Raw genomic sequence first — 57671 nt, 5'->3', positions numbered from 1 at the left:
AGCCGCGTTCGTAGCGTTGGCTGACGATCTGGAAGAGCAGGTCGGCCCCCGACTTGTCGAGCGGCAGGTAGCCGACCTCATCGAGCACGAGCACCGCAGGGGTCATGTAACGCTTCAACTCGGCTTGCAACCGGTGCAGGGACTGGGCGGTGACCAGGGCGTTGATCGCGTCCACCGCCGTCGTAAACAGCACCGTGTAACCCGCCTGGCAGGCCGCGTAGCCCAACGCGCTCGCGAGGTGTGTTTTACCGAGCCCCACACCACCGCAAAACACCACGTTGGTGCGCTCCTTCACAAAGCCCAGTTCGAAGAGGTGGCGTACCTGCGCTTCGTTCAACTCCTTGGGCCAGTCCCACTGGAACTGGTCGACGGTTTTCTTGACCGGGAAGCGCGCTGCCTGGATGCGCCGCTCCAGCGCCCGGATCTGGCGATCCTGGGTCTCGGCCTGCACCAGTCGGCGTAAAAATTCGGCGTGCGAACAGCGCGCCTTGGCCGCCTCGGCGGTCAGTTCGCCGTGGTGACGCAACAGGTAACCGAGTTTCAGATACTTGAGCTGGTCTTTTAATAAATCGGGTTTTTCGGGTTCTGTTTTCATTGGGTATAGGGGCTTAAATCCGGGGGCCGTAGTTCGAGTTCCAGTGCGGCCAACGCGTCGGCGCGGGTGAGGTGGATCGGCCCGGCTTGCGGCAAGGCCCGCGCGCGTTGTTCGAGCAAGTTGAGGATGTAATCGCTGGAGTAGGCGCCGAGTTCATGGGCGCTTTCGATCGCCCGGCCGACTGCATCCGTTCCATACAGGGCCACCAAACCCACGATAGTCGCCAGGTGGTGTCCCGCGTTGAGCCGGCGCTCCTCCAGCCCCCGTTGGTAGGCGGGTGCCGCCGGGCTCAGTTCCAAAAACCGTAGCCGCAGGCGCTGCCGCGCCCCCTGCCGTTTGCGCTCCTCGAGTTCGCGCACATGCTCGGGGTTTTCCACATCGGCGCGGCGGGCAAAACTGCGGGCGTGCTCGGCCACCAGGGTGCGTTCCGCAAAAAACCTCACCTGCGCCCCCTCGATCTGCGCGGTGAGTAGCGCCCCGGCAAACTTCGTGGGCACCGAGTAGCGGTTCGTTTCGATACTCACCCGGCACCGCCGCGACGCCCGCACGCTTAAGGTGCGCACCGCCGGACTGGCCACCGGGTTAAGCGGCAGGAGCGCAGCGCGCTCCTCGGGCAGCCGGTCCACCGGCCGGCCCTGGGTTTCAGCGTGCACGCGCACGTTGGCCACCGTTTCCAGCCACAAGCTGGCGGCCGGCCCCAGCTCGGTAAACCCATTCATCTGCCTCCCGCCAAGGAAGCTTTTTTTCACGTAACCCACCGCGTTTTCCACCATGCCCTTGGACTGCGGATGCCCCGGCCCGCACGCTTTTATCGTAAACCCGTAGTGCCGGGCAAAGTCCAGGTACTGGGCGTTGTACACCGGGTCGGTCCCGGGCACATGCGAGAGGACGGCCGTCTTGCAGTTGTCCACCATCACCTCGCGCGGCACCCCGCCGAGTTTTTCAAAGGCGCGCCGGTGACAGCCCAGCCACCACTCCTGGCCCTGCCCGAGGGTAAATTCCACATGCAGGAACCGGCTGTACCCCAAAACCATGACGAAAAAACTTAAAGCCCGCCGGGTGCCGTCCACCTCCACCGCGCCAAAACTGCCCCAGTCCACCTGCGCGGTCTGGCCGGGGGCGAACTTGAGGGTAAGAAACGCCTCCAGGTTCCGCGGCCGCACCCGCCGCACGTAGTCTTTCAAAATTGAATACCCGCCCGTGTACCCCCGCTCGCGCACCTTTTGCCAGAGCTGCATGGCGGTGAACGGATGGGCCTCCAGCCACCGCGCGATCGCCGGCTTGTGCACGTCGAGCTTGCTTGGCCTAGGCACCTGCGCGGCCTGGCTGCGCGCGTACTTTTCCTGCGCCTGCCAGCGCCTCACCGTCTGCACGTGCAACTGGAGCGAGCGGGCGATTTGCGGCGCACTGTGTCCGGCCGCCTCCGCCTGTTTTATCCGGCAATACAGTTCGTAATTGATCACGCCCCCACCTCCCGGCTCGGCGACGGCGTTACCGCCAGCGTGTGCGTTGGCCTGCCCCGGTCCAAGGAGAGCACCTGGTAAAGTGGCGCGGCGTAGGCGATCACCCCGGCCTCGATTAACTGCCGGCGCGCCTCGACCAGGCCGTCCTCGCTGAGCGTGAGCAGCCGGGCCAGGGTGCGCGTGGCGTAGTAACTCAGCCCGTCGGCGTCACCCACGGTGACCAGGACCAGATAGAGGCCCCAGGCGGGGGCACTGGCCCGCCCCAGGTAATTGCCCCGCACCAGCCGGTGGTCCAGCCAGCTAAACTGGGCCGGCGTGCGCCGGAGTTGTTCGCGATCGATCGGTTGTTTTTGCATAATCGGGCGGCTGGACGTCGATGCCCAGGATCACCCGCCCCCGGGATTGCAGGTGTCGCAGCATGGGTTCGAGGTCCTCTTGCAACGCCACCCCGGCGAACTGCGCGATAAGCCCCACGAGCACAGGGTTTTGCGACTCCCAGCTGTCTTGTAACGGCACGCAGGGATTCGGTAACGCCACCTCGGCGACCGGCTCGGCTTTAGGCTGGCGCACAACGGATTGCGTAGTTGGGATGTCTTGTAACGCCACCCGCCGTCGCGGCCCCCTCCGCCTTGAGTACCCCGGATTGGCCTTCCGCCACTCCTGCACCCGTTGGACATTTTCTGGGCCTTTCCAGTGGTCGAGGTTCTCCGGCTTCGCCAACCATTTGGCCTGACTGGCCGCCCGGCTCGCCTGCTGGCACTCCGGCTTCACGCAGTAGCGCTGACGCTCGCGGTTACGCGCGTCGGGCAAAAAGAAATCGCCACAGTGCAAGCACTTGCGTGAACCAGTCGGATGCATCGCTGTGCATCCGCCAAGCGTCCCGCCGGTTCAATCTCCACCCATTCGCATCCCCCATATCCCCAGCCGGACAGGGAAGAAAACCCACCCACTGAAGAAGAGTTTCACTCTTTAAAATGGGAAGAAGATCCACCGAAGAAGAAGTGAATTCCTAACCGCCAGAAATAGACGCTTTCCCGCTCGCCGCTCACAGTCGTTGTGCGAGCGAGCGGAACAAGGGCATTTTTGCGAACTGCTGCTGATGCGTGCAGGATCGATGGTGCAGCAGGTGTCGGCGTTGGTGCAGCGGCGTGAGGATCTATGGCTGATGGCCTTGGCGGTCTGGACGCGCACGGGCAGTGGCGCGCTTTTGGTCGATCCTGCCTGCGAGATCTGGGTGGGCGAGCAAACCTGGCCGGGGGATTACGCTCCTTTTCATCGTACGATCGAACTCGCTGGAAAACTGGCCCAGTCGGCCCGTGGCACGGTGACGCCGCGGGAGTTGGCGCGTGCGATGGTGATCGAGCCGACGTGGTCTATGCCGCTGTTTCACGAATTACTCATGACGGAGCTGGCGGGGCCGCTGGTGTCGTGGGATTAGGCGCAATGGCCAATGACCAATGGCCAATGGCCAATGACCAATGACCAATGACCAATGGCCAATGACCAATGGCCAATGGTTAATCTAATGTTGGTTATAGGCTTTTCTCATCCCTCTCCGAGATCGCGGAGCGATTTTGATCCTAGGTCGTAGCGTCTAAACGTATCTATCCGTTGGTATCAGGCTAGGGATTTTCTTTAGGGGTGAAAAATAGGGCTAAAGTTTACCTCAAGTTGTGCCGATAGGGATAGGGTGAACACCTCACGTCTCCACGTCTTTGCCCGTCTGCGTTGCCGCGGACTCCGGTGCGGCGTGGTGCAGCCCGCTTTCTTAACCCCGGCCTTATGAGCAAACGAATCCTCACCGTCGATGACGCCGCGACCATGCGTAAAATGGTCGCCTTTACCCTCAAGGACGCGGGTTACGAGGTACTCGAAGCAGTAGATGGCTGCGACGCCCTCAAGGTCCTCAAGGATCGCTCCGTCGATGCGATCATCACCGACCTGAACATGCCCAACATGGACGGCATCGAACTGACCCGCCAGTTGCGCGCCCTGCCTGCCTTCGCCCGCACGCCGATTATTTTGCTCACCACGGAATCTGATCCGGCGAAAAAATTGGCAGGCCGCACGGCCGGCGCCACCGGGTGGATTATCAAACCCTTCAACCAAGAACAGCTCCTCGCCATTGTGGCGAAAGTATTGCCCACCTGAACCCCCACCCCGCCATGTCGATGAACGAATCTCTGCAACAGGAATTGGTTAAAGATCTCCTCGTGGAAAGCTACGAGGGCCTCGATCTTTTTGATCGCGAACTGCTCGGCATCGAGCAGGGCGAAGGCGGCCTCGCCCGCCTTAATATCGTTTTCCGCGTTATCCATACCATCAAGGGCACGGCTGGCTGTATCGGCCTTGGGCGCATTGAGAAGCTCGCCCATGCGGGCGAGAACCTGATGAGCATACTGCGTGAGGGCAAACTCGCCGTCTCCGGTGAAATTGTCTCCGCCTTGCTTTCAATGTCCGACGCCCTGCGCGGCATGCTGCGGGTGTTGGAGTCCACCGGCGCGGAGAGCACCGAGGAGCACGCCCCGTTGTTGCTCCTGCTGGCCAAACTCCAGATCCCTCCGGTCGCCGCCGCGCCGGCTCCGGTGGTGGCCAAGGCTAACTATGGCCTCTTCGAGGAAGCCGACGAGGTGCCTGCCGTTGCGAGCGCAGTGCCCGCCGCTCCTGAGGCACCCGCTGCAAGTTCCCCCGAAGCGGCCGGCTCCGCGGAGTGCGCAGCCGAGGCCGCGCCCGAGACAGGCGAGGCGGCGTCTGCCCCCGTCGTCGTGCCTGCGGCTGTTGCTGCGGCCGCAGCCCCGATGCAGGCCCGCCAGCCGGCACCCGAAGCGCCAGCAGCCGATAACTCCGGCCGCGGCGGCGTGGCCGACAGCGCGATCCGGGTGGATATTAACCAACTCGACAAGGTCATGAATCTGGTCGGCGAACTCGTGCTGGCCCGCAATCAAATCGTCTCCAACACCACCGTGTTTGACCAGGCCGCGCTCACCACCGCCGCCCAGCGCCTCAACATCATCACCACCGAGTTGCAGGAAAGTGTGATGAAAACCCGCATGCAGCCCATCGGCAATGTGTGGGCCAAGTTCCCCCGCGTCGTGCGCGACGTCGCCAAGGATCTCGGCAAAAAGGTGCGCCTGGTCATGCAGGGCCAGACCACCGAGCTCGACCGCACCATCATCGAGGCGATCAAGGACCCGCTCACCCACATCGTGCGCAACTCCATTGACCACGGCATCGAGGCGCCCGAGCGCCGCACCGCATGCGGCAAGGTCGACGAGGGCCTGCTGTCCCTGCGCGCCTTCCACGAGGGTGGTCAGGTGATCATTGAGATCATGGACGACGGCCACGGCATCGACCTGGAGCGCGTCAAAACCAAGGCGGTATCCAAATCCCTCATATCCCCCGAGCAGGCCGCCCGTATGAGCGACCGCGAGGCGATCAACCTCATTTTCCTCCCCGGCCTGTCCACCGCCGAAAAGATCTCCAATGTCTCCGGCCGCGGCGTCGGCATGGACGTGGTGAAAACCAACATCGAGAAAATCGGCGGCTCGATTGACCTGCAGACGCAGGCCGGCCAGGGCACCACGTTGCGGATCAAAATCCCGCTCACCCTTGCGATCATCCCTGCGCTCGTCGTCACCAGTGGCGGCGCCCGCTACGCGATTCCCCAGGTGAGCCTGCTGGAGCTCGTCCGGCTCGAGGGGGCCACGGCGCGCAAGGGCATTGAAAAACTCTGCGGCTCGCCCGTCTACCGGCTGCGCGGCAACCTGCTGCCGCTCGCCTACATCAACGAACAGCTTGGCACCGCCCCCGGGTTGGGCCGCAGCCCCGGTGATGATGATGTGATCAACATCGTCGTGCTGCAGGCCGATGGCCGTCCCTTCGGCTTGGTGGTCGATGAAATCAACGACACCGAGGAGATCGTGGTTAAACCGCTCGGCAAACAGCTCAAGGGCATCTCGTGCTTTGCCGGTGCAACCATCATGGGCGACGGCCGCGTGGCACTCATCATCGATGTGGTCGGCTTCGCCCAACACGCCCGGGTGGTGGGCGAAACCCGCGAGCGCGCCGTCGACGTGGTCAAGACCTCCTATGTCGCCGATAGCGACAGGCCGAAATCGCTCCTGCTCTTCAACGTCGGCGGCAAACGGCGCATGGCCATCCCGCTTTCGCTCGCCGCCCGGCTCGAAGAATTCCCGATCACCCAGATCGAGCACACCGGCGACTCCGAGGTCGTCCAATACCGCGGCCAGATCATGCCGCTGATTCGGGTGTGCAAGTACATCAGCGGCGGTGTGGCAACCGAACCGGATGCAGAAAAGTTGTCGGTGGTGGTGTATTCGGAAAAGGGCCGCTCGGTGGGCTTCGTGGTTTCGAGCATCAACGACATCGTGGAAGAAGCCTTCAAGGTGCAAAGCCACGCCTCGGGGCGCGGCCTGGCCGGCTCGGCCGTGGTCCAGGGCCACGTCACCGACCTGCTCGATGTGCCCGGCCTCATCCGCAACGCCACACCGTCTTTTTACGACACCATCGCCGCCTGATCCTTTAACCCCCCATGTCCACCGCCAACCAATACTGCACCTTCTACGTCGACGGCCTGTTCTTCGGCGTCGAGGTCCTGCGTGTCCAGGAGGTCATTCGCTTCCAGGAAATGACCCCTGTGCCACTTGCTTCCAACGTCGTCAGCGGCCTGATCAACCTGCGCGGGCAGATCGTCACCGCCATTGACCTGCGCCGCCGCCTCGCGCTGGCCGACCGCAATTCATCCGAATTTCCCATGAACGTCGTCATTCGCACCGACGATGGCGCCGTGAGCCTCCTCGTTGACCACATTGGCGACGTGTTGGAGGTCGATGCGGAAAGTTACGAACGACCACCCGAAACCCTCAGCGGCATCGCGCGCCAACTGGTGCGCGGCGTCTATAAACTCAAAGGCAACCTCCTGCTCATTCTCGACACCGACCAGACCGTAGACCTCACCGAAAAATCGGCCTCCGCCAACGCCAAGGCCGCCTAATTCAAACTTCATTTTCGACCTCATCAACCACCTCACCCGTACCTCACCATGCTCAACATCGACTCCGCTATGAACGCCTCCGCTCCCGCCTCAGCCAAATCCCAAGCCCCCGTCAAAACGCCTGCTCCGTCCACGCCCGGTGCGGCCAAAGCCGTCGCGGCACCCAAAAAGAAAACCGCCCCCGCCGGCACTTCATCTTCAGCCGCTGAACTCGCTGATTTGCGCGGAAAAATCGCCGCGCTCGCCAAGGTGCAGGCGATCATCGAGTTCAACCTCGATGGCACGATTATCACCGCCAATGAAAACTTTTTGAACACGGTTGGCTACACCTTGGCTGAAATCAAGGGCCAGCATCACAGCCTCTTTGTCGACGCGACCTACCGTGAAAGCCAGGCCTACAAGCAGTTCTGGCGCGACCTCAATGACGGCAAGTTCTTCTCTGCCGAGTACAAGCGCTTTGGCAAGGGCGGCAAGGAGGTCTGGATTCAAGCCAGCTATAACCCAATCTTTGATGCGAACGGGAAGATCGTGAAGGTCGTGAAGTTCGCAAGCGACACCACTGCGGCCAAACTGGTTAACGCTAATTACGAGGGCCAGCTGGCGGCGATCTCCAAGGCGCAAGCGGTGATCGAGTTCAACCTCGATGGCACCATCATCACCGCCAACGATAACTTTTTGAACACGCTCGGCTACACGCTGGCGGAGATCAAGGGTCAGCATCACAGCCTTTTTGTCGAGCCGGCCTACCGTGAAAGCCAGGCCTACAAGCAGTTCTGGCGCGACCTCAATGACGGCAAGTTCTTCTCTGCCGAGTACAAGCGCATCGGCAAGGGCGGCAAAATCGTATGGATTCAGGCATCGTACAACCCCATTGCCGACCTCAACGGCAAGCCATTCAAGGTCGTCAAGTTCGCCACCGACGTGACCGCCGCCAAGACCGAGTCGATCAACAACGAGCGCCAGCTCGCCGAGGCCAACCGCAACCAGGCCGTGATCGAGTTCGACGCCACCGGCACCATCCTCAACGCCAACGATAACTTCCTCAGCTGCCTGGGTTACGGCCTCGACGAGATCAAGGGCAAGCACCACCGCATGTTTGTCGATCCGGCCTACGCCGCCTCCGCCGATTACTCGCGGTTCTGGGCCGATCTCGGCACAGGCAAGTTTCAAACCGCCGAGTACAAGCGTTTTGGCAAGGGCGGCAAGGAGGTATGGATTCAGGCCACCTACAACCCTCGTTTTGACTCCACCGGCACGGTGAACAAGGTGATCAAATTCGCCTCCGACATCACCCCGCGTAAGCAAGCCGAGGCCAGCCTCAAGCTCACCCTCGAAACCGTCTCGCAGAACGCGCAGTCGCTCAGCTCCGCCTCCGAGGAGCTCTCCGCGGTCGCCCAGCAGATGAGTTCGAACTCCGAGGAAACCGCCGCGCAGTCCAATGTGGTCGCCTCCGCCTCCGAGCAGGTCAGCAAGAACGTCGCCACGGTTGCCACCAGCGCCGAGGAGATGAGCGCCTCCGTGCGTGAAATCGCCAAGAACGCCAATGACGCGGCGCGCGTTGCCACCACGGCGGTCAAGGTCGCCGAGGACACCAACCAGACGATCTCCAAGCTCGGCCAGAGCTCCATTGAGATCGGCAAGGTCATCAAGGTCATCACCTCGATTGCGCAGCAGACCAACCTACTCGCGCTTAACGCCACCATCGAGGCGGCCCGAGCCGGCGAGGCGGGCAAGGGCTTCGCTGTCGTGGCCAACGAGGTGAAGGAACTGGCCAAACAGACCGCCGCCGCCACCGAGGACATCAGTGCCAAGATCGAGGCGATTCAGGGCGACACCAAGGGGGCCGTGACGGCGATCGGCGAAATCGCGAAGATCATCGGCCAGATCAACGACATCTCCAGCACCATCGCCAGCTCGGTGGAGGAGCAGTCGGCCACCACCAACGAGATTGCCCGCAACGCCAGCGAGGCGGCCAAGGGCAGTACCGAAATCTCGCGCAACATCACCAACGTGTCCACGGCTGCACGCAGCACCACCGAGGGCGCCAACAACACCCTGTCCGCCGCCACCGAACTGGCCCGTCTCGCCGCCTCCCTCAAGAGCGTGGTCGATGCGGCCACCAAGAAATAACCCTGCAGCACCTCGGCCGGCACCCAGGTTCACCTCACCCGCCCTCGGGCGGAGGAGCTACCTTCGGGCCGGCCGGATTCGCAACACCCAGTAGCGCAGGCTTCCAGCCTGCTTCAAGTCAGCTGCGGTACGCCCTAGCAGCCGAGTTGGAAGTCTGCGCTCACCCCTGCAATTCAGCCAACACGGAACCCTGGGGTCCCCTGTTGGCTGTTTTTATTTGGTCACTCCCCCTCTATTTATGAAACTCGTCCAGCTCATCTATTGCAGCCAGGTCACCGGAAGGCTGACCCTCGATTCGGTCCAGTATATCCTCAACAGCGCGTCGAAAAAAAATTCGGCCCGCGGTATCACTGGGTTTCTGGCCTTCAATGAAAGCAATTTTCTGCAGGTCATCGAAGGAGATTCGTTGGCTGCGAATCTGTTGTACGGCTCGATTTGCCGCGATCCTCGGCACCACGGCGTGCACCTGATCAGTTTCAGGGAGATCGAGGAGCGCCAATTTCCCCATTCCGCCATGGGGGACTGCAATTTGACGATGGTGGATTCCTCCGCGATTGAGCGTTATGTGGACAGTGCGGTTTTTGAGCCGACCAAGCTATCGGCGGAGGTGGCGTTGGGGTTACTCCAGACTCTGGATACGCTGCGCAGGGCCGAAGGCGCCCCGCATGGATTGTAGGCGGGGGTGTTAAGCAGCGCAGGCGTCCAGTCGGCTCCCGGTGCGCGTGCAGACTGGAAATCTGCGCCACGTCGGCCCACCTGCAGCCATCGTTTCGTTTAAAGCGCCGCGGGTTGGGCGTCAGATTCCAAGCGTCGGATCGATCAGGGGTATATTGCACGCGTTTGCCTGGCGACGCTTTGGTGGGAGCGCCGAGCCCCAGCTCGGGCTTTGCAGGTTCTCGCTTCGCTGCACCGAGCCGAGCTGGAGCTCAGCGCTCCGATTTTTAGCTGCCACGCGGCACGTTGGCGGGCATTCCCGACTTGCGCGCGGGCGACCCGCCGATGCAATCAGCGAAATGAAGGTCATGTTTACGCCTAAGGAATACGCCCGTTTGCTGGAACTCGTGCATCTGGGGATGCGTGTGGTGGAGGGGCGCCAGGGCGAGCAAGCCCCGGCGTTTGCCCGCTATGCCGAGTTGGAGCAAAAGCTCTACGAGCTGGCGACCCCCTTGGGCTGTGCCGACTTGGTTGATATCGGCGATCGCGGCCAGCCGGTAGCTTCCGAAAAACTGCTCGGCGACGAACGCTTGGCCAAGCTGGCGGGCGACTACGATAACGACACGTTTTGGCGCGAGTTGGTCACCCGCCTGGCCGACCGCGATCTGGCGACTGAACAGATTCTGCGCGCCGTGGAGGGCCATGGAGGCCCGGCGATCGACGGCGATGCTCGTTTGGACCAGCTTGAGGAGGGCTATTGGGACGAGTTTGAGACCCATGACCTCGCCCATGTTTTTGTTCTGCGCGGCGGCCGGGGCTGAGTTCGCGCAGTCCAGGCGAGTGCGCGGCGTGCGTTTTGTACCAAAACCCCAAACGAACGGGACTTTTTTAACGCTAAGTCGCCAACGCTAAAATTTCGCAAAGTATTGCAATTAAATGACTTCATTTCGCTTCTTCGCGTACTTGTGCCTTTGTGTTAAAGCCTAAAGTCGGAACGTGTAGGGTATACATGGATTGATTCTTCCGTGTGGTCCTGTGTTCCGTGGGCAACAACTCCGTGTTCCCTGGTTCGCAGAGTAGTTCCACCGCTTAGCCTGAACTCCGAAGCTGATCATCGCGATCTGGCGCAACCTGCTGGGCACCTGACCGTTCATTCACCCACTCGCAGCACTATTGAGTGCACCTCGGGGATTCACTCACGATCATCTGCTCCAGCATCTTGCGCCAGCTCATCGTTGCCAGCTTCGGAGTTCAGGCTTAGGCTCCCTGTTCCGTGCTCAAACCAATGAATTTCATCCTCAAAATGGCCTGGCGCGACTCGCGCACTTCGCGTCGGCGGCTCGCGCTGGTTTCACTCTCGATCGTGCTCGGCGTGGCCGCGCTGGTCGCCATCGGCTCGTTCAGCGCAAACTTGCGTCACGCCATCGATGCACAGGCCAAATCGCTGCTCGGGGCTGATCTCGCCGTCAATTCGCGCTCAGCGATTTCCGCCGAGGCGCAGGCTTTTCTCGCGGGGTTGGGCGGCGAACAGGCCAGCGAGGTCTCGTTCGCTTCCATGGTGGTTTTCCCCTCTGCGGGCAACCAGACGCGGCTTGTCACTGTGCGCGGCTTGGCGGGTGGGTATCCGTTTTATGGTGAGGTTAAAACAACCCCGCCGAATGCGATGGCGCGTTTGCCGCAGGGCGAGGTCGTGGTGGTGGAGGAAACGCTGCTGCGGCAGTTTGGCCTAAAAGTCGGCGATCCCCTCAAGTTGGGGGAAAAGGTGTTTAGCATCGCGGCCGGTTTGGAGCAGTTGCCGGGCGACTCGGCGGCGGTGGCCACCCTGTCTCCTCGAGTCCTAGTGGCGCGTGCCGCTTTGGCGGATACGGGGCTTCTGCAACGCGGTTCGCTGGTGCGTTACCGGGAGTATTTTAAGTTCGGCTCCAAAGTGGATGCCGAGGCGCTGGTCGGGCAAAACCGTGAGCGCTTCCGTGAGCTGCGGCTGGACGTGGACACGGTGGAGGAGCGGCGGCGCGAGTTGGGGCAGGCGCTGCAAAACGTGCAGGGTTTCCTGAGTCTGGTGGGGTTCGTGGCGCTGGTGCTGGGGGCGATCGGGGTGGCCAGCGCGGTGCATGTCTATGTGCGCCAGAAAATCACCACGGTGGCGGTGTTGCGCTGCCTCGGGGCGAGCGCGTGGCAGAGTTTTGCGGTGTACCTGGTGCAGGGCCTGGCGCTGGGTTTGGGCGGAGCGCTGGCGGGCGCGGCGGTGGGCGTGGCGGTGCAGTTGGGCTTGCCGACGCTGGTGAGGGGGCTGCTGCCGTTTGAGGTGGAGTTTTTTGTGGCGTGGGCGGCGGTGGGGCGTGGGTTGGCGGCGGGTGTGCTCGTGGGCGGGTTGTTTACCCTGCTGCCGTTGCTGGCGGTGCGGCGGGTGTCGCCGCTGGTAGCGATCCGCTCGGCGTTTGCTGAGCGGGCGGGAGCGGGCGATCCGTTGCGGTGGGTGGTTTATGCCGCGATCGGCCTGGCGGTGGCGGGTTTCGCGGTGTGGCAAACGCAGCGCTGGACTTGGGGACTTGGGTTTGCCGGGGCGCTGGCGGTGAGTTTCGGGTTGTTGGCGGCAGCGGCACGCGGGGTGGCCTGGGCGGCACGGCGGTGGTTGCCCAAACGCCTGCCTTACGTGGTGCGGCAGGGCGTGGCCAACTTGCATCGGCCCAATAACCGTACCGTGCTGCTGTTGCTCTCGCTGGGGCTGGGCACGTTTTTGCTGCTCACGCTCACCTTGTCGCGCGAAACCTTGCTCAGCCAGATCCGAAGCACCGAGGGCGGGGCGCGGCCCAATCTGCTGTTTTTCGATATTCAGGACGACCAGTTCGCGCCACTGGAGGCGTTGCTCGCTGCCGAGGGCGCGCCGGTGCTGGCGAGTGCGCCCATCGTGACGATGCGGCTGCTCAGCTTGAAGGGGCGGAAAATCGAGGCGCTGCTTAAGGATAAAACGGTGGGCATTCCCGCGTGGACGCTGCGGCGCGAGTACCGTTCCACCTATCGAGGCGCGTTGTCCAAAACCGAGACGTTGGTGGCGGGGCGCTTCACGGGGAGTGTCGCGGGTGGCGCCATGGGTAACTCAATGGGCAACGCGGCCGGTGGCACGGCGGGCGGTAATGGGGTGGTTAACGAGGCGGTTATCCCCATTTCCATGGAGGAAAAGCTCGCCCGCGACATGCAGCTGGGGCTGGGCGACGAGGTGGAGTTTGACGTGCAAGGGGTGCCGCTAAAAACGCGCATCGAGAGCTTGCGGCGGGTGGATTGGCGGCGGATGTCGCCCAATTTCTTTGTGCTGTTTCCCGAGGGTGTTCTGGAGGGGGCGCCGAAGTTTTTTGTGGTGGCGACGCGGGCGGCGGATGCGGCCGAGTCGGCGCAGGTGCAGCAGGCGGTGGTCGCCGCGTTCCCGAACATCTCGGCGCTCGATCTGGCCCTGGTGCTGAAAACCTTGGATGGGATTTTCGAAAAGGTTCAGTACGTGGTGCAGTTCATGTCGTTGTTCACGGTGGCGACGGGGTTGATCGTGTTGGTCGGCGCGGTGGCGACGGGGCGGTTTCAGCGGATTCAGGAAACCGTGTTGCTGCGCACGTTGGGGGCGTCGAGGGCGCAGCTCGTGCAGATCCAGCTGGTGGAAAACACCGTTCTCGGCGTCCTCGGTGCGCTGGTGGGGGGCGCGCTGGCCTATGGCGCCAATGCGGCGCTGGCGGTGTGGGTGTTCAAGGCGCCGGTTATCCTGCCGCACGCGCCGTTACTGGGTGCGGTGGTGGTGGTGTCGGGTGTGACGGTGGCCACCGGTTGGTGGTCGGGCCGGGGGATTACGCGGCACCCTCCGCTGGAGGTGTTGCGCCAGGAGGCGTGAGGGGCGGGGGACGAGCCGGATCGTTTTGGCGGTGAACTCCCTGCGCTCACGCGCAAGGCCACGCGGCGTTTGGCTCCTGTTGGCGGAGCGTGGGCCTGGGCGTGAGCGGGAGGGACGGCGGGTGGCTGACACGGGTTATTCGCTTCCACTTTGCGCGGGTGGTAAAGGGCGGGGTGCACCGTGCGGGTTAACTTGAGGGAGGCCTTTTCTTTTGGCCGTTTTCATGGTTCATTTCGAATTTCACCCCATGTCGAACGCGCCCGCCAAAAAGGAAAACCTGCTGGTTAACCTGGTTTTCAATATCCTGATCCCCACGCTGATTTTGTCGAAATTGAGCGCCGAGACGCGGCTCGGTCCGGTGGGTGGGCTGCTGTTCGCCTTGGTGTTTCCGCTGGGCTATGGCGTGTGGGATTTCATGGCGCGGCGTAAGGCTAATTTTATCTCTATCCTTGGCTTTATCAGCGTGTTGCTGACGGGTGGGCTGGGCTTGTTGCATGTGGGGGGATTGGGGTTCGCGATCAAGGAAGCGGGTGTTCCTGCGGTGATTGGGGTGGCGGTGCTGGCCTCGCTTAAATCCAAAACTCCTCTGGTGCGGACGATGCTTTATAACGACCAGGTTATTGATGTGCCTCGGGTGGATCAGGCCCTCGATGAGCAGGGTAATCGCTTCGCCTTTGAGCGCCTGCTCGTGCACGCCAGTTACCTGTTGGCCTTGTCGTTCCTTATTAGTGCGGTGCTCAACTTCGTCCTGGCGATTTATCTGTTAAAAAGTCCGCCCGGGACGGCTGAATTTAACGCCGAGTTGGCCAAGATGCATGTGCTGAGCTGGCCGGTCATCGTCGTCCCGAGCATGGGAATGATGATGTTTGTGTTGTGGCGTTTACTGGGCGGGATCAAACGCATCACCGGGCTGGAGCTGGAGGCGATTTTTAAGACTCCGACGGAAAAATCGCCCAAGGCCTAATAGGCCGTAACATCGTTCTTGCCGGAGAGTGACCAGGATGCGCTTAAGCGAAATACGGATTTTAACGCAAAGACGCGAAGGTCGACCCGAAGTACGCCAAGTAAGGCCGCGACTTACTTGGCGATCTTTGCGTCCCTTTGCGCCTTCGCGTTAAAACTCCGCGTCGGGGGCCGTCAGTTTGACTGCGGCTGCCTGATCGCGGCGGAAACACGCGGCACGGGCGCTTTCGTCCTTGCGCCGCCCGCCCGCCGTTGCGCTTATCGCTTTTTCTTTAAAGCCATGGTCTCCCCCGAAACGTTCAACCACATCGAAAACATCAAGAAGCGCGCAGGGCATCTATGGAGGTTTCTTTGACTGCGAACAAAAGCTTCGCGAAATAGAGGCTCTTGAGGCCCAAATGGGCGATCCCACCTTCTGGGATAACAACGAGCGCGCTCAAAAACACATCGGCAAGGTCAACGCACTCAAACGCGCCGTCCTGCCCGTGGTCGATTTCCGCAAACGGGTGGCCGACCTCGACGTGATGCTGGAGCTCATCGACGCCGGTACGCCCGACGAAAAGGACGAATTTGGGGCAGAACTCACCACCCAGGTCGACGCCATGTTGCCCGAACTCGACAAAATCGAGATCGGCGCATTCCTCACCGGGCAGTTCGATCGCAACAACGCGATCTTCTCGATTCAGGCCGGCGCCGGCGGCACCGAGTCCAACGATTGGGCGGACATTCTTTATCGCATGTACAACCGCTGGGCCGAGCGCCGGGGCTTCGATGTCGAGCTCATGGATGTGCAACCCGGTGATACAGCCGGTATTTCCAAGGCGACGATCCTCATCAAGGGGGAAAACGCCTACGGTTACTGCAAGGCCGAGCGCGGGGTTCACCGGTTAGTGCGAATCTCGCCGTTCGACTCCAATGCACGCCGCCACACCTCGTTTTGCGCGGTGGACGTGGTCTCGGAGATCACCGACGAGATCAAAATCGACATCCCCGAGAGCGAGTTGCGCATCGACGTTTACCGTTCCTCCGGCAAGGGCGGACAGGGTGTTAACACGACTGACTCGGCCGTGCGCATCACGCACATTCCGACCAACACGGTGGTGGTCTGCCAAAACGAGCGCTCACAGATTAAGAACAAGGCGGCCGCGATGAACGTGCTGAAATCCCGCCTCTACGAAAAGCGGCAGGACGAGCAGCGCGCGGAGATGGACAAGTTCTATGGCGACAAGGGCGAGATCGGCTTCGGCGCCCAGATCCGCAGTTACGTGCTTCAGCCCTATCAGATGGTGAAGGACTTACGCACGGGCGTGTCCACGTCCGACACCCAGGGCGTGTTGGATGGCGATATCGACCGGTTCATCACCGGGTGGTTGCGGGCCGGCTGTCCGCGGCACCGCAATAAGGATATTCAGATCGACGACGAGTGAGCGGCGGCGGGCCGTTCGGCCGAGCCGAATCGGGGTTGAGGGGTGAACTTCGGCGTGGCTTCGTGCGTGAGCACGAGGTGGCTTGGCCACCCTTTGGTGGTCTCAACTTCCTTGAGCTCACGCTCAAGGCCACTTTCCGGCCAGGCCCCTTCGCCGGAGAATGCGTTTGCATCGTGCGGGGGCGGCGCGGAGTCTGCGCGCACTATGAGTCTGTTTGAGATTAAAGCCGAGATTTCCCCCCAAGCGGTCGATGCCATCGACGAGGTGTTTCAGGAGCTTGGGGTCGAGGGCTGGAGCCTGCTGCAAGACGTGATCGTCCAGAGGGCCTGGATCGTGGGCATTTTTGCCGACTCCGTCGTGGGTCGGGCACAGTGGGCGGAGTTGGTGCCGCTCGTCGCAGGCTTTGGCGCGCTGGCGGAGCCCGAATTCCGCGAGTTGGCCGATCAGGACTGGCGCGATAGTTACAAGGCGCACTTTAAGGCGTCCCAGTTTGGCCGCCTGCATTGGGTTCCGGTCTGGGAGCGGGCCACGTTTCAACCGGCAGCAGGTGAGGTGGTTATCTGGCTGGATCCGGGCTTGGCCTTCGGCACGGGTAACCACGAGACGACCCGGTTGTGCTGCGAGCGATTGGTCGTTTTGGCCGATCAGGCCGGCGCGCGTGTGGGTGAGTTGCGGGTCATTGATGCGGGCTGCGGCTCGGGGATTCTCGCCCTGTCGGCCGCCAAGCTCGGATTTGGCCGGATCGTGGGTTTTGACAACGACGCCGAGGCAGTCCGGGTGAGCGAGGAGAATGCCGCCATGAACGAACTGACCGGCGCGGTGGACTTCTTTACCGGCGACTTGGTCAGCGGCTTGGCCGGCGGGCGCCAAGCCGAAGTGGTTTTGGCGAACATTCAGGCCGACGTGCTCATGCGCTTTGCCAACGAGTTGGTCGGCGCCGTGGCCCCCGGCGGGACCTTGGTCTTGAGCGGAATTTTGGCCATCGAATTGGAGAAGGTTCGGGCAGTGTTTGCGCAGACGGTGCCGGCTTGGAAAATCGCCAGCCGCGTGATGGGCGAGTGGAGCGATTTGGCGCTCACCCGAGTCGGCTAAGCGGTGGATTTTGGCTGAGCCGGGGATTAAAGGGCGTTTCTTCACCGAAACGCCCTTTGGGGGCCGGAATCGGACTGGTTTTGCAGGTAAAACGGGCTTTCCCCTTAGGTGTTTTTTATGGGGCGCATACCCCATGGCCGACTTTGGCGGGCACATAAAAACACCGTAAAAAGCGAGGTTGGGAGCGGTTTTTAGGGCAATTTATGCGTATTTTGGGGTTTAAAATCAAGTATTGCACAAACCGGCCGGTTCCATTTCAAAGTGGTCGTTCAGGATAGAAAACGTCACGTCAATTTCACTTAACCAAAGCACACCTTGGACCTTAAACAGATCAAACAAATCATCGACCTCATGACGCGCTCCGAACTGACCGAATTCGCGGTCGAGGAAGAGGGCTTTAAGTTGAAGATCCGTCGGGGTGCCAATGGCCTTCCGGTGGTCAGCAGCAGCCGTGTAGCTGAAGCTCCGGCCGCTCAAGTGGCTTACGCCGCTCCCGCACCTGCACCCGCCGCCGCTCCGGCCCCTGCCGCCGCGCCGGCCGCCGCTTCGGATGACGCCAGCATCATTTACATTAAGTCGCCGATGGTCGGCACGTTCTACCGCTCCGGCTCGCCCGAGAGTAAGCCCTACGCGGAAAACAGCACCAAGGTCGTCGAGAACTCGGTGGTGTGCATCATCGAAGCGATGAAGATCATGAACGAGATCCAGTCCGAGGTGAAGGGCGTTGTCGTCGAGGTCCTCGTCGAAAACGGCCAGCCCGTCGAATACGGCCAGAAGCTCTTTAAGGTTAAGAACGCCTGAGTTTCGTCGTTGTCCCTCCTCCATCCGAACCGCTGATCGTGACTGACTTCGCCGATTAATATTGGCGCATTTTAGTGCGAATCAGCGGTTTATTTATTACCCACATTTCTGATGATCCAAAAAATCCTCATCGCCAATCGCGGTGAAATCGCCCTCCGCATTGTCCGCGCTTGTCGCGAGCTCGGTATTAAGACCCTCGCCGTTTACTCCGAGGCCGACGTGCAATCCCTGCACGTCCAGCTGGCGGATGAGGCAATTTGCATTGGCGGTCCGCGCGGAGCGGACAGCTATTTGCGTGCGGACCGTATCATTGCCGCCGCCGAGATCGCCGATGTGGATGCGATTCACCCGGGTTACGGCTTTTTGTCGGAAAACGCCAAGTTCGCCCAGCAGTGCGAATCGTGTAACATCAAGTTCATCGGACCTAAGTCGAAGACCATCTCGATGATGGGCGACAAGGCCGTGGCCAAGGACACGGTTAAAAAAGCCGGCGTTCCCACGGTTCCCGGTTCGGACGGCCCGGTCGATAACGAGACCGAGGCGGTCAAGGTGGCGCGCCGGATTGGTTATCCGGTGATCATCAAGGCGGTCGCCGGCGGCGGCGGGCGCGGTATGCGTATCGCCCACAACGACATCTCCTTCGCCAAGGAGTACCATGTTGCCCGCAACGAAGCGGAAAAGGCCTTCGGCAACGGCTCGGTTTACATCGAGCGTTACATTGAAAAACCCCGCCACATCGAGTTCCAGATTTTGGCCGACAGCCATGGTAAGGTGCTGCACCTCGGCGAACGTGACTGTTCGATTCAGCGCCGCCACCAAAAGCTCATCGAAGAGTCACCGTCCCCGTTCCTGACGCCCGACTTGCGCAAAAAGATGGCCAAGTGCGCCGTAAAAGCCGCTGAGGCAGCTGAATACGAGAATGCCGGCACCATCGAGTTCCTCGTCGATGCCAAGGGTAACTTTTACTTCATCGAGATGAACACCCGCATTCAGGTGGAGCATCCGGTGACCGAGGAGTGCACCGGCATCGACCTGATCAAACAGCAGATCCTGGTGGCCAACGGCGAGAAAATCGCCTTCGACCAGGCCGATATCAAATTTGAAAAGCACGCCATCGAGTGCCGCATCAATGCGGAAGATCCGGCGCGCAACTTTGTGCCGTCGCCAGGCACCATCGGCCTCTATTACGCCCCTGGCGGCCACGGCGTGCGCGTCGATTCGCATGCGTACTCGGGCTACAACATCCCGCCCTATTACGACTCGATGATCGGTAAACTCATCTGCTACGGCCGCGATCGCCCGACTGCAATTCAGCGTACCTACCGTGCTCTCAGCGAGTACCTCATCCGTGGCGTCAAGACCACCATCCCGCTCCATAAGGCGATCATGTGTGACCCGACCTTCATCGAAGGCAAGGCGACCACCGCCTACATGGAGGACTTCTTCGCCCGCACCCCCACCGACCTGTTCACCTGAGAACGAGCTGGGGCTGAGTTGGTTGCGCTCCCGCCAGGTGCCGCCTGTTGCGGGAGTTTTTTTTGAAGCAAGCCCGTAGCCGCCCTTGCCTCCTTAGCGTGAAAGAGCATTTAAGTTATCTTTAATACCATGCAATCCTCCGAGTTCATTCCCACGTCCCGCTTCGACGACCAGCCGGAGCTCGGCGAGATTAAGATCAACCACAATGTCGTGGCCAGCATCGTCCGGCTCGCGGCCCTCCAAGTTCCCGGTGTTGCCGGCGTGGGTGGCGGAATCGTCGATGGCCTGAGCGAGCTTTTTAGCAAACGTCGCGAGTCCGACCATCGCGGCGTCCGGGTGAGCGAGACCGACTCCGACACCTACGCGATTGAGCTGCGGGTGATCATCAAGTACGGCGCTGAAATCGCCAAGACCGCCTACGAGGTCCAGGTGGCGGTGCGTAAGCAGGTGATCGCGATGACCGAGAAAAACGTCGCCAAGGTCGACGTCATCATTGAGGGCGTGCGCCTGCCGCATGACCCGGCTGAAGCCGCCGACAAGGCCGAGGACCTGTGGCCCGAGGCTCCGGCGACCGACTAAGCTGCGGCGTCTTTCGCGATGATCCCCGTTGAGCTTTTCGATTTTACGGCCACGCAGTATGTGCTCATTTGGAGCGCGTTGTCGTTGTTAGTCTTGTTGCTTTGCCTGCGCCCCCCAGCTTCGGTGACCCTGGTCGCCAACGACCAGGGAGAGCTACGGATTTCGCGCCATGCCTTGCACCGGCTGATCGAGACCTGCTGCGAGCAACTCCGGGGTGTTGCCACGGCCCGGGCAACGGTGGGGCGTCGAGGTGGCAAGTTTACCGTGACACTGCGACTCACGGTGCGCCCGAACGCCAAGCTCGACGCGATTCAGGGTTACCTCACCCAAGAGTTAGCAGAAATTTTTAAGGAGAACCTCGGCGTTGGCGAAATCGGCCGTGTTCAGGTCAAGGTAGTCGGCATCACGCGTGATCCGGCGGCCTTTTAGTCGGCCGCTGGGCGTTAGCTGGAGCCTGTCCCGAAAGCATAAAAACCTAGCAGTGAACTATTAGCATAAGTTTAATGATGCCTAAAGAGGGGTAATTCCCTGGTTTTGGTCAAAAAAAAGCCGCTATAATCGGCCATGAAGTCAAAACCCGTATCCGCCACCTCGGCCATTGCCCTGCAACGCTGGTTGCGTCCGGCGCTAACGCCAGTCGGTGCCAATAAAGATTACGCCGAGTTTCGCCAGCAATTGGAAGGACTCGACGCGTTGTTGCGTGGCAGCCACTTGGAGACGATGGCGATGGACTTTGCCAAGGCGGGGGCAGGCCAAGCCAGTGTCGCACAACTACGCCAGCGTATGGAGTTTGCGCTCAAAGCGTTACGCTTTGAAGTGTTGCGGGTGCATTTGGGCAACATATCCTTTCGCGAGCTTTCCCGTAGCATTGCCTCAAGTGATTTACTGGCGGATTTTTGCGGTGTTCGCACGCTTGAGGGAATCAAGGGGGCGTCCAAAAGTGTGCTGGAGCGGGCCTCGAAGTTTTTCACCGCCGAACAGGTGCGCTGGATGGGGCAAGTGTTGGTGGAGATGTGCGGCGAGAAGGATCGCGCCACTGAACTCGGGTTGAGCGCGCCGCTGGACATGGATGTTTGCCTCATCGACGGCACGTGCTTGGAGACCAACATCCACTTCCCGGTGGACTGGGTGCTGTTGCGTGATGTGTCCAAGACTTTGCTCAAGGCCATGATTTTAATCCGCCGCGCTGGACTGCTCCACCGTATGCCTGAAGAGCCGGAGTGCTTTGCCAAGCAGATGAACAAGTTGTGCATGTCAATGACCCACGCAGGCCGCCGCAACGACGCCAAGCGCGCGCGTAAACAGATCCTGCGCAAGATGAAGACGCTGTTACGCACGATCGGAGAACATGCCCGCCGCCACCGCGACCTGTTGGCGCAGAAGTATAGCCAAACCCATTACAGCCAACGCCAAACCAAGCGGATAACCACCCGCATCGACGCTATGCTCGGCCAACTGCCCGCCGTCATCAAGCAGGCCCACGAGCGCATCATCGGCGGACGCCCGGTGCCCAACGACCAAAAGATCCTCAGCGTGCATGAACTTGATGTGAACGTACTGGTTCGCGGCAAAGCAGGGAGCCAAGTCGAGTTTGGCAACTCGTTGCTGTTGAGCGAGGCGCTCTCCGGTTTAATCACCGACTGGCAACTCTACCAGGGCGCGGCTCCGGCAGAATGGTGCCAACTCGAGGAAAGCCTGGCGCGGCAGAACCGCTTTGACCTGAGTGCGCCGATTAGCGCGGTCGGCACCGACCGCGGCTTCGCCACCAAAAAAACTTCCGCAATGCTCAAGCAACAAGACGTTTACGATGCGGTATGCCCGCGTGATCCGCACGCGCTCAAGGAGCGTTTGAGCGAAAAACGCTTCGCCCAATTGCAGCGGCGCCGTTCGGCGACCGAAGCGCGCATTGCGATCCTCAAACAACGCCTCGGCGGACGCTTGCGCTGTAAAGGGTTTGCCAACCGCTACCGTTCGGTGGGTTGGAGTGTACTCGGTCACAACCTCTGGCTGGTGTCACGAATCCTTGCCGAGGAAATAACACTTCCGCTGGCCGCTTAATTCAATTTTCCGGCAAAAATGTGAATAACCCTGGGGCTCGCCCCGGCTTTGCCGTACCTTACTACCGCGCTTGGGGGCGGGAAAAATCGATTCGGGCCGCCGTTTAACGTCGCTGGGGTGATTCGTGCCACCTCGTTCGCCCGCAATCCCAATGGACCTCTGCGCACTTTTTAAAAATCCGGAAATTTGGGACAGGCTCTAGCTGGTGACGCGGGCACGCTCTGGGTGAATCTTCTGATTCGGCGGCTGAAGCCGGTTGAGCGCTTGGAGCGCTTGCGTTAGCCCGGTGATTTGGTGCGGTCGCCGGGAATCGAACCCGGGACACCTACTTGGAAGGAAGGAGTTTTACCTCTAAACTACGACCGCAGTGATATCACGGAGGAGTTTCCGCAGTTGTGGCCGTGCGGGTCAAGCTTTGGCTAGGGGGCGCACGGTGTAGCACTCGTTTAATGTGAAGTTTTTTACGCTCTGAGGGGTGAAAATGAGTTGTGGTTTTCGTGGACGGACCGCTATTTTAAAAGCGCAATGGCTTTCATTACGTCGGCATCCTCGGAGCAAAGCGCAAAAGTGGCACCTGCGGCTGGATCGAGGGGGAAAAATCAGGGTTTCTTGGCATCGCAGGCCCTCGCCAAGCAAAAGGCGTACGAAAAAAAGGCATCCAAGTACAAGTTGCCCCTCGGTGAACTGGCCATCTTCACCCAGCAGTTGTCCTCCCTCTTAAACGCTGGTCTGCCGTTGGTTCAGTGTCTTGAGGCGCTTCAAGATCAGACCGAAGATCCGGTTTTTCGAATCATTATCCGTGATGTCCGCATGGATATTTCTTCGGGTAATTCCTTTTCTTCGGCGGTGAAGAAGTTTCCCCGGTCGTTCAACTCCTTGTTTACCTCGATGGTCGAGGCCGGCGAAGCGTCGGGTGCGTTGGCGGAAATCCTTAGTAAGGTGGCGGTTTATTTTGAGTCCACGGTGAAGCTCACCAAAAAGGTCAAGTCGGCCATGACCTACCCGATCGCGGTCATCGGCTTGGCGGTCGCGTTGGTCAACGTCCTCTTGATTTTCGTGATTCCGGTGTTTGCAGCTATGTTTGCCGACTTCGGTGCCAAGCTGCCGGCGCCGACCCAGATGCTCATCGACATGAGCGATTTCCTGAAGGCCAACTTCTTTTACCTTTTGGCGGGGGCTGGCGCAGCATACTGGAGTTTTAACAAATTCATTTCAACGCCCCGGGGCCGGCGCCTGTGGCACGTGGGCCTGATGCGGGCGCCGATTTTTGGCTCGTTGATCCACAAAATCGCGCTTTCCCGCTTTTGCCGCACTTACGCCACACTGATGCGTTCCGGCGTACCGATTTTGCGGACGCTCGAAATCGTTTCGGCGGCCAGCGACAAGGTGCAGATCGAGGACGCCTGCATCGAAGTCGCCAAGCATGTTAGCCAGGGCGGCCAGGTTTCTGAGATATTGGCGATCAATACGTTTTTCCCCCCGATGATGAAGCACATGGTCAAGGCCGGTGAATCTACGGGCAATGTGGACGGCATGATGAACAAGATCGCTGATTTCTACGATACGGAGAGTGAGGCCACCGTTGCCTCGCTGACCTCGCTGATCGAGCCGCTCCTGATTGTTTTCCTTGGCGTTGTGGTGGGCGGAATCGTGATGGCTATGTTTTTGCCCATATTCAAACTGGGTGCGGTGGCGGGCGGCCTGGAGTAAGTGCTATAACTTGCCTTCTGCGCCTTAATACCGAAACTCGCGCTCTTTATTCATGTCCTCCGTTCTCATCGTCGACGACTTGCTCTCCATTCATGAAATGTTGGAGGCCGTGATTCAGCCCACTGGGTTTATCACTGCGTTTGCAACCGACGGAGAGAAGGCGTTGGCTCGCTACAAGGTCGAGCGGTTCGATCTGGTGTTGGCCGATATCGACATGAAGCCGATGGACGGCATCACGTTGCTGAAGCAATTGAAGGCCTACGATCCGAGTGCGGTCATCATCATCATGACTGCCTACGCGAGCACCGAAAGCGCGATTCAAGCGCTCAAATTCGGGGCGTTTGACTACATGCAGAAACCTTTCCGCGTGGACGAGTTGATCGCTACACTCAAGCGCGGGTTGGCGTTTCGGCAGGTCACTGCCGAGCGCGCCAACGATTCCGCGGCGCCCTCCGTCAAGGCGTTGGATGTGGATCATCGCCTTGTTGGGCAAGGTGCTTCAAATAAGCGGCTTATCCAGCAGGTGAAGAAACTCTCCACGGTGCGTACGCCCGTGCTGTTGCAAGGCGAGGCCGGTACGGGACGCACAACGGTGGCGGAAATCTTACACGCCGGTGGCGGAGCGCCTGAATCCCCCTTGGTGCGCATCGACTGCGCGCTGAGTTCAGCCTCAGAATTACGTGTCGGCTTGCTCGGGAGTAATGGCGCCGGTGGGGCCTGGGTGGAAAAGGCCCGGGGTGGTACGCTGCTGTTGCAAAACCTGCATGGGCTGGATCTCGCCACACAGCAGGAATTAGTGGGCGTATTGCGCAACACTTCGCATGGTTTCCGGCTGATCTGCACCACCACGGAGGATCTCGATAAACTCACCGACGAGGGGCGTTTTAACGATGAGCTGTTCTACCGCGTCGCTTCGCTGCCGGTGGTCCTGACCCCATTGCGCGATCGCATCGAGGACGTGCCGCTACTGGTGAAGCATTTTTTGGCAACGGCCTCTAACCCTTCCTTCGAGGCGCACCTGATTGAGTTTGCGCCCGATGCGCTCGAGGCGTTGCAGGCCTATCACTGGCCGGGGAATCTTTCCGAGCTGGGGCAGACGATCACCAAAATCGCCGCGACCACCTCGGTTCGTTTGGTTGGTGCCGAGCAGTTGCCGTTGCGGCTCAAGGAGGTTAAAGATTGGCCGGCGCTTGCCGACTTTCTGTCGGTGCAGGAGCGGCAGTATGTCGAAATGGTGCTCAATGCCTGTAAGGGCGACCGCGTTGCGGCTGCCAAGATCCTTGGGGTTGAGCAACTTAAGTTGACGAGCTGAGGGGTGTGAGCCGGGGGCGTTTGCCCGTGTTTTTTTTTTCGCCGGGGAGATGTCGGATCGAGCCGCCTTTCCGCTTGCCCCGGCACGGAGGCGGGGCAACCTCGCTGGCATTCACGCCCATGCCTAAACGCACCGATCTTCAGTCCATCCTTATCATTGGCGCCGGTCCTATCGTCATCGGCCAGGCCTGCGAGTTTGATTACTCCGGCACCCAGGCCTGCAAAGCGCTCCGCGAGGAGGGCTACCGCGTTATTTTGGTTAACTCCAATCCGGCGACCATCATGACCGACCCGGAGTTCGCCGATGTCACCTACATCGAGCCGCTCACCGTGGACAGCCTCGAGAAGATCATCGAGGTCGAGAAGCCATCGGCGCTGCTCCCGACCCTTGGTGGCCAGACCGCGCTCAATCTTTCGATGGAGCTGTTTAAGGCCGGTATCCTCGAAAAGCACGGCGTGGAGATGATCGGTGCCAAGCCCGACGCCATCAATAAGGGCGAGGACCGCGAGCTCTTCAAACAGGCCATGATCAAGATCGGCCTCGACGTGGCCCGCTCCAAGACCGTCAAGTCCATGGACGAGGCCCGCGCCGCCGCCGCGTCAATTGGTAACTACCCCCTCATCATCCGTCCGTCCTTCACGATGGGTGGCCAAGGCGGCGGTATTGCTTACAACAAAGAGGAATTCGAGCGCATCGTCACCAGCGGTCTCGACCTCTCGCCCGTCCACGAGGTTCTCGTCGAGGAGTGTCTGCTCGGCTGGAAGGAATACGAGATGGAGGTCATGCGTGACCACAAGGACCAGTGCGTGGTGATCTGCTCGATCGAGAATTTTGACCCGATGGGCGTGCACACCGGCGACTCCATCACGGTCGCTCCGGCGATGACCCTGACCGATAAGGAATTCCAGGTCATGCGCGACGCCTCCTTCGCCGTTATCCGCGAAATCGGCGTCGAAACCGGTGGCTCCAACATCCAGTTCTCCCTCGACCCGAAGACCGGCCGCCAGGTCGTCATCGAGATGAACCCTCGCGTGTCGCGATCCTCCGCGCTCGCTTCCAAAGCCACCGGCTTCCCCATTGCCAAGATCGCCGCCAAGCTCGCCGTCGGCTACACCCTCGACGAACTGCGCAACGACATCACGCGCCTGACGCCCGCCAGCTTTGAGCCGACCATCGACTACGTCGTCACCAAGATCCCTCGTTTCACCTTCGAGAAATTCCCCGACGCCGACGCCACGTTGACCTCGGCGATGAAGTCTGTCGGTGAGGCCATGGCTATCGGTCGTACGTTTAAAGAGTCGTTCCAGAAGTGCCTGCGCTCACTCGAAACCGGCGCGCGCGGCTTCGGCGGCGGCGGCGGCAAATGGGGCGGCGACGAGCTGCCCGACGACAAGACCATCCGCAGCAAGTTGGCCACGCCCAACGCCGAGCGCGTTTACTACATCCGCTATGCCTTCCTCGCCGGCTACACCTGCGATCAGGTTTTCGACCTCACCAAGATCGACCCCTGGTTCCTCATCCAGCTCAAGGAGATCTTTGACATGGAGCAGGAGCTCAAGAAGGCCACCCTCGCCACCGTCACCCCGGAGGCCTTCCGCCGCGCCAAACAATTTGGCTTTTCCGACGTGCAGCTCGCGCACTTTTTCAAGAGCGACCTCGGCAGCGTGCGCGCCGAGCGCAAGACCCGCGGCATCAACACCACCTATCGCCTCGTCGACACCTGCGCGGCCGAATTCGAGGCGTTCACCCCGTATTACTATTCCTCCTACGGCGACGAAAACGAGGTCGTGCCTTCGACCAACGGCAAGAAGAAGATCATGATCCTCGGCGGCGGCCCCAACCGCATCGGCCAGGGCATCGAGTTCGACTACTGCTGCGTTCACGCCTCCTTCGCCCTGCGTGAAATCGGCTTCGAGACGGTCATGGTTAACTCCAACCCTGAAACCGTTTCGACCGACTACGACACCTCTGACCGCCTCTATTTTGAGCCGCTCACCCTCGAGGACGTTCTTGAGGTTTACCAACAAGAGAAGTGCGACGGTGCGATCGTGCAGTTCGGCGGCCAAACCCCGCTTAACCTCGCCACCGCGCTCAAGGCCAATGGCGTTAACATCATCGGCACTTCGCCCGAATCGATCGAGGCCGCCGAGGACCGCAAGCTGTTCTCCGCCATCCTGGAAACGACCGGCCTGAAGTCCCCCGCGCACCGCACCGCGCTCAATGAGGCGGACGCCCTCGCTGCCGCCCACGCGATCGGCTTCCCCGTGCTGTTGCGCCCCAGCTTCGTGCTCGGCGGCCGCGGCATGTTCATCGTTTACAGCGAACAGGAGTTTCGTGACGTCGTGCGCCAGGCCTTCGACGTCATGCCCGGCAAGCCCGTGCTCATCGACAAGTTCCTTGAAGACGCCATCGAGCTCGACGTGGACTGCATCAGCGACGGCGAGACCTCGGTCATCGGCGGCATGCTCGAGCACATCGAATTCGCCGGCGTCCATTCCGGTGACGCCTCGATGGTCATGCCCCCGCACACGCTGTCGAAGGACATGCTCAACACCGTTCGCCAAGCGACCTACGCGCTCGCCAAGGCGCTCAAGGTGATCGGCCTGATGAACGTCCAGTTCGCCATCAAGGACAACCAGCTCTACATCCTCGAGGTCAACCCACGCGCCTCCCGCACCGTGCCCTTCGTCGCCAAAGCGATCGGCGTTCCCCTGGCCAAACTCGCCGCCAAGGTCATGACCGGCAAAAAACTCGCCGAGCTCGGCTTCACCCGCGAGCAGACCCCCAAGCACTGGTGCGTGAAGGAAGCGGTGTTCCCGTTTGTGCGCTTCCCCGGCGCCATGATCACGCTCTCGCCCGAGATGCGTTCGACCGGCGAGGTCATGGGCCTCGACGAGGACCTGGGCATCGCCTTCGCCAAAGCCCAGGCCGCCGCCAAACCCGGCCTGCCGGTTAAGGGCAACGCGTTCCTCTCGGTGAAAAATTCCGACAAGGACAACGTCGTGGAGCTCGCCCGCAACTTGGCGACCCTCGGCTTCGCCATCTATTCGACCAGCGGCACGGCCGACCACCTCGCCGCCAACGGCGTTGCGGTTAACCGTCTCTGCAAGATCGATGAGGGCCGCCCGACCGCCGTGGACATGATCAAGAACGGCCAGATCCAGCTCGTGATCAACACGCCCGGCGGAATGATTCCGCGCAAGGACGAGAACACGATTCGCCAAGCCGCCTACACCCATAGCGTGTGTATCATGACCACCATGACAGGCGCGAAGGCGGCCGTTCAGGGTATCCAGGCGCTCAAGAACAAGCGCGTCGGGGTGCGCCCCATTCAGAGCTACGTGGGCAACGTCGCCTTCGTCTGAGTTCACTGCGCTCCATGTCGTCCGCCGCCCCCGCCGCCACCCTCGTAGCCTTGTTGCATGGTCCGGACCAGCCGGGCTTGGTGGCGCGGGTGGCCGGCTGGATTTTCGAGCGTGGGGGCAACATCCTCCATGCGGACCAGCACCGCGACATGGAGGCGGGAATCTTTTTTCAACGCGTCGAGTGGGTGCCGTCCCACGGTGCCGCGTCGGCCGACACAGCGGGCTTCCATGCCTTCGCTGCCTCCCTTGGGATGCAGGCGCGGGTGACCGCCTCCAGCCATCGCCCGCGCGTGGCGATTTTTGTCTCCAAGTTCGACCACTGTTTCCACGACCTCGTGTTGAGGTGGAAGTCGGGCGATTACGCCTGTGAGCTTGTCGCGATCGTCTCCAACCATCGCGAACTCGAAGCGGCGGCGCGGGGCTATGGCCTGCCGTTTTATGTCATCCCCGTGACTTCGGCGACCAAGCCGGAGGGGGAATCCGCGCAACTGGAGCTCCTGCGCTCGCTCGATGTCGAGCTGGTGATTCTCGCCCGTTACATGCAGGTGTTGTCGGAGGATTTTTTAACGAAATTCGCCCGCCCGGTGATCAACATTCACCACTCGTTTTTACCGGCCTTTGCCGGCGGCCGTCCGTATCACCAAGCTGCGGAACGCGGAGTCAAACTGATCGGCGCGACCGCGCATTATGCGACAGCGGTGCTCGATGACGGCCCGATCATTCAGCAGGACGTCACGCGGGTGACGCACCGGCATGGCGTCGACGACCTCGTGCGCAAGGGGCGCGACCTAGAGAAAATCGTGCTCGCCCAAGCCGTGCGCTGGCACCTCGAGAGCCGCGTTTTGGTTTACGGTAACAAAACGGTGGTCTTTGACTGAGGTAGCGCAGGCTTCCAGCCTGCATCTGGAGTTTGGCCCCAAAACGAGTTGAGATCCGTCCCCCCAGCTAAGGTAGAAGCGTACCGCAGGTAGCAACGGCATGGGTTTCGATGCGTTCGTGGACGTGCGGGTGGCTGTTGCGAAGTCTGCGAAACTCTCCGGAGTGATCAGCTCAGATCGCCATACATGTGAGCGGCGGCGCGAACACCGTCTATTTCTGGCGGTTACAAAATCACCTGTCGTAAAAGCCGATGACCGGCCCCGCCAGGGGCCGATCATCAGGCCCGGTCAGCTTGCAGGTTCGTCGGCCAGGCGGTCTTTCATGCGGTAGGATTTGCCCTCGATGACGACGGTCTGGGCCCGGTGCAGTAGGCGGTCCAGGATCGCCGCGGTGATGCCAGCGTCGTTGTTAAAGATCCCTGCCCAGTGTTTGTAGGCCTTGTTGGTGGTGACGATCAGCGAGCCGCGTTCGTAGCGTTGGCTGACGATCTGGAAGAGCAGGTCGGCCCCCGACTTGTCGAGCGGCAGGTAGCCGACCTCATCGAGCACGAGCACCGCAGGGGTCATGTAACGCTTCAACTCGGCTTGCAACCGGTGCAGGGACTGGGCGGTGACCAGGGCGTTGATCGCGTCCACCGCCGTCGTAAACAGCACCGTGTAGCCCGCCTGGCACGCCGCGTAGCCCAACGCGCTCGCGAGATGTGTCTTCCCAAGCCCCACACCACCGCAAAACACCGCGTTGGTGCGCTCCTTGACAAAGCCCAGTTCGAAGAGGTGCCGCACCTGCGCTTCGTTCAACTCCTTGGGCCAGTCCCACTGGAACTGGTCGACGGTTTTCTTGACCGGGAAGCGCGCTGCCTGGATGCGCCGCTCCAGCGCCCGGATCTGGCGGTCCTGGGTCTCGGCCTGCACCAGTCGGCGTAAAAATTCGGCGTGCGAACAGCGCGCCTTGGCCGCCTCGGCCGTGAGTTCGCCGTGGTGGCGCAGCAGGTAACCGAGTTTCAGGTACTTGAGTTGATCTTTTAATAAATCGGTTTTTTCGGGTTCTGTTTTCATTGGGTATAGGGGCTTAAATCCGGGGGACGCAGTTCGAGTTCCAGTGCGGCCAACGCGTCGGCGCGGGTGAGGTGGATCGGCCCGGCTTGCGGCAAGGCCCGCGCGCGTTGTTCGAGCAAGTTGAGGATGTAATCGCTGGAGTAGGCGCCGAGTTCATGGGCGCTTTCGATCGCCCGGCCGACTGCCTCCGTTCCATACAGGGCCACCAAACCCACGATAGTCGCCAGGTGGTGTCCCGCGTTGAGCCGGCGCTCCTCCAGCCCCCGTTGGTAGGCGGGTGCCGCCGGGCTCAGTTCCAAAAACCGTAGCCGCAGGCGCTGCCGCGCCCCCTGCCGTTTGCGCTCCTCGAGTTCGCGCACATGCTCGGGGTTTTCCACATCGGCGCGGCGGGCAAAACTGCGGGCATGCTCGGCCACCAGGGTGCGGTCCGCATAAAACCTCACCTGCGCCCCCTCGATCTGCGCGGTGAGTAGCGCCCCGGCAAACTTCGTGGGCACCGAGTAGCGGTTCGTTTCGATACTCACCCGGCACCGCCGCGACGCCCGCACGCTTAAGGTGCGCACCGCCGGACTGGCCACCGGGTTAAGCGGCAGGAGCGCAGCGCGCTCCTCGGGCAGCCGGTCCACCGGCCGGCCCTGGGTTTCAGCGTGAACGCGCACGTTGGCCACCGTTTCCAGCCACAAGCTGGCGGCCGGCCCCAGCTCGGTAAACCCGTTCATCTGCCGCCCGCCAAGGAAGCTTTTTTTCACGTAACCCACCGCGTTTTCCACCATGCCCTTGGACTGCGGATGCCCCGGCCCGCACGCTTTTATCGTAGAGCCTGTCCCGAAAGCATAAAAACCTAGCAGTGAACTATTAGCATAAGTTTAATGATGCCTAAAGAGGGGTAATTCCCTGGTTTTGGTCAAAAAAAAGCCGCTATAATCGGCCATGAAGTCAAAACCCGTATCCGCCACCTCGGCCATTGCCCTGCAACGCTGGTTGCGTCCGGCGCTAACGCCAGTCGGTGCCAATAAAGATTACGCCGAGTTTCGCCAGCAATTGGAAGGACTCGACGCGTTGTTGCGTGGCAGCCACTTGGAGACGATGGCGATGGACTTTGCCAAGGCGGGGGCAGGCCAAGCCAGTGTCGCACAACTACGCCAGCGTATGGAGTTTGCGCTCAAAGCGTTACGCTTTGAAGTGTTGCGGGTGCATTTGGGCAACATATCCTTTCGCGAGCTTTCCCGTAGCATTGCCTCAAGTGATTTACTGGCGGATTTTTGCGGTGTTCGCACGCTTGAGGGAATCAAGGGGGCGTCCAAAAGTGTGCTGGAGCGGGCCTCGAAGTTTTTCACCGCCGAACAGGTGCGCTGGATGGGGCAAGTGTTGGTGGAGATGTGCGGCGAGAAGGATCGCGCCACTGAACTCGGGTTGAGCGCGCCGCTGGACATGGATGTTTGCCTCATCGACGGCACGTGCTTGGAGACCAACATCCACTTCCCGGTGGACTGGGTGCTGTTGCGTGATGTGTCCAAGACTTTGCTCAAGGCCATGATTTTAATCCGCCGCGCTGGACTGCTCCACCGTATGCCTGAAGAGCCGGAGTGCTTTGCCAAGCAGATGAACAAGTTGTGCATGTCAATGACCCACGCAGGCCGCCGCAACGACGCCAAGCGCGCGCGTAAACAGATCCTGCGCAAGATGAAGACGCTGTTACGCACGATCGGAGAACATGCCCGCCGCCACCGCGACCTGTTGGCGCAGAAGTATAGCCAAACCCATTACAGCCAACGCCAAACCAAGCGGATAACCACCCGCATCGACGCTATGCTCGGCCAACTGCCCGCCGTCATCAAGCAGGCCCACGAGCGCATCATCGGCGGACGCCCGGTGCCCAACGACCAAAAGATCCTCAGCGTGCATGAACTTGATGTGAACGTACTGGTTCGCGGCAAAGCAGGGAGCCAAGTCGAGTTTGGCAACTCGTTGCTGTTGAGCGAGGCGCTCTCCGGTTTAATCACCGACTGGCAACTCTACCAGGGCGCGGCTCCGGCAGAATGGTGCCAACTCGAGGAAAGCCTGGCGCGGCAGAACCGCTTTGACCTGAGTGCGCCGATTAGCGCGGTCGGCACCGACCGCGGCTTCGCCACCAAAAAAACTTCCGCAATGCTCAAGCAACAAGACGTTTACGATGCGGTATGCCCGCGTGATCCGCACGCGCTCAAGGAGCGTTTGAGCGAAAAACGCTTCGCCCAATTGCAGCGGCGCCGTTCGGCGACCGAAGCGCGCATTGCGATCCTCAAACAACGCCTCGGCGGACGCTTGCGCTGTAAAGGGTTTGCCAACCGCTACCGTTCGGTGGGTTGGAGTGTACTCGGTCACAACCTCTGGCTGGTGTCACGAATCCTTGCCGAGGAAATAACACTTCCGCTGGCCGCTTAATTCAATTTTCCGGCAAAAATGTGAATAACCCTGGGGCTCGCCCCGGCTTTGCCGTACCTTACTACCGCGCTTGGGGGCGGGAAAAATCGATTCGGGCCGCCGTTTAACGTCGCTGGGGTGATTCGTGCCACCTCGTTCGCCCGCAATCCCAATGGACCTCTGCGCACTTTTTAAAAATCCGGAAATTTGGGACAGGCTCTATCGTAAACCCGTAGTGCCGGGCAAAGTCCAGGTACTGGGCGTTGTACACCGGGTCGGTCCCGGGCACATGCGAGAGGACGGCCGTCTTGCAGTTGTCCACCATCACCTCGCGCGGCACCCCGCCGAGTTTTTCAAAGGCGCGCCGGTGACAGCCCAGCCACCACTCCTGGCCCTGCCCGAGGGTAAATTCCACATGCAGGAACCGGCTGTACCCCAAAACCATGACGAAAAAACTTAAAGCCCGCCGGGTGCCGTCCACCTCCACCGCGCCAAAACTGCCCCAGTCCACCTGCGCGGTCTGGCCGGGGGCAAACTTGAGGGTAAGAAACGCCTCCAGGTTCCTCGGCCGCACCCGCCGCACGTAGTCTTTCAAAATTGAATACCCGCCCGTGTACCCCCGCTCGCGCACCTTTTGCCAGAGCTGCATGGCGGTGAACGGATGGGCCTCCAGCCAGCGCGCGATCGCCGGCTTGTGCACGTCGAGCTTGCTTGGCCTAGGCACCTGCGCGGCCTGGCTGCGCACGTACTTTTCCTGCGCCTGCCAGCGCCTCACCGTCTGCACGTGCAACTGGAGCGAGCGGGCGATTTGCGGCGCACTGTGACCGGCCGCCTCCGCCTGTTTTATCCGGCAATACAGTTCGTAATCGATCACGCGCCCACCTCCCGGCTCGGCGGCGGCGTTGCCGCCAGCGTGTGCGTTGGCCTGCCCCGGTCCAAGGAGAGCACCTGGTAAAGTGGCGCGGCGTAGGCGATCACCCCGGCCTCGATTAACTGCCGGCGCGCCTCGACCAGGCCGTCCTCGCTGAGCGTGAGCAGCCGGGCCAGGGTGCGCGTGGCGTAGTAACTCAGCCCGTCGGCGTCGCCCACGGTGACCAGGACCAGATAGAGGCCCCAGGCGGGGGCACTGGCCCGCCCCAGGTAATTGCCCCGCACCAGCCGGTGGTCCAGCCAGCTAAACTGGGCCGGCGTGCGCCGGAGTTGTTCGCGATCGATCGGTTGTTTTTGCATAATCGGGCGGCTGGACGTCGATGCCCAGGATCACCCGCCCCCGGGATTGCAGGTGTCGCAGCATGGGTTCGAGGTCCTCTTGTAACGTCACTCCGGCGAACTGCGCGATAAGCCCCACGAGCACAGGGTTTTGCGACTCCCATCTGTCTTGTAACGGCACGCAGGGATTCGGTAACGCCACCTCGGCGACCGGCTCGGCTTTAGGCTGGTGCACAACGGATTGCGTAGTTGGGATGTCTTGTAACGCCACCCGCCGTCGCGGCCCCCTCCGCCTTGAGTACCCCGGATTGGCCTTCCGCCACTCCTGCACCCGTTGGACATTTTCTGGGCCTTTCCAGTGGTCGAGGTTCTCCGGCTTCGCCAACCATTTGGCCTGACTGGCCGCCCGGCTCGCCCGTCGGCATCCCGGCTTCCCGCAGTAGCGCTGACGCTCGCGGTTATGCGCGTCGGGCAGAAAGAAATCGACACAGTGCAAACACTTGCGTGAACCGGTTGGATGCATCGCTGTGCATCCGCCAAGCGTCCCGCCGGTTCAATCTCCACCCATTCGCACCCCTCATATCCCCAGCCGGACAGGGAAGAAAACCCACCCACGGAAGAAGAGTATTACTCTTTTTAAGGGGAAGAAGATCCACCGAAGAAGAAGTGCATTCCTAACCGCCAGAAATAGACGCTTTCCCGCTCGCCGCTCACACCATACATGATGCGCAGCACCTGTGTGGTTCTTGGCACGAGTTAAACGGCCAAACTCCAGACCTTGAGCTCACGCTCAAGGCCACGTTCGGGCGGGTGCGGCCTGGAGTGTGCCTTTGCCTGGGTGGCTTTGGCTCGGTGTGGCTTCGTGCGTGAGCACGAGGTGTTTTTTCTGGCTGCGGTGCGCCGAATCCTTGAGCTCACGCTCAAGGCCACAAGGAGTGTGTTCGCGAAGAGTGTGGTCTTGAGCGTGAGCTCAAGGATTCGGCTGATCTGCGTTCGACTAGTCAGAGGCCAAACTCCAGGCGCAGGCTTCCAGCCTGCATTTGCGCACCCCGAGCAGACTGGAAGTCTGCGCTACTTTTACGGCTACGATCCTGCTTAAAATTAGCTAGCCTGCCGTGAGTTACGGGTTGTCGTCCGCGTTGGTGGGGGCCGCGCCGCAGTTGGCCGGGAGGTGATGCGGGAGGAAAAAGTAATAGCTCATCAGCCACCAGCTCCGTGAAGAGCGGTAAAAGAGAACGGGGAAGCCGAGTGCTCCGGTTCCGGCGATCACCGCCGCGACTATCCCCGACAGCGCGCCGACCAGATACAGCACCAAGACGGGAAATAAAAATCCCAAGGTGGTGACGGCGTAGTTGAGCGACATGGAACCGAGAAAAAATCCCTCGTCGCGCTCGATTTTTAGGCCGCAATCCGGGCACTCGGGGTTGAGCGCGAAAAACGAGTCGGCTTTGAATAGTTTGTTGGCGCCGCAGTTGGGGCAGCAGTGGGTAATACCCCGATTGAAGATCTGGCCCTTGGTGACTTTCATGGTGTTGATCGGAGACTGAAACCGCTGCACTGGACACAAAAAAGCACGCCGGAAAACCGGCGTGCTTTGGGGGTTAGCTGCTAACCGCAGCGGGTCGGCTTAAGAACCGAGCTGGTAGCGAACGAAGCGGCGAACTTGGATGTTCTCGCCGGTCTTGGCGATCGCCTCGGTGAGGATCTCCTTGATGGTTTTCTCAGGGGTCTTCACGAAGGGCTGATCGAGGAGCGCGACGGTCGCGAAATACTTCTCGAGTTTGCCTTCAACGATCTTCTGCACGGCGGCGGGCGGCTTGCCTGCAACCTGTGCGGTGGCGATGTCGCGCTCGACGGCGATATCGGCCTCGGGAACCTGATCGCGGGAAACGCAGATCGGGTTGGCGGCGGCGATGTGCATACCGAGGTTACGAACGAGGGCCTTGAAGTCGTCGTTACGAGCCACGAAATCGGTCTCGCAGTTGACCTCGATGAGGACGCCAACTTTGCCACCGACGTGGATGTAGCTCTCGATGAGGCCTTCTTTGGCTTCGCGATCCGCGCGTTTGGCGGCGGAAGCGGCACCCTTTTTGCGAAGGATGGTGACGGCCTCTTCGAAGTTGCCGTTGGTTTCAACAAGCGCGCGCTTGCAGTCCATGAGACCGGCGCCGGTTTGGCCGCGCAGGTCGTTGACTTGTTGGGCGGTGATGGGAGTGCTCATTTTTAGATAAACAGGGGGCGATTAGGCCTTGGGAGCGGCGACCTTCTTGCGGGGGGTCGCGGCGCTCTTCTTGGCGGAAGCGGCGATGTCGGCCTCGGAGACCTCAACGGAGGACGGGATGGAGACCTTGGAGAGGTCAACTTCGCCGGCTTCGTTGGTGGCGCCAGCGGAGGCGGCCATCTCGGAGGAGACGGCGCGCAGGTCGGCCTGACCGCGGGTGTTGCGGCGGCTGTCGCGCTGAGCCAGACCGCTCTGGACGGCCTCGATCACGGTGTCGACGATGATGCGGATGGACTTCACTGCGTCGTCGTTACCGGGGATCGGGTAAGCGAGCTGGGTGGGGTCGGAGTTGGTGTCGACCAGGCCGACGCAAGGAATGCCGAGGCGCTTGGCTTCGGCGACGGCGATGGCTTCCTGGTGGGCGTCGAGGACGAACACAGCGGAAGGCAGGTTCGCCATGTCGACGATGCCGGAGAAATTCTTGTTCATGCGCACCATCTCGCGCTTGATGGCGGACTCTTCCTTGGAGGAGAGCTTGGCCAGTTCGCCGGAAGCTTCCAGCTGCTGGAACTTCTTGAACTTCGCGATGGATTTTTTGACGGTGGCGAAATTGGTGAGGGTGCCGCCGAGCCAACGGTCAACAGCGAAAGGCTGGTGGGTGGCGATAGCGGCCTCGCGGACGATTTCCTGGGCCTGGCGTTTGGTGCCAACGAAGAGCACGTTACCGCCGCCGGCGACGGTTTCCTCGAGGAAGGTGTAGGCCTTCTGGAGCAGCTCGTGGGTCTTGCCGAGGTCGATGATGGTGATGCCCTGGCGGTGGTCGAAGACGTAGGGCTTGGAGCGCGGGTTCCAACGTTTGGTCTGGTGGCCGAAGTGTACGCCGGCGTCGAGGAGGTCCTTAGGAGTTACGTTCATGGGAGTTGATCTATGTTATCTGCCTGAAACACAGGTCGGCCAGAGGGCCGCCTTGCGATCGAGAGATGCTGGTTGTGGTTTGGTTTTCCCGCGTCCGTGATGGGCGAAGGAGCGGCAGACAACAGAGGGCGGCGGGAGGGCTGGCAAGCGGAGAATTCGTTTTTTAGAAAAAGGCCGTTGACAGAGCGCGAGCCGCGGTGATGGTCTGCCCTTCCCACTTATTGCAGGGTGGAGCAGCCCGGTAGCTCGTCAGGCTCATAACCTGAAGGTCGTTGGTTCGAATCCAACCCCTGCACCCAATTTTTTGCTTTGTTAAGCCCGTAGCCCTAGCAGGTTGCGGGTTTTTTTGTGTCCGAAGACTCGGTTTTACTGCTAACAAAACAGGGCCGATGATTCGAACTGTTCGCCCATAAAGACAGATGACGCGGAAGATTTTCGGGCGGATATACCCTGTAAACCATGCGAGCCTGCCTGCATCTTGCCGCACCGGAGGAAAGGCACCTCAGTCAAACGGATTCGGGCATCAGCTAGCGCGGCCGAGCTCTTTAACCGCTCCACAAAAAAGCCCCGACGTTTGTGTCGGGGCTTTGGGTTGCGCCTGCTCTGCTCGTGCTGGCCGAGCGGCCTTCGCCTTAAACCGTCTCCAGTAGCTTGTAGAGGCGGGCCACCATCTTGCTTGGGTCTTCGAACAGGCCGGCGCTGATCAGTGAGTTGTCCAAGATCTGCTCGGCAATCAGGGCGGCCTTTTCAGGGGCCGCAGTGCGCGTAATCGAGAGGTGTTTGATCACCGCGCTGCGGGGGTTGATCTCCAGGTTAACTTTCACCGGGGCCTCGGCGCCGTCTTTGTTCATGGCCTTCATCATGCGGCGCATTTGCGGCGACATGAACTTGTCGGCGTTGACCGCCAGGGCGGGCGAATCAACCAAACGGTCGCTGGCTTTAACTTCGCCGACGCGGTCGCCGAGGGTCGTCTTGAGCCATTCGGCCAGCGCCTTGGCGTCGTTTTCGGAGAGGTCGCCTTCGGCGGCAGGCGGCTTGGGGGCGTCGGCCAACTTAACGTCGGCGTGGTCGGCGGCGACCAGCTTCTTGCCGTCGAACTCACGCACGTTGCTCATCACGTACTCGTCCACCGCCTCGTAGCAGAACAGCACTTCGAGATTACGGGCTTTAAAACCTTCCAGGTACGGGCCGCTCTCGATGGCGGCGCGGTTCGGGCCCATCAGGAAATAGATTTCCTTCTGCTCGGTGCCCATGCGCGTCACGTACTCGGCCAGAGAGGTGATTTTACCCTTCTCGGTGAGGGATGACTCGAAGCGGAGCAGTTTAACGATCTCGTCTTTGTGGGTGTAATCGAGGGCGGCGCCTTCTTTGAGGAACACGCCGAATTCGGCGTAGAACTCGTTGTATGCCTCGGTGCGGTTCTTGGCTTCCTCGGAGAGGAACTTGATGAAGCGCTTGGTGATGACCTTGTTTAACTTCTCGACCAAGGCGCGGTCCTGCATGGTTTCGCGCGAGATGTTGAGCGGGAGGTCCTCGCTATCGACCACGCCCTTGAGGAAACGCAGCCACTCAGGCAGCAGGTCCTTGGGCTTGGAATCGATCAGCACCTTGCGGCAGAACAGCGAGACGGACGGCTCCAGGCGGGCCATGCCGAACTTTTCGGTGTTGTCCTTGGGTACGAATAGCAGGGCGTTGATCTGCAGCGGGGCGTCGGCGGAAAAATGCAGGCGCAGGCGGGGCTCGTCGTAGGCGTGGGCCTGGAATTTATAAAACTCGGTGTACTGCTCGTCGGTGATCTCGCTCTTGCTGCGCAGCCACAGGGCCTGAACGGTGTTAATCAACTTGCCGCCGAGATTAACCGGGAACGACACGAAGGCGCTGTAGCGCTCGAGGATTTCCTTGATGCGGCCTTCGGTGGCGAATTCGCCGCAGTCGTCCTTGAGCTCGATGACGATCTTGGTGCCGCGCTGTTGGTCGGCGACTTCCTCGATCTCGTAGCTGCCGGAGCCGTCGCTGGTCCATACGTGGGCGGGCTCGTCCTTTTTCCACGAGCGGGAGTAAACTTTTACCGTCTTCGCGACCATGAACGCCGAGTAGAAACCAACGCCAAACTGGCCGATCAAGTTGGTGTTTTTCTGGCCGCCCTCGCTGAGGGCTTTGAGAAACGCCTTGGAGCCGGAGTGAGCGATGGTGCCGAGGTTTTCGATCAACTCGGCGCGGGTCATGCCGAGGCCGGCGTCCTGCAGCGTGAGGGTTTTGGCGGTGTCGTCGGTGGTGAGATTGATCTCCAGGGCGAGCTGGTCGTCGGCGACATCCTTCTCGGTGAGCTGGAGGTGGCGGAACTTCTCAATCGCGTCGGAAGCGTTGGAAACCAGTTCGCGCACGAAGATTTCCTTCTCCGTGTAAAGCGAGTGAATGACGATATCGAGGAGCTGCTTGATCTCAGCCTGGAACTCGAATTTTTGCGGCGTAGCGGTAGACATAGAGCGAAGAGGTTAAATGAGGGAAAAAGGAAAAGCCCGCTAACTTTAGCGGGCTTTTAGAAAAATCAAGACTGTGCAGTTTGAGGGGGGCGGCCCGGGGCGCTTTGGGGGGCAATAGCGCCGTAATGCCCATTCGCCTCCACGATGAGCTGAACTCAGCAAGTTCCCCGGGGAAGCGGAACTGTTGGGTAAACACCCTGAGCTCACGCTCAAGGCCACGAGGGTGTTTCGCGAAGCGTGTGTTCGCAAGGCGCGTGTGTTCGCAAAGCGTGTGGCCTTGAGCGTGAGCTCGAGGATGCCGTAAAGCTCCACTCATAAGCTTATTAGCATAAGCCGGCTCAGGTTCCGCAAAACGTGCGGTACTCCGACCCGCCAGGCGGCGCGGGTTCGCGGGCCTGTGGATCGGTCCGCGTGTGATCATAGGGCGAGGCCAAGTCCGCGAGGAGTCGTTCCAACACGCCGAAATCGCCTTGTTCGGCCGCAGCCAGCGCCGCCTCGACACGATGATTACGCGCAATCACCGCCGGGTTGTGCGCCTGCCGCAGCTGCAGCGACTCGGCCTCGGTTTGTGCCTGCCGCGCCAGGCGCTGCCGCCAACGTCCCAACCAGCCGGTTAACTGCGTATCCGCTCCGCTGATGCCGATCCCACTCGCCCCGGTGCCGTCGCTGAGGGCGGCGAAGGTGTTGGTGAAGTCGGCCTTCGTCGTGTGCATCCACGTTAACAAATCCTCCGCCAGCGCCGTGTCTTCGGCCTCAGCGTTGAACAGCCCCAATTTTCCCCGCATGCCCGTCAGCCAGTGGGTTTGATAATGGTCTTCAAAACGCCCCAGCGCCTCTTGCGCCAGCGCCACGGCGGTGTCCGCGTCTTCGTGCAGCTCCGTGAGCAAAGCCTCGGCCAGCCGCGTAACGTTCCAGTGGGTGATTTTCGGCTGGTTGCCATAGGCGTAGCGCCCGTGCCGGTCGATCGAGCTGAACACGGTTGCCGGGTCATAGGCGTCGATAAACGCGCAAGGGCCGTAGTCGATCGTCTCGCCTGAAAGCGCCACGTTGTCGGTGTTCAGCACCCCGTGCACAAAGCCCACGAGCATCCAGCGCGCCACCAGCGCGGCTTGGCGTTCCACCACGGCTTCAAGCAGCGCCAGTGCAGGATTAGGCGCCTCCAGAAGCTTCGGGTAATGCCGGGCAATCGTGTAATCGACCAACGCGCGCAACTCGCCCGTATTTCCGCGCGCCGCGGCCCCTGCAAAGGTGCCCACGCGGATGTGGCTGGCCGCCACTCGCGTTAGAACCGCGCCGGGACGCGCGTCGGGCCGCCACACCGGCTCGCCCGTGGCGGCCACCGCGAGGCTGCGGGTAGTCGGTATTCCCAGCGCCGACATCGCCTCGCTAATAATGTATTCGCGCAACATCGGCCCGAGCGCTGCCCGCCCATCTCCCCGCCGTGAAAACGGCGTCGGCCCCGCGCCCTTGAGCTGAATGTCGTAGCGCGCGCCCGTCGGTGTGATCTGTTCGCCCAGCAGAATGGCGCGCCCGTCGCCCAACGTGGTGAAGTGCCCGTATTGGTGGCCTGAATAAGCCTGCGCGAGCGGCTTGGCCCCCGGCGGCAGTTGATTGCCCGCAAACACAGCCGCGCCTTCCGCTCCGGCCAGCACGTCCGCATCCAGCCCCAGCTCCCGCGCCAGCCGGTGGTTAAACAAGGCGAGCTGCGGGGCGTGCACGGTGGACGGTAGCACCTCGGTCCTGAACGCGGCAGGCAAGAGCGCATACGAATGCTCCAGCCGCCAGCCGCCACCGGTGGAACGCGCGGGCGAGGGCACGGGCTTAACGTCATTCCCGTCCACGCGATCCCGCTTACCGTCGGAAAAATCGTTTTGAGCCATGCGCCCAACCTCGCGCAACGCCAGCCGTCCGTCGAGCTGCGGTGTTGGGGAACTGCGTTGGCCAGACGGAGGACGGGGCGGAGGCCGACTTAGCGGAGTGAACGAGTGGGAGCGCGATGTCGGAGGGACGACCGCCGTGTCGTCCGGGATCGAAAAAAGTAGCGCAGACTTCCAGTCTGCTCGGGGCGGCTGGTTTACTCGGCTGGGTTGAGGCACGGAGGCAGACTGGAAGTCTGCGCTACTTTTCTCGAACCAGTCCATACGGAGGTGGACCCGCCCTTGCCCGACTCAGCCACGCCCCACGCCCCCCCCCGACCGCACCTGCTTTTTCTCACTCCTTGCCATTTTCCCAGTGAACCGTTGTTTGGCTGCCTTCACTGCCATGAACGATGCCTCCGCCGATCTCCACACGTCAGCCCGCTCCGAACCCGGAGAGGTCGGCCTCGTTGAGCCACGCGACTTCGTTTCTGCCTCCCCGTTCACTTTTGACAACGGGTTGGCTATCCCCGGTTTTACCCTGCGTTACGAGACCTACGGGCGGCTCAACGCCACCGGCGATAACGCCGTGTTGGTCTGTCACGCCCTCTCCGGCGACCACCACTGCGCGGGCATCCACGCCCTCACCGACAAAAAGCCCGGCTGGTGGAACAACCTCATTGGCCCGAGCAAGGCGGTTGATACTAACAAGTTTTTCGTTCTCTGCGCCAATGTGATCGGCGGCTGTCAGGGCTCCACCGGCCCGTCGTCTATCGACCCGCGCACCGGCCAAGCCTACGGGATCACGTTTCCTGCGGTCACCATCCGCGACATGGTGCGCACCCAGAAGCGCTGGCTCGACTCCCTAGGCGTGCGCAGCCTGTACGCCGTCATTGGCGGTTCGATGGGCGGCATGCAGGTGCTGCAATGGAGTCTCGAATACCCCGCCTTCGTGCAACGCGCGCTCGCCATGGCCACGACCGCCCGCGAAGGCGCGCAGGCCATCGCCTTCAACGAGGTGGGCCGCCAAGCGATCCTCCAAGACCCCGAGTGGAACCACGGCTATTATCCCAAGGGCGGCGGTCCGCGTGTGGGCCTGGCGATCGCGCGTATGATGGCGCACATCACCTACCTTTCCGACGCCTCGATGGACCGCAAATTCGGTCGCAAGGCCGTCGCCCCCCACCACAAGCCCACGTCCCTCGCCAGCGCGCCCGCAACCAGCGAGGCCATCGCGGCAGTCGCCGCCAACGAAGCGTCGGGTTTGTCGATGGAGGGCATCGACCCGGTTTCGCCCGCCGTGACCTTTGACGTGCGCTTCGAGGTGGAGAGCTACCTGCGTTATCAAGGGCAGAGTTTTATTAACCGCTTTGACGCAAACTCGTACCTCTACATCACGCGCGCCCTCGACCAGTTCGACCTCGCTGCCACCCACGGGTCCCTCGAACAGGCTTTTGCCTCAGTGCAGGGCGCCACGCTCGTGGTGGGCTTTACCAGCGACTGGTTGTTCCCGCCGGAGCAGAACCGCGCCATCGCCCTCGCCCTGCTGCGCGCCGGTAAACGCGTGAGTTACGCCGAACTCTCCACCGACCTCGGCCACGATTCCTTCCTGCTCGAGTCCCCGCAAATCTACGATCTGGTGCGCGGTTTTCTTAACTAACTCACGCCGTTTTTAAGTCCGCAGCCACAGCCCGCTGCCGCTCCCACTCATGTCTCGCCACTCCCACCTCAAACGCACGGTCGATATGCAGATCATCGCCGACTGGGTCGAACCCGGTTCGCGGGTGCTCGACCTGGGCTGCGGGCGCGGCGTGCTTCTGGAATACCTCGTGCACACCAAGCAGGTGCATGCCGTCGGCGTGGACCTCGATTTCGACAAAATCTCCGCCTGCGTGCGCCGCGGGCTCACCGCCTATCAGGGCGACATGATGGCGCTCATGCGCGCGCTGCCCGAGAACCACTTCGACCGGGTGATTTGCTCGCGCACCTTGGAAGAGTTACCCGACCCGGGCGCGATCATTGAGCAAGCGCTGCGTATTGGCCGTACGGTGACGGTGGGCTTTGTGAACCACGGCTATTGGAAAAACCGCACGGCCGCGTTTTTTCGGGGCCGCAAGCCGCGCAACTCCGTTTACACCACGGCCTGGTATGAGAGTCGGCCAAGCAACCCGGCGACGATCGCCGACTTCGAGGATTTTTGTGCGCTGCGCGAGCTGCGGATCGCGAGGAGCGCGCATTTGCACGGCGATTGGAAAACCACCTGCCGCTTCGCACCCAATTTGTTCGCCGGCTACGCGCTCTACGACCTCACGCGTTGAGGGGCCGGAGGAAAAGGCGGGCGAGAGAACGAGAACGAGTAGGAGTAAGAGAACGAGAACGATTGCGGCGGGACGGCCTCTGGGGCGGAAATCCTGCTCTTACTCTTACTCCTACTCGTTTTCTGGCTCTTCCCCTTTGCGCCCCTCCGGCAAAGGCGAATCCGGCTTAGGCCTATTTCTTCTTGGAGCGAAACTCCTTGTGGCCGGCTTCTTCCTGATCGTGGAGCTCTTTGAGGAGGTTGGCAGCGACGTCGTTTTTACCGGCTTTAAGCGCGGCCGCCAGCTCGTCCATAGTGGCAAGGAGCTTCTGCATTTTGTCCTGATAGGCGAGTTTCGCCGCAGCCTGCTCGGCGGCGGGCAGGCGGCCGACCTTGATGGGCACATGTTGGGTGGAATCGACGCAGGCCTTACGCAATTTGACGACCAAGGCCAACGAGGCCTCGTTTTGCGCGGGATCGGCCACCTGGCGTTTCAGCTTTTTGAATGCTGAGTTCATGGCGGACATCGCATCCCCCAGTTCGGAGTCTTCACTGTCGGCTTGGGGTTGGTCGGCCGCGTGAAGTGTCACGGACGCACCGGGAGAAACGATCGCAAGAAGGAGTGCCAGTAGACTGAGGGTAATTTTCATGAGGGTGGTGCTGAAGAGGTTTAAACGTGGCGTTTCGCGTGCAAGCCGCAAAACCAAGCCGTGGCCTCGCGTAAAATCTTGCCGCGCTGCCTGCGTCCGCCGCGCTGCGTGCGAACGCTACTCCACCGGATTACTCAGCGTGCCGATGCCTTCGATCTCCACGCTAATGGTGTCACCCGAGCGCAACCACACCGGTGGTTTGCGCGCAAAGCCTACGCCTTCAGGGGTGCCGGTCAGGATAACGGTGCCGGCGGGCAGTGTCTTGTCAGCGCTCAGGAACACGATCAACGCGGCGACATCGAAGATCATGTCGGCGGTGGAGGAGTCCTGCATGACCGTGCCGTTGAGCACGGAGCGGATGCGCAGGGCGTTGGGGGTGGTCAGCTCGTCGGGGGTGACAAGCACCGGGCCGAGCGGGCAAAAGGTATCGAAGCTCTTGGCGTGGCACCACTGGCTGCCGCTCCAGTCGCGTTGCCAGTCGCGGGCCGAAACGTCGTTAGCGCAGGTGTAACCAAGAACATAGGATAACGCGTTCTCGCGGGTGGCGTCGCGGCAATCGCGGCCGAGCACGATAGCGAATTCGGCCTCGTAGTCGGGTTTTTCGGTGGGCTGGAGGCGCGGCAGGCGAATCGGGTCGCCGGGGTTTTGTACGCTGCCGGGCAGTTTCATGAACCAAATGGGGCGCTCGGGAGGGCCTTTGCCTCCCTCGGCTGCGTGGCGTGCGTAGTTGAGCCCGACCCCGATGATCGCCGTGGGGACAACAGGCGCGAGGCGCTTACCCTGGGCGACGACGCGCCCGGTGAGCCGGTGGGTGTTAGCCAGCGGATCGCCACTGATTTCCACGGCGGTACCGTCGGGTTGGAGCGCGGCGTAGGCGGGGCCGGAGGGTGTGAGGTGACGGATAAGGCGCATGCAGGGAGCGGATGCAAAAGTAGCGCAGACTTCCAGTCTGCATCCGGAGTTTTGCTCCAAAGACCAAGGCAGTGTCACCTAATAGGTGACACTTTTATTAGGGGGCTGGGGGCGCGCAGACTTCCAGTCTGTATCCGGAGTTTGGCCCCAAAGACCAAGGCAGTGTCACCTAATAGGTGACACTTTATCAGGGGGCTGGGGGCGCGCAGACTTCCAGTCTGTATCCGGAGTTTGGCTCCAAAGGCCAAGGCAGTGTCACCTAATAGGTGACACTTTTATTAGGGGGCTGGGGGCGCGCAGACTTCCAGTCTGTATCCGAAAATACCGCCTAAAGCAGACTGGAAGCCGGCGCTACTTTCGACGAGGCGGCGCGGGGTTCCGGCTGGTGCCAGCCGCCAAAATCTTGCGATGGAACAATCCTTCCCTTGGGTTTGTCACCTCCCTGTCCATGAAAACCAATCTACTTACTCGTACCGTTGTCTTTGTTTTGGCCAGCTCGCTGTTCTCTCCCGGCTATGCCCAGGAAAAGCCGATTGGGGCCAAGCCGGACATCAAATTTGATTCCTCCTCGATCGGCGACGGTTCCGGACGCCAGTTGGTGAGCTACGCCGACGTGATTGAACCGGTGCAGAAGGCCGTCGTTTCGGTTTATTCCACCAAGATCGTGCGCGAACGCCTGCGCCTCGACCCGTTCTTTCGCCAGTTGTTTGGCGATAACAGCGGCGCACCCGAGCGTGAGCGCAAGGAGCAGGAGCTGGGTTCCGGGGTGATCATCTCTCCCGGCGGCTACATTTTGACCAACAATCATGTCGTTGCCGGTGCAGACGAGCTCAAGGTCTTGCTGGCCGATGGCCGCGAGTTTGTCGCCAAGGTGATTGGCACCGACGAGAAAACCGACGTCGCCGTCATCAAGATTGACGCGGGAAACCTGCCCGTGGCCACCGTGGCCGACAGCGACAAGTTGCGCGTGGGCGACATCGTTTTCGCGGTCGGCAACCCGCTGGGTGTGGGCCAGACGGTGACCATGGGCATCGTCTCGGCCCTCGGCCGCACCGACGTGGGCATTTTGTCCAACGACCACATCGCCGGTTACGAGAACTTCATTCAGACCGACGCCGCCATTAACCAAGGCAACTCGGGTGGGGCGCTGGTCGATGCCAAGGGGCGCCTGATCGGGCTCAATAGTGCGATTTTGTCCGGCGGAAACGGCGGCAACATTGGCATCGGTTTCGCCGTGCCGACCAATCTGGCGGTGTCGATTCTCAACAGCTTAGTGGCCACCGGCAAGGTGCAGCGCGGTTACCTCGGTGTGGGCGGCCAGAACCTCGATGCCAAGTTGGCGGAAAGCCTCGGCGTGGAGCGCGACATCAAGGGCGTGTTGGTCACCGATGTGATCAAGGACTCGCCTGCCGCCAAAGCCGGCCTCAAGCGCAACGATGTCATCTTAAAGGTGGGCACGCGCCCCGTGGAGTCGCAGCTGTCGTTGCGCCTCAATATCGCGCAGATCATCCCCGGAACCGAGGTTAGCGTGACCGTGCTGCGGGACGGCAAGGAGAAGACCTTCAAGGTCAAGGTGGGCAGTTTGGACGAGCGCGCCGAGTCTACCACCGAGCTGATCCCCGGAGTCACGATCAAGACCCTCGATGAGGAACTGCGCACCCAGTTCAAACTCGACCAACGGGTGGAGAACGGGGTGGTGGTTACGGCGGTGAACGAAAGCTCCCCCTACGCCAACATCCTCGTCCCCGGCGTGGTGATCGTGGAGATTAACCGGCGTCCGGTGACCGATGTGCCCAGTGCCTCCGCAGCGTTGCGGCCGGGCCTGAACGCCTTGCTCGTGCAGTACCGAGGCGTGATGCGCTACCTGACCCTCAACATGAAGTGATTGTCTGAGGGCGGAAATTCGGAAGAGAACGATTAAGATAAAGAGGAACGAGAAAGATAGTGGCGGGACGCCCTTTGTGGTGTCTGCGCCGACGTTGGGTTCTTTCTCTTTCCTCTTAATCTTTCTCGTTCGTCAGGGTGGTCGGGCACGGCCCGTCGCCCACACAAAAAAAAGGCCGCGCTTCTCGCGCGGCCTTTTCGTTTAACGGATCGAGGAGCTCTCGTTCCGATCTTAAGGTTTAGCTCAGGGTGACGCCCTTGACCTTGGCGGCGCGCAGGAGCGCGTCGGCCATGTCGGAGGGAGTTTCGGCAACCTCGATGCCGCACTCTTTAAACACTGCGATCTTGGCCGCTGCGGTGTCTTCAACACCACCGACGATGGCGCCGGCGTGGCCCATACGACGGCCCGCGGGAGCAGTCGCACCGGCGATGAAACCAGCCACCGGCTTTTTGCAGTTGGCCTTGATCCAACGGGCAGCCTCGACCTCGGCGTTGCCGCCAATTTCGCCGATCAGGATGATGGCGTGCGTGTCCGGGTCTTCGTTGAACAGTTTGATGATATCGAGGTGGCTGGTGCCGTTGACCGGGTCGCCGCCGATGCCCACCGCGGTGGACTGGCCGATGCCCTTGGATGTGAGTTGGAATACCGCCTCGTAGGTGAGCGTGCCGGAGCGGGAAACCACGCCGACGTGGCCCTTCTTGTGAATGTAGCCGGGAGCGATGCCGATGCGGCAGCCGCCGGTGGAATCCGGGCCGGTGCCGGGGGTGACGACGCCAGGGCAGTTCGGGCCGACCAGGCGGGTCTTGCTGCCGGTGATGGCGCGCTTCACGCGGATCATGTCCTTGATCGGAATGCCCTCGGTGATGGCGACCACGAGGTCGAGGCCGGCGTCAACGCCTTCCAAAATGGCGTCGCCTGCGAAGGGCGGCGGCACGTAGACGACGGCGACCGTTGCACCGGTGGCGGCGACGGCGTCGGCCACGGAGTTGAAAATGGGCACCTTGTGGGTGCCGTGTTCGAAGAACAGGCCGCCCTTGCCGGGGGTGACGCCGGCGACGATCTGAGTGCCGTAGTCGAGAGAGAGCTTGGCGTGGCGGCCACCGAAGTCGCCGGTGATGCCTTGCACGAGAATCTTGGTCGAGGGAGTGATGAGAATAGACATGGTTTTAAAGGATCAGAGGTCAGCGAGCAGAAGTCAGAAGGCGGACGTCGGGGGCGACGTTAGACAGGGTCTTTCATTGCAACTGATTTCAGACTGCTGACGTCTTGTTTTATTCAGGCGACGAGTTTGACGATCTTCTGGGCGGCGTCGGCCATGGTGTCACCGGAAACCAATGACAAACCGGAGGCGGCGAGGGTGGCCTTGCCGGTGGCGACGTTGTTGCCTTCGAGGCGCACAACGAGCGGCAGCTTGAGGCCGACTTCCTTCACGGCTTCGACGATGCCGGTGGCGATGACGTTGCAGTCCATGATGCCGCCGAAAATGTTAACAAAAATACCCTTCACGTTGGTATCACCGAGGATGATTTTGAACGCGGCGATGACCTGGTCCTTGGTGGCGCCACCGCCGACATCGAGGAAGTTGGCCGGGTTGCCGCCGTAGTGCTTGATGATGTCCATGGTGCTCATGGCCAGGCCGGCACCGTTGACCAAGCAGGCGATGTTACCATCGAGAGCGATGTAGGAGAGGCCGAACTTGGAGGCCTCGATCTCCTTGTGGTCTTCCTCGGCGAGGTCGCGCAGGGCGACGATCTCGGGGTGGCGATAGAGGGCGTTGGAGTCGAAGGAAACCTTGGCGTCGAGCGCCAGGACCTTGTCGTCGGGGGTGGTGATGAGCGGGTTAACTTCCACCATGGCGGCGTCGGTTTCCCAGAAGAAGGTGTAGAGCCCGCGGATGAGCTTGGCGGCGTTCTTGGCTTCGGCGGCGTTGAATCCGAGCTTGAAGACCAACTCGCGCACTTGGAAATCGGCCAGTCCGTAGGCCGGATCGACGAAAATCTTGAACAACTTTTCAGGGGTTTCGTGGGCGACGGTCTCGATGTCGACGCCGCCCTCGGTGGAGGCGACGATCACCGGCTTGGAAGTGGCGCGGTCGAGCAGGATGGCCAGGTAGTATTCCTTTTTGATGTCGCAGGCCTGGGTGAAGTAGATCGTCTGCACCTTGCGGCCGGCCGGGCCGGTCTGGATGGTGACCAGCGTGTTGTTGAACATCTTGTTGGCGTAATCGAGCGCGTCGGCCTTGGTCTTGGCGAACTTGACGCCACCCTTGAAGCCGTCCGTGAACGTACCCTTGCCGCGCCCGCCGGCGTGGATCTGGGATTTGACGACGACCGGAGCGTCGGGGAGTTGCGCGAGCGCAGACTCAAATTCAGCGGCGGATTTGGCGGCAACGCCCTTGGGTACGGGCACTCCGAACTTCTCAAAGAGCGCCTTGGCCTGGTATTCGTGGATGTTCATGGGGGCATAAGCTCTGGCATAGCCGAGCAGGCCAACGCACGAAAAAAAACACGGCCGGGTGAATCTTGTAGCAGGATGTAAGCAGCGGCGTGTGGCGTATTGCGTTTGTCTAATGCCTCGCCACGCTCCGGCCTCATGCAATCGCATGAGCTTTTGAAGGAGGTTTTGAAGCAAACCAGCGCCAAGCAGATCTCGGCCGATCTGGGGCTTTCGTTGTCGCTGGTCTATAAATGGGCCGAAGTGCCCGCGCAGGACGCCGGCAGTGGCGCGAGCAACCCGCTCGACCGAATCGATCAGTTGCTCAAAAGCACGGGCGACAAACGCATCGCCCAATGGGTGTGCGAGCGGGCGGGCGGCTTTTTTATCGCCAACTCAGTGCCTGGCCAGCAGCCGGTTTCCCTGATCCCGGTGACGAACGAGATCGTGCGTGAGTTTGCCGATCTGCTCACGGTGATCGCCGTAGCCTCAGCCGACAGCAAAGTGACTCAGGACGAGGCCAAGCAGATCCGCCGCCGCTGGGAGGACCTTAAGACGGTGGCCGAGGGCTTTATCCACGCCGCCGAGCAGGGCAACTTCGGCGAGGTCAAAAAAGAGCTCAAGGCACCGAATCCCTGAGCGGCGGACGGCCCGGTGCAGCATGAAATCTTATCATGCAAATGGGTTGATTTATTGTAAGTTGTTTTCTGGTAACGGTTTTAGGTTTTAAGTGGAGTGCGTTTTGGTGGGGCTGCTGAAAAGTTGGCCGAGGCTTTGCTAAAGCGGGATCATCGCGCAACTCCCTGCTGACCCGGTGGAGGGTGCGAACATCCAACTAAAACTACTACCAACGCTATGATTAAGCACCTGTCCAAGATCTCCGGAGTCGCCGCCTTCGCGGTCATTGCCTCGTCCGCTTCTGCGGAAGTGAAGCTCGATGATAATTTCACGATCGATGGTTATGCCATCGCTGCGTACGCAAAGAATGAGGCTGCAACTAACACAGAAAGTTTCTTCAGTTCTGGCGACAAGATGCTTGATGCCGTTAAGCTCGCGCTGAATGGCACTTATGGTGATTTCAAGAGTCGCGCGAGTGTTTACTCGGTTCCTTCTGATACCAATGGCACGGCCGCAGGCAACGACTCGACCACCGGCCTGCTCGATGCCTACGTGACTTACACCAAGGGTGAAATCGCCCTGACGGTCGGTAAGTTCAACAACTACTTGGGTTATGAATCGTTTGATTCCCCAAACAATGCCTTCATGACGTCCGGCCCTGCCGACAACTTTGGTTATGTCGCCAGCTACGCCACGGGCGCCAAGTTGGATTACACCACCAAGGAATTCGCCACCGGTTTTTCGGTACGTGATTCTTTGCAGCGGGATGGGTTTTTCAAGGGTGATGGCGATTTCTCGGATGACATCGGTACCGAGGTTTACTTCATGTACACCGGTATTGAGAAGCTGACCGTTTTCACCGGCATGGGCTATGAAAACACCGATGGCGCAACGGCCAAAGATCTCTATACCTACAACGTTTGGGCTTCTTACGCCCTCACGGACAAGTTGACCCTAGTTGGCTCCTACGCCAGCACTTCGGACTTCGTTTCGTTATCCTACACCTTGCAGGCTAGCTACGCTGTCAGCGATGCCCTCTCCCTTGCTGCTCGTTACGGCGCAGTGGACGGTGAAGCTGCTCTCATCGGTGATTCCACCAACTACACCGAGTACGGTGTTGCTGGTACCTACACGCTGACCAAGAACTTTGCGATCAAGTCGGAAGTGAACAAAAAGAACCTGATCGATGGTCAGAAGGATGCGTTTTTCTACGCCGTCCAAGGTATCTTCAAGTTCTAAGCGCTTAAGCTCCAGTTAAGCGGCGCCGGAAAACTCCGGCACCTGTTCAAGGCCGAGGCTCACCGCCTCGGCCTTTTTTTGCGCCCGTCGCATGAGCCACTTTCACTCCAACCGGCTTGCTGGAATGGGGTTTCTCCCTCCTTGGCCATGGGGTTATGACGAACTGGAATGAACAAAAATGATCTAGACAGTGACGTCGGATGCGTGTTTTTCATGGCGCTGATATGTCGCGACCACTGCCATTGACCCGGCGGCTGGCACGGCTTCCCACCCAAAACTACTACCAACGCTATGATTAAGCACCTGTCCAAGATCTCCGGCCTCGCCGCTTTCGCGGCCCTCGCCGTCTCTGCTTCCGCTGAAGTGAAGCTCAACGAAAACTTCTCTGTCGATGGTTACGCCACCGCCGCGGCCCGCGTCACCGAGGGAACCGCTGGTGACAACCAGGCTCAAATCGAGAACCTTGGCCGTACCGACAACTCCGCCAAGATCGCCCTCAACGGCAACTACGATGCCTTCACCGCCAAGGTGAGCGCCCTGTTGCTCAACGGCGACCAAGCTCCAGACTTAAATGGCCGCACGGGCCATAACTTCGGCCTGCTCGACGCCTACGTCAGCTACACCAAGGACGAGTTTGTCGTCACCGGCGGTAAGTACCTCGGCTGGCTGGGCTACGAGTCCTTCGACAGCCCCAACAACGCTTTCATTAGCTTCAGCGCTGCTGGTAACACCTACGTCTCCCCCTATGCCACCGGTGCCAAGGTGGAGTACATCGCCAAGGCGTTCTCCACTGGCGTGTCCGTTCGTGACACCCAGTTTGTTGACCTTCAGAACTCCAAATACGAGTTCTTCAAGGGCGATGACAACTTTGGCAAGGAACTCGGTTACGAGGCTTATTTTCTTTATACCGGAGTTGAGAAACTGAAGGTGTGGGCTGGTATGGGTACTCAGAACGTGCGTGGTTATGCTGGCGACGGCAGCAGCGAGTCCCTCAACACCTACGACGTATGGGTCAGCTACGAGCTCACTCCTAAACTGACCTTGGTCGCTGAGTATGCCTCCTTCGAGGATGTCGTGGACTACTCTTGGAACGTGATGGCCAATTACGCCTTCACCGCTGATTTCTCCGGCGCCGTTCGCGTCACCGGCAGCGAAGGCTTCCAGGACGACAACGACACCTTCGGCTATGGTGTCGCTTCGACCTACGTCCTCCACAAGAACTTCTCCCTCAAGGCTGAAGTCACCAAGACCGAGAACAACTTGGTCGACACCTCCGACGTGTTCAGCTATGCCCTCCAGGGCGTGCTCCGCTTCTAAGCGTCGGGCTTAACGCTCCACGCGAAGACGCCGTCTTCTGCACCCAGGCCGAGGCTTCACCGCCTCGGCCTTTTTCGTGCCTATTGGGCAGCAATATTCAAAACCCCGGATCAAACCACGGCAATTTAGCCGCGAAAGAACGCAGAGAGCGCATAGAAATACAGCGCTTGTTCTTTGCGCTCCTTGCGTTCTTTCGCGGCCAAACTGCCTTGGATTGTTGGTCCGAGACTTTAAATAGAGCGCCAAGTGGCTGAATGAACGGCTAGATTACCAGTAGTTCGCGCCAGATCACGGCGCTCGGGCGCTGCTTTCAGGTTAAGCCCGGGTCAGCCACGATACCCACCACGTATAAATTGGAATGCCGATCGCTAGGTTGAACGGGAAGGTGACACCCAGTGCGGTCGCCACTGACATGCCCGTGTTGGCCGAGGGAATCGCCACCCGGATGGCCGCCGGAGCGGCGATGTACGACGCGCTTGCCGCCAGCGTGGCGAGGACCACCGCGCCACCCGCCGACAACCCGCTGACCAACCCGAGCCAGCCGCCCAGTAACCCAAACAGCACCGGCGCCAAAATGCCAAAGCCCAAGAGAAACTTTCCCGCTTTGCGGATCTCCGGCATGCGCAACGCCGCCACCAGACCCATCTCCAGAATGAAGAACGAAAGCACCGGTTTAAACGCGTCGGCAAAGAGTATTTTATACGGTGCGAACCGCTCCGGGCCGGAAAGAAAGCCGACGCCCATGCCCGCAACCAACAGGAAGACGGAACGGTTCAGCACGATTTCATGCAACAGGGCACCGTAACTGGGCCGCTTTTCCGCTTTCAGCCCATAGAGGAAAATGGCCACCAGGATCGCCGGGACCTCTAGGAGCACCAGCAGCACCGGCATGAAGCCCTCGTGGGGCATCTGGCTGCGCCGCAGCATTTCCAGCGCCGCGGCAAACGTCACCGCACTGGCCGAACCATAGTGAGCCGCCAGCGAGGCGGAGTCGGCGCGGTTGAGCCGCCCCACCGAGAGCGCGACGAAAAAGGCGACCACCGGCACCACCACGCCAAGCCCCAGCGTGGCCGCCGCCGGTAGCGCGATGGTGCCGATCGACACCTGCGCCAGTTGCACGCCGCCTTTTAAGCCAATCGCCAGCAAAAGATAGGTGCTCAGCAGCTGGTAGACCGCGTCGGGCAGCTTTAAATCGGCTTTGAGCAAACCCCCGATAAAACCAACCGCGAAGAACAGAAAAAGCGGATCAAGGAGGTTCTCGTTCATAGGTGAAGGGCCAAAATCAACGGGCTTGCCGGTGAAGATCAAGCCCGTTGCCACCGCTCTGGTACTTAGAAGTTTGGGCGCGCAAACCAGCGCCGCCTCCGCAGCAGTCCGATTGAACCGCTCACGCCAACCAATTGGGCGGCTCAAAAGCTTGTCGTTGGCACGGGACTGGCAAGAGTGCGCCCCGTTCATGCGTTTCCGCATCACCCACCGCACCCACTATGGCTACGCCGGCTCCGCCACCGAGTCCTTCATGGAGGCTCGGCTGACGCCGCTCACCGACGACTCTCAGCGCCTGCTTTCGCGCCAACTCGTCACCACCCCCACGGCTAGCATCCACAGTTACACCGACTACTTTGGCAACGCCGCTGAGTCCTTCTCGATTGCCCAACGCCACCGCGAACTCGTCTTGGAAAGCACCTGCGAAGTGGAGACATCGCCCCGTCCGCCGCCCCAAATTACCCTCGGCATCACGCTCGCCGACGCGCGCCAGCTCTACCGCAGCGAGAAGCTAAAACTCTTTGAATTCCTCGCGCCCTCCGCCGCGATCCCCCGCAGCGCCGAAATCGATGCGCTTGCGCAAAAGCTGTTCAAGATCAGCTCCCCGCTTGGCCCCTCGCTGCTGGGCCTCAATCACTGGATAAAGACCCAGTTCCGCTACGCCGCCGGCTCAACCCAGATCGACACCCCGGTGGAGACCGCCCTCAAGCAACGCACGGGCGTTTGCCAGGACTTTGCACAAGTCATGATCGCGGTGCTGCGCGCTGCGGAGATCCCCGCCCGCTACGTGACCGGCTACATCGAGACCGAGACCCAGCGCAAAGCCTCCGAGTCGAAACGCGCCCCGGCGCTGATCGGCGCGAGTGAAAGTCACGCCTGGGTGGAAGCGTACCTACCGGGCGGCTTCTGGTGGGCGCTCGACCCCACCAACGACTGCGTCGCCGGCGAGCGGCACGTGAAAGTCGCGGTCGGCCGCGATTACCACGACTGCACCCCGACGCGCGGCGTGTTTAAAGGCACCCACACCGAAAAACTCTCGGTCACCGTGCTCATGCAGCGGCTCTGAGCTAAGAGCTAGGAGCTAAGAGCTAAGAGCTAGGAGCTAAGAGCTAAGAGCTCTGAGCTCATAGCTGATAGCTCCTAGCTCCTAGCTCGCAGCTCTCCGCTTTCAGCTTAAGCTTCATCGAGCGCCAGCGGGCGAGGCGCTCGGCGATTTTGGCTTCGGGGCCGGCTAGCTTCGGGGTGTAGAGAGCGAGCGGCTTTTCCAAAAAGTCCTGGCCCGAAATATTCTCGGGGTAGTCGTGCGAATACCGATAACCCTTGCCGTGCCCGGCCAGTTTGCTCGCTGCCCCGCTTTTGTCGCGCAGGGCCAGCGGCACTCCCTGTACCGGTGCGCTGGCCAGCGCCTGTTTGGCCGCCGCCAGCGCCAGAGTCGCCGAATTACTCTTGGGCGCACAGGCAATGTGCAGCGTGGCGTGCGCCAGCGCGTACTCGGCCTCGGGCAACCCCACGAAATCGCACGCTTGGTGCGCCGCCACCGCCAAGGGCAACGCCAGCGCATCGGCCAACCCCACGTCCTCGCTCGCCAAAATCACCAGCCGCCGCGCGATGAAGCGCGGGTCTTCACCGCCGCCGAGCATTTTGGCCAGCCAGTACATCGCCGCATCCGGATCGCTCCCACGGCAGCTTTTAATGAAAGCCGAAATCGTGTCGTAGTGCTCGTCCTCGTCGGCGTCGTAGCGGATGCGCCGCTCGCGGGCGAACACCTCCAGCTCCTTCTCGGTCACCGGCGCGCCCTCGGGCAGCGTGAGCACAATCACTTCCAGGGCGTTGAGCGCGCGGCGCAGGTCGCCGTCGCACAGCACCGCCAGGTCGGCCAACACCTTGGCCTCGGCGGTGCTGCCGCGCGCACCCAGACCGCGCTCGGCGTCGGCCAGCGCCCGTGTTAACACGCCGGATACGGCCTCGGTCGGCAGCGGTTGCAGGCGAAACAGGTGACTGCGCGAGAGCAGCGGCGGGTTAACGTAAAACCCAGGGTTGTGCGTGGTGGCCCCGATCAGGCGCACGTAACCCTCCTCAACGTCGGGCAGCAGCAGGTCCTGTTGAGATTTATTAAACCGGTGCAGCTCGTCGATGAACAGCAGGGTGGGCGTTTCGGGCGAGCGGCGGGCGGTGCTGAGGATTTCGCGCAGCTCGGCCACGTTGGACATGACCGCGTTGATGCGCACGAAGCGGCTCTGGGTTTCGTTGGCGATGACCTCGGCAAAACTGGTTTTTCCACAACCAGGCGGCCCGTAAAAAATGAGACTGCCGAATCGGTTGCTTTTGATCAGGCGGGTGAGCAAGCCGTCGGGCTGAGTGAGGTGCTCCTGGCCGGCGATATCGGCCAACAAGCGCGGGCGCATGCGGGCGGCAAGCGGCTGGTTGGAGGGGCGTACCCGCGTGGCGGGACCCGTTCCCGAGCCAGCTCCCGAGCCAACGCCGGCAGGCGCACCGGACGGCGAGGGGCCCGAGGCGCGCACCGCGGCCGGGGCCGGAGCGGCGGTTTCACCAAAAAGATCGGGCTGGTCGGCGGACGACATGGTTGAGCGCTACGGGTTGCCTGCGGCACGGGCAAGCTTGGCTTAGGCAGGCGTCCAAACACGGTAGCGACGGGTTCGATGCCGTAAGTAGCGCAGACTTCCCAGTCTGCCTCGGGCAGCAATTCAAGCAGACTGGAAGTCTGCGCTACTTTTCCCATCCCGGAGGACACGCAGCTCACCGCCCTAGCCAAAATCGGGACTGCGTATTAGTGAACCTGCTACTAGGGGACAATCGCTGTTAATGGTGCTCATAAGAACCGCTTTACGTTGACCGGTGCCGCCGCTCACAGGCTAGGTTCCACGGCAAAACCACCTACCCCATGAAGTTACCCACCCCAACCGCGCCCGCGCCAACGGTCGCTTGTGCTAGTGCTTACTTGCAATAATAAGTGATATTGTATCCGCTTTGTAGATGGGACGAAAAGCCGTGCGAATCACTTGTAGCGAGGGGGATCAGCAATCCCTAGAAAAACGGGCAACCAGCCGGATTGAGTCGAGGCAGCGAGTTGAGCGCGCCCGGATGATCCTTGGGTGCGTGAGTGGCGAGCAGGTGCAAGAGGTGGCGCGCCGCTGCAACACCAGGCCGAACACCGTAATAAAGTGGAGGGATCGCTTTGTGCTGCTTGGCATGAAGGGGCTGGATGATGCGGCACGGCCGGGCGCGAAGCGCACCTACGGTGAGGACTTTCGAGATCGGGTGCTGGCTTTATTGGAAGGGCCACCCCCTCCGGGGCAGGCGCGCTGGGATGGTCCAGCGGTGGCCCGTGTGCTCGGCGGCTCGGTGCACGCGGTCTGGCGAGTGCTGCGCAAGGAGGGCATTTGCCTGCAGCGCCAGCGCTCGTGGTGCGTGAGCACTGACAAGCAGTTCGCAGCCAAGGCAGCCGATATCGTCGGGCTCTACCTGAGCCCACCGGAAAAGGCATTGGTGATAAGTGTGGA

At 61.0% G+C, this 57671-nt stretch carries 48 protein-coding genes and 2 tRNA genes (2 of these 50 running past the window's edge); 30 read left to right on the top strand and 20 right to left on the bottom strand.

All coding sequences use genetic code 11. The features are described 5' to 3' along the window. The 3 genes in view from H2170_15950 to H2170_15940 are tightly spaced (each overlapping or abutting the next) and all read right to left on the bottom strand, a layout consistent with a single transcriptional unit that may run on beyond the window. Positions 1 to 595, bottom strand: partial view of an ATP-binding protein gene (locus H2170_15950; protein MCS6301562.1) — the 5' portion only. Its footprint begins 173 nt before the window's first position; only the first 595 of its 768 coding nucleotides appear in the window; it begins with the start codon at positions 593 to 595; its stop codon lies beyond the left edge, outside the window. Then, complete coding sequence (locus H2170_15945) at positions 592 to 2058, bottom strand: IS21 family transposase (GenBank protein MCS6301561.1); 1467 nt, start codon at positions 2056 to 2058, stop codon at positions 592 to 594. The genes H2170_15950 and H2170_15945 overlap by 4 nt, the downstream gene beginning before the upstream one ends. Then, positions 2055 to 2414 carry a hypothetical protein gene (locus H2170_15940; protein ID MCS6301560.1) on the bottom strand — a complete coding sequence of 120 codons (360 nt, stop codon included), beginning with the start codon at positions 2412 to 2414 and terminating at the stop codon, positions 2055 to 2057. Before H2170_15940 ends, H2170_15945 begins: the two co-directional genes overlap by 4 nt. A 743-nt stretch (positions 2415 to 3157) precedes the next feature. Here H2170_15940 and H2170_15935 point away from each other — a divergent pair. The 9 genes from H2170_15935 to H2170_15895 all read left to right on the top strand — a co-directional run bounded on the left by H2170_15935 (position 3158) and on the right by H2170_15895 (position 14694). Continuing rightward, positions 3158 to 3496, top strand: a complete 339-nt coding sequence (locus tag H2170_15935; protein ID MCS6301559.1) for a hypothetical protein — start codon at positions 3158 to 3160, stop codon at positions 3494 to 3496. Between the two features lie 344 nt (positions 3497 to 3840). Beyond that, positions 3841 to 4209, top strand: coding sequence for a response regulator (locus H2170_15930; protein MCS6301558.1), 369 nt, complete (start codon positions 3841 to 3843; stop codon positions 4207 to 4209). Positions 4210 to 4229: 20 nt separating this feature from the next. Then, a complete protein-coding gene (locus H2170_15925) occupies positions 4230 to 6596 on the top strand; it encodes a chemotaxis protein CheW (protein ID MCS6301557.1) in 2367 nt (788 codons plus the stop codon). 14 nt (positions 6597 to 6610) lie between these two features. Continuing rightward, the gene (locus tag H2170_15920; protein ID MCS6301556.1) at positions 6611 to 7072 is read left to right on the top strand and encodes a chemotaxis protein CheW; all 462 of its coding nucleotides are present in this window, start codon (positions 6611 to 6613) and stop codon (positions 7070 to 7072) included. 48 nt (positions 7073 to 7120) lie between these two features. Next, a complete protein-coding gene (locus H2170_15915; GenBank protein ID MCS6301555.1) occupies positions 7121 to 9202 on the top strand; it encodes a PAS domain-containing methyl-accepting chemotaxis protein in 2082 nt (693 codons plus the stop codon). A 238-nt stretch (positions 9203 to 9440) separates the two neighbouring features. Next, a complete protein-coding gene (locus H2170_15910; GenBank protein ID MCS6301554.1) occupies positions 9441 to 9878 on the top strand; it encodes a BLUF domain-containing protein in 438 nt (145 codons plus the stop codon). A 337-nt stretch (positions 9879 to 10215) separates the two neighbouring features. Continuing rightward, on the top strand, positions 10216 to 10677 hold the full coding sequence (locus H2170_15905; GenBank protein ID MCS6301553.1) for a hypothetical protein: 462 nt from the start codon (positions 10216 to 10218) through the stop codon (positions 10675 to 10677). Positions 10678 to 11141: 464 nt separating this feature from the next. Continuing rightward, complete coding sequence (locus H2170_15900; GenBank protein MCS6301552.1) at positions 11142 to 13730, top strand: ABC transporter permease; 2589 nt, start codon at positions 11142 to 11144, stop codon at positions 13728 to 13730. A 247-nt stretch (positions 13731 to 13977) separates the two neighbouring features. Further along, positions 13978 to 14694: an MFS transporter gene (locus H2170_15895; protein ID MCS6301551.1), complete on the top strand. Its 717-nt coding sequence runs from the start codon at positions 13978 to 13980 to the stop codon at positions 14692 to 14694. A gap of 150 nt (positions 14695 to 14844) precedes the next feature. Here the strand turns inward: H2170_15895 and H2170_15890 are convergent, their stop codons facing one another. Then, positions 14845 to 15030, bottom strand: a complete 186-nt coding sequence (locus tag H2170_15890; protein ID MCS6301550.1) for a hypothetical protein — start codon at positions 15028 to 15030, stop codon at positions 14845 to 14847. Between H2170_15890 and prfB the strand changes: the two genes are divergently transcribed. The 7 genes from prfB (at position 15029) to H2170_15855 (ending at position 22126) form a co-directional block, all read left to right on the top strand. After that, positions 15029 to 16120 carry a peptide chain release factor 2 gene (prfB, locus tag H2170_15885; protein MCS6301549.1) on the top strand — a complete coding sequence of 364 codons (1092 nt, stop codon included), beginning with the start codon at positions 15029 to 15031 and terminating at the stop codon, positions 16118 to 16120. The two genes, H2170_15890 and prfB, sit on opposite strands and share 2 nt — an antisense overlap. A 204-nt stretch (positions 16121 to 16324) precedes the next feature. Beyond that, a complete protein-coding gene (locus tag H2170_15880) occupies positions 16325 to 17212 on the top strand; it encodes a 50S ribosomal protein L11 methyltransferase (protein ID MCS6301548.1) in 888 nt (295 codons plus the stop codon). 315 nt (positions 17213 to 17527) lie between these two features. Then, positions 17528 to 18013: an acetyl-CoA carboxylase biotin carboxyl carrier protein gene (accB, locus tag H2170_15875; GenBank protein ID MCS6301547.1), complete on the top strand. Its 486-nt coding sequence runs from the start codon at positions 17528 to 17530 to the stop codon at positions 18011 to 18013. Positions 18014 to 18124: 111 nt separating this feature from the next. Continuing rightward, positions 18125 to 19489 (top strand): acetyl-CoA carboxylase biotin carboxylase subunit, encoded by a 1365-nt coding sequence (accC, locus tag H2170_15870; protein MCS6301546.1) that lies wholly within the window; start codon positions 18125 to 18127, stop codon positions 19487 to 19489. Between the two features lie 129 nt (positions 19490 to 19618). After that, entirely contained in the window at positions 19619 to 20068 is a 450-nt protein-coding gene (locus H2170_15865) for an Asp23/Gls24 family envelope stress response protein (protein MCS6301545.1), read from the top strand. A gap of 18 nt (positions 20069 to 20086) precedes the next feature. Continuing rightward, positions 20087 to 20497, top strand: coding sequence for a hypothetical protein (locus H2170_15860; GenBank protein MCS6301544.1), 411 nt, complete (start codon positions 20087 to 20089; stop codon positions 20495 to 20497). 135 nt (positions 20498 to 20632) lie between these two features. Beyond that, positions 20633 to 22126 carry a hypothetical protein gene (locus H2170_15855; protein MCS6301543.1) on the top strand — a complete coding sequence of 498 codons (1494 nt, stop codon included), beginning with the start codon at positions 20633 to 20635 and terminating at the stop codon, positions 22124 to 22126. A 292-nt stretch (positions 22127 to 22418) separates the two neighbouring features. On the opposite strand, the gene H2170_15850 is transcribed toward H2170_15855, so the two are convergent. After that, positions 22419 to 22492 (bottom strand) — tRNA-Gly (locus tag H2170_15850). Positions 22493 to 22651: 159 nt separating this feature from the next. Between H2170_15850 and H2170_15845 the strand changes: the two genes are divergently transcribed. From H2170_15845 to purU, 4 genes are all read left to right on the top strand, one after another. Beyond that, a complete protein-coding gene (locus H2170_15845; protein ID MCS6301542.1) occupies positions 22652 to 23836 on the top strand; it encodes a type II secretion system F family protein in 1185 nt (394 codons plus the stop codon). A 52-nt stretch (positions 23837 to 23888) separates the two neighbouring features. Then, entirely contained in the window at positions 23889 to 25148 is a 1260-nt protein-coding gene (locus tag H2170_15840) for a sigma-54-dependent Fis family transcriptional regulator (GenBank protein ID MCS6301541.1), read from the top strand. Between the two features lie 119 nt (positions 25149 to 25267). Further along, a complete protein-coding gene (gene carB / locus H2170_15835) occupies positions 25268 to 28513 on the top strand; it encodes a carbamoyl-phosphate synthase large subunit (GenBank protein MCS6301540.1) in 3246 nt (1081 codons plus the stop codon). Positions 28514 to 28527: 14 nt separating this feature from the next. Further along, positions 28528 to 29391, top strand: coding sequence for a formyltetrahydrofolate deformylase (gene purU, locus H2170_15830; protein MCS6301539.1), 864 nt, complete (start codon positions 28528 to 28530; stop codon positions 29389 to 29391). 288 nt (positions 29392 to 29679) lie between these two features. Here purU and H2170_15825 read toward each other — a convergent pair whose 3' ends face one another. Together H2170_15825 and H2170_15820 are read right to left on the bottom strand one after the other, a co-directional pair. Continuing rightward, entirely contained in the window at positions 29680 to 30447 is a 768-nt protein-coding gene (locus tag H2170_15825; protein MCS6301538.1) for an ATP-binding protein, read from the bottom strand. Continuing rightward, positions 30444 to 31196, bottom strand: coding sequence for a hypothetical protein (locus H2170_15820; protein ID MCS6301537.1), 753 nt, complete (start codon positions 31194 to 31196; stop codon positions 30444 to 30446). Before H2170_15820 ends, H2170_15825 begins: the two co-directional genes overlap by 4 nt. 181 nt (positions 31197 to 31377) lie before the next feature. Here H2170_15820 and H2170_15815 point away from each other — a divergent pair, with 181 nt between their 5' ends. After that, positions 31378 to 32871 (top strand): hypothetical protein, encoded by a 1494-nt coding sequence (locus H2170_15815; GenBank protein MCS6301536.1) that lies wholly within the window; start codon positions 31378 to 31380, stop codon positions 32869 to 32871. A gap of 103 nt (positions 32872 to 32974) precedes the next feature. Here the strand turns inward: H2170_15815 and H2170_15810 are convergent, their stop codons facing one another. The 5 genes from H2170_15810 to rpsB form a co-directional block, all read right to left on the bottom strand. Continuing rightward, positions 32975 to 33724 (bottom strand): IS21 family transposase, encoded by a 750-nt coding sequence (locus tag H2170_15810; GenBank protein ID MCS6301535.1) that lies wholly within the window; start codon positions 33722 to 33724, stop codon positions 32975 to 32977. Then, complete coding sequence (locus H2170_15805) at positions 33721 to 34080, bottom strand: hypothetical protein (protein MCS6301534.1); 360 nt, start codon at positions 34078 to 34080, stop codon at positions 33721 to 33723. The genes H2170_15810 and H2170_15805 overlap by 4 nt, the downstream gene beginning before the upstream one ends. A 1099-nt stretch (positions 34081 to 35179) precedes the next feature. Next, positions 35180 to 35587: a DUF983 domain-containing protein gene (locus H2170_15800; protein MCS6301533.1), complete on the bottom strand. Its 408-nt coding sequence runs from the start codon at positions 35585 to 35587 to the stop codon at positions 35180 to 35182. Between the two features lie 99 nt (positions 35588 to 35686). Beyond that, the gene (tsf, locus tag H2170_15795) at positions 35687 to 36280 is read right to left on the bottom strand and encodes a translation elongation factor Ts (protein ID MCS6301532.1); all 594 of its coding nucleotides are present in this window, start codon (positions 36278 to 36280) and stop codon (positions 35687 to 35689) included. Positions 36281 to 36301: 21 nt separating this feature from the next. Then, a complete protein-coding gene (gene rpsB / locus H2170_15790) occupies positions 36302 to 37195 on the bottom strand; it encodes a 30S ribosomal protein S2 (protein MCS6301531.1) in 894 nt (297 codons plus the stop codon). Positions 37196 to 37417: 222 nt separating this feature from the next. On the opposite strand from rpsB, the gene H2170_15785 reads away from it, so the two are divergent. Beyond that, a tRNA-Met gene (locus H2170_15785) sits at positions 37418 to 37494 on the top strand. A 333-nt stretch (positions 37495 to 37827) separates the two neighbouring features. Here H2170_15785 and htpG read toward each other — a convergent pair. Both htpG and H2170_15775 read right to left on the bottom strand, forming a co-directional pair. Next, positions 37828 to 39678, bottom strand: coding sequence for a molecular chaperone HtpG (htpG, locus tag H2170_15780; GenBank protein ID MCS6301530.1), 1851 nt, complete (start codon positions 39676 to 39678; stop codon positions 37828 to 37830). Between the two features lie 338 nt (positions 39679 to 40016). Then, positions 40017 to 41558: a YdiU family protein gene (locus tag H2170_15775; protein ID MCS6301529.1), complete on the bottom strand. Its 1542-nt coding sequence runs from the start codon at positions 41556 to 41558 to the stop codon at positions 40017 to 40019. A 382-nt stretch (positions 41559 to 41940) separates the two neighbouring features. Here H2170_15775 and H2170_15770 point away from each other — a divergent pair, with 382 nt between their 5' ends. Both H2170_15770 and H2170_15765 read left to right on the top strand, forming a co-directional pair. Continuing rightward, on the top strand, positions 41941 to 43194 hold the full coding sequence (locus tag H2170_15770) for a homoserine O-acetyltransferase (GenBank protein ID MCS6301528.1): 1254 nt from the start codon (positions 41941 to 41943) through the stop codon (positions 43192 to 43194). Between the two features lie 85 nt (positions 43195 to 43279). Then, positions 43280 to 43852 carry a methyltransferase domain-containing protein gene (locus tag H2170_15765; GenBank protein MCS6301527.1) on the top strand — a complete coding sequence of 191 codons (573 nt, stop codon included), beginning with the start codon at positions 43280 to 43282 and terminating at the stop codon, positions 43850 to 43852. 172 nt (positions 43853 to 44024) lie between these two features. Here the strand turns inward: H2170_15765 and H2170_15760 are convergent, their stop codons facing one another. After that, the gene (locus H2170_15760; protein MCS6301526.1) at positions 44025 to 44480 is read right to left on the bottom strand and encodes a hypothetical protein; all 456 of its coding nucleotides are present in this window, start codon (positions 44478 to 44480) and stop codon (positions 44025 to 44027) included. A gap of 117 nt (positions 44481 to 44597) precedes the next feature. Beyond that, on the bottom strand, positions 44598 to 45392 hold the full coding sequence (locus tag H2170_15755) for a fumarylacetoacetate hydrolase family protein (GenBank protein MCS6301525.1): 795 nt from the start codon (positions 45390 to 45392) through the stop codon (positions 44598 to 44600). Between the two features lie 448 nt (positions 45393 to 45840). On the opposite strand from H2170_15755, the gene H2170_15750 reads away from it, so the two are divergent. Beyond that, positions 45841 to 47277, top strand: coding sequence for a Do family serine endopeptidase (locus H2170_15750; protein MCS6301524.1), 1437 nt, complete (start codon positions 45841 to 45843; stop codon positions 47275 to 47277). A 238-nt stretch (positions 47278 to 47515) separates the two neighbouring features. Here H2170_15750 and sucD read toward each other — a convergent pair whose 3' ends face one another. Both sucD and sucC read right to left on the bottom strand, forming a co-directional pair. After that, positions 47516 to 48439: a succinate--CoA ligase subunit alpha gene (gene sucD, locus H2170_15745; protein MCS6301523.1), complete on the bottom strand. Its 924-nt coding sequence runs from the start codon at positions 48437 to 48439 to the stop codon at positions 47516 to 47518. A gap of 113 nt (positions 48440 to 48552) precedes the next feature. Then, positions 48553 to 49734 (bottom strand): ADP-forming succinate--CoA ligase subunit beta, encoded by a 1182-nt coding sequence (gene sucC / locus H2170_15740; GenBank protein ID MCS6301522.1) that lies wholly within the window; start codon positions 49732 to 49734, stop codon positions 48553 to 48555. A gap of 135 nt (positions 49735 to 49869) precedes the next feature. Here sucC and H2170_15735 point away from each other — a divergent pair, with 135 nt between their 5' ends. The 3 genes from H2170_15735 (at position 49870) to H2170_15725 (ending at position 52884) form a co-directional block, all read left to right on the top strand. After that, on the top strand, positions 49870 to 50349 hold the full coding sequence (locus H2170_15735) for a hypothetical protein (protein ID MCS6301521.1): 480 nt from the start codon (positions 49870 to 49872) through the stop codon (positions 50347 to 50349). Positions 50350 to 50565: 216 nt separating this feature from the next. Then, positions 50566 to 51567 (top strand): porin, encoded by a 1002-nt coding sequence (locus tag H2170_15730; protein MCS6301520.1) that lies wholly within the window; start codon positions 50566 to 50568, stop codon positions 51565 to 51567. Positions 51568 to 51858: 291 nt separating this feature from the next. Then, positions 51859 to 52884 (top strand): outer membrane beta-barrel protein, encoded by a 1026-nt coding sequence (locus H2170_15725; GenBank protein ID MCS6301519.1) that lies wholly within the window; start codon positions 51859 to 51861, stop codon positions 52882 to 52884. A gap of 315 nt (positions 52885 to 53199) precedes the next feature. Here the strand turns inward: H2170_15725 and H2170_15720 are convergent, their stop codons facing one another. Continuing rightward, on the bottom strand, positions 53200 to 54150 hold the full coding sequence (locus H2170_15720; protein ID MCS6301518.1) for a sodium-dependent bicarbonate transport family permease: 951 nt from the start codon (positions 54148 to 54150) through the stop codon (positions 53200 to 53202). Positions 54151 to 54340: 190 nt separating this feature from the next. On the opposite strand from H2170_15720, the gene H2170_15715 reads away from it, so the two are divergent. Then, entirely contained in the window at positions 54341 to 55216 is an 876-nt protein-coding gene (locus tag H2170_15715; protein ID MCS6301517.1) for a transglutaminase family protein, read from the top strand. Positions 55217 to 55274: 58 nt separating this feature from the next. Here the strand turns inward: H2170_15715 and H2170_15710 are convergent, their stop codons facing one another. Continuing rightward, positions 55275 to 56732 carry a replication-associated recombination protein A gene (locus H2170_15710; GenBank protein ID MCS6301516.1) on the bottom strand — a complete coding sequence of 486 codons (1458 nt, stop codon included), beginning with the start codon at positions 56730 to 56732 and terminating at the stop codon, positions 55275 to 55277. Between the two features lie 412 nt (positions 56733 to 57144). Between H2170_15710 and H2170_15705 the strand changes: the two genes are divergently transcribed. After that, a protein-coding gene (locus H2170_15705; protein MCS6301515.1) for an IS630 family transposase crosses the window boundary here: on the top strand, positions 57145 to 57671 show its 5' portion. Its footprint extends 541 nt past the window's final position; 527 of the gene's 1068 nt are visible here — the first part of the coding sequence; the start codon lies at positions 57145 to 57147; the stop codon falls past the right edge of the window.

The sequence above is a fragment of the Opitutus sp. genome (assembly GCA_024998815.1).
Classification (GTDB): Bacteria; Verrucomicrobiota; Verrucomicrobiia; order Opitutales; family Opitutaceae; genus Rariglobus.
The sequence above is the reverse complement of the archived record's forward strand: the minus strand, read 5'-3'. Positions and strand labels throughout refer to the sequence as shown.

Excerpts from the sequence above, each read along its gene's own strand:
- H2170_15900 (MCS6301552.1), top strand. The coding sequence starts at position 11,142 with ATGAATTTCATCCTCAAAATGGCCTGGCGCGACTCGCGCACTTCGCGT.
- H2170_15800 (MCS6301533.1), bottom strand. The coding sequence starts at position 35,587 with ATGAAAGTCACCAAGGGCCAGATCTTCAATCGGGGTATTACCCACTGC.
- H2170_15750 (MCS6301524.1), top strand. The coding sequence starts at position 45,841 with ATGAAAACCAATCTACTTACTCGTACCGTTGTCTTTGTTTTGGCCAGC.
- sucD (MCS6301523.1), bottom strand. The coding sequence starts at position 48,439 with ATGTCTATTCTCATCACTCCCTCGACCAAGATTCTCGTGCAAGGCATC.
- H2170_15915 (MCS6301555.1), top strand. The coding sequence starts at position 7,121 with ATGCTCAACATCGACTCCGCTATGAACGCCTCCGCTCCCGCCTCAGCC.
- H2170_15940 (MCS6301560.1), bottom strand. The coding sequence starts at position 2,414 with ATGCAAAAACAACCGATCGATCGCGAACAACTCCGGCGCACGCCGGCC.
- H2170_15920 (MCS6301556.1), top strand. The coding sequence starts at position 6,611 with ATGTCCACCGCCAACCAATACTGCACCTTCTACGTCGACGGCCTGTTC.
- accC (MCS6301546.1), top strand. The coding sequence starts at position 18,125 with ATGATCCAAAAAATCCTCATCGCCAATCGCGGTGAAATCGCCCTCCGC.
- H2170_15725 (MCS6301519.1), top strand. The coding sequence starts at position 51,859 with ATGATTAAGCACCTGTCCAAGATCTCCGGCCTCGCCGCTTTCGCGGCC.
- H2170_15910 (MCS6301554.1), top strand. The coding sequence starts at position 9,441 with ATGAAACTCGTCCAGCTCATCTATTGCAGCCAGGTCACCGGAAGGCTG.
- rpsB (MCS6301531.1), bottom strand. The coding sequence starts at position 37,195 with ATGAACGTAACTCCTAAGGACCTCCTCGACGCCGGCGTACACTTCGGC.
- H2170_15770 (MCS6301528.1), top strand. The coding sequence starts at position 41,941 with ATGAACGATGCCTCCGCCGATCTCCACACGTCAGCCCGCTCCGAACCC.
- H2170_15765 (MCS6301527.1), top strand. The coding sequence starts at position 43,280 with ATGCAGATCATCGCCGACTGGGTCGAACCCGGTTCGCGGGTGCTCGAC.
- H2170_15730 (MCS6301520.1), top strand. The coding sequence starts at position 50,566 with ATGATTAAGCACCTGTCCAAGATCTCCGGAGTCGCCGCCTTCGCGGTC.
- H2170_15710 (MCS6301516.1), bottom strand. The coding sequence starts at position 56,732 with ATGTCGTCCGCCGACCAGCCCGATCTTTTTGGTGAAACCGCCGCTCCG.
- purU (MCS6301539.1), top strand. The coding sequence starts at position 28,528 with ATGTCGTCCGCCGCCCCCGCCGCCACCCTCGTAGCCTTGTTGCATGGT.
- H2170_15880 (MCS6301548.1), top strand. The coding sequence starts at position 16,325 with ATGAGTCTGTTTGAGATTAAAGCCGAGATTTCCCCCCAAGCGGTCGAT.
- H2170_15860 (MCS6301544.1), top strand. The coding sequence starts at position 20,087 with ATGATCCCCGTTGAGCTTTTCGATTTTACGGCCACGCAGTATGTGCTC.
- sucC (MCS6301522.1), bottom strand. The coding sequence starts at position 49,734 with ATGAACATCCACGAATACCAGGCCAAGGCGCTCTTTGAGAAGTTCGGA.
- H2170_15905 (MCS6301553.1), top strand. The coding sequence starts at position 10,216 with ATGAAGGTCATGTTTACGCCTAAGGAATACGCCCGTTTGCTGGAACTC.
- H2170_15895 (MCS6301551.1), top strand. The coding sequence starts at position 13,978 with ATGTCGAACGCGCCCGCCAAAAAGGAAAACCTGCTGGTTAACCTGGTT.
- H2170_15775 (MCS6301529.1), bottom strand. The coding sequence starts at position 41,558 with ATGGCTCAAAACGATTTTTCCGACGGTAAGCGGGATCGCGTGGACGGG.
- H2170_15930 (MCS6301558.1), top strand. The coding sequence starts at position 3,841 with ATGAGCAAACGAATCCTCACCGTCGATGACGCCGCGACCATGCGTAAA.
- H2170_15855 (MCS6301543.1), top strand. The coding sequence starts at position 20,633 with ATGAAGTCAAAACCCGTATCCGCCACCTCGGCCATTGCCCTGCAACGC.
- H2170_15925 (MCS6301557.1), top strand. The coding sequence starts at position 4,230 with ATGAACGAATCTCTGCAACAGGAATTGGTTAAAGATCTCCTCGTGGAA.
- H2170_15805 (MCS6301534.1), bottom strand. The coding sequence starts at position 34,080 with ATGCAAAAACAACCGATCGATCGCGAACAACTCCGGCGCACGCCGGCC.
- carB (MCS6301540.1), top strand. The coding sequence starts at position 25,268 with ATGCCTAAACGCACCGATCTTCAGTCCATCCTTATCATTGGCGCCGGT.
- H2170_15815 (MCS6301536.1), top strand. The coding sequence starts at position 31,378 with ATGAAGTCAAAACCCGTATCCGCCACCTCGGCCATTGCCCTGCAACGC.
- H2170_15825 (MCS6301538.1), bottom strand. The coding sequence starts at position 30,447 with ATGAAAACAGAACCCGAAAAAACCGATTTATTAAAAGATCAACTCAAG.
- H2170_15715 (MCS6301517.1), top strand. The coding sequence starts at position 54,341 with ATGCGTTTCCGCATCACCCACCGCACCCACTATGGCTACGCCGGCTCC.
- H2170_15840 (MCS6301541.1), top strand. The coding sequence starts at position 23,889 with ATGTCCTCCGTTCTCATCGTCGACGACTTGCTCTCCATTCATGAAATG.
- tsf (MCS6301532.1), bottom strand. The coding sequence starts at position 36,280 with ATGAGCACTCCCATCACCGCCCAACAAGTCAACGACCTGCGCGGCCAA.
- H2170_15760 (MCS6301526.1), bottom strand. The coding sequence starts at position 44,480 with ATGAAAATTACCCTCAGTCTACTGGCACTCCTTCTTGCGATCGTTTCT.
- H2170_15735 (MCS6301521.1), top strand. The coding sequence starts at position 49,870 with ATGCAATCGCATGAGCTTTTGAAGGAGGTTTTGAAGCAAACCAGCGCC.
- H2170_15755 (MCS6301525.1), bottom strand. The coding sequence starts at position 45,392 with ATGCGCCTTATCCGTCACCTCACACCCTCCGGCCCCGCCTACGCCGCG.
- H2170_15935 (MCS6301559.1), top strand. The coding sequence starts at position 3,158 with ATGCGTGCAGGATCGATGGTGCAGCAGGTGTCGGCGTTGGTGCAGCGG.
- htpG (MCS6301530.1), bottom strand. The coding sequence starts at position 39,678 with ATGTCTACCGCTACGCCGCAAAAATTCGAGTTCCAGGCTGAGATCAAG.
- H2170_15865 (MCS6301545.1), top strand. The coding sequence starts at position 19,619 with ATGCAATCCTCCGAGTTCATTCCCACGTCCCGCTTCGACGACCAGCCG.
- H2170_15890 (MCS6301550.1), bottom strand. The coding sequence starts at position 15,030 with ATGCCCTGCGCGCTTCTTGATGTTTTCGATGTGGTTGAACGTTTCGGG.
- H2170_15845 (MCS6301542.1), top strand. The coding sequence starts at position 22,652 with ATGGCTTTCATTACGTCGGCATCCTCGGAGCAAAGCGCAAAAGTGGCA.
- H2170_15720 (MCS6301518.1), bottom strand. The coding sequence starts at position 54,150 with ATGAACGAGAACCTCCTTGATCCGCTTTTTCTGTTCTTCGCGGTTGGT.